The sequence below is a fragment of the Streptomyces sp. NPDC089424 genome, assembly GCF_044749345.1.
Lineage (GTDB): Bacteria > Actinomycetota > Actinomycetes > Streptomycetales > Streptomycetaceae > Streptomyces.
The window spans coordinates 1,628,015-1,684,531 of the sequence record NZ_JBIVHU010000001.1 but is presented as its reverse complement, the minus strand read 5'-3'; the positions used below and the strand labels follow the sequence as shown (position 1 = coordinate 1,684,531).

The following is a 56,517-nucleotide window of genomic DNA, read 5'->3' as shown; positions in this document are numbered from 1 at the left end:
TCGCGGCCGTACAACCATTGGGGCCGGTCGGGAGTCCTTCCTGCACTGCTCGTTTCTTGATCACGTCAGTGACTCAAGCGACAGCGCCCACATTTCGATTCTTATCGTGGATGCCGTCAGGTGTCCCTATTTACAGGGGTTGTCATGGTTCGCGGAGTCCGAATCTCGGTGGCTGTGGCCGTCGTTGCGTCACTTGTCGGCGGTGTGGTGACGGTGTCGGCCGACGCCGCGGCTGCTGCACCATCAAGGCTCGCCGACGACTTCAACGGCGACGGATACAGTGACCTCGCCATCGGCATGCCGGACAGGACGATCAACGGCAAGAGCCGCGCCGGCGCAGTCATCGTGGCCTTCGGATCTGCTCGGGGGCTGACTGCGAAGCGAGTCTTCCTCTCCCAGAATTCCGCCGGTGTGCCCGGCACCTCGGAGACGGACGACATCTTCGGCGGCAGCCTGGCGAGCAGGGATCTTGACGGTGACGGCTATGCGGACCTGCTGATCGGCAGCGAGGGGGAATCCGTCCCGGGCGCCTCCATCAGTGGTGCGGTGACGGTGCTGTGGGGTGGCGTCTCCCCGTTCCGCAGTGGTCTCCTCCTTCCCTCGGGACCTTCATTTCCCTCGCGCATGTTCGGTGTCGACATCGCCGTCGGTGACTTCGTCGGTGACTCGGCTGCAGACGTCGCGGTGGGCGGCGCGACCGGGGTACGGCTGTACCCCGGGCCCTTCACCCGCGCCAAAGCCCCATCCGGCCACGCGATCCCTGCGGAGGAGCCGGGTGGCTGGAACATCGCAGCCGGCAACTTCACCGGTGACGGAAAGGACGAACTAGCCGTCGTCTTGCAGCGCGCCACTGTCATCTACGGGCAGCAGCCCGGCACCACCGACATCGCTACCTTCACGCCCCAGGCCAGGCGAGACGGTGGCAACGCAGTCGCCGCTGGTGACCTCGACGGCGACGGCCGCGACGACCTCGCGGTCGGTACGTCCGACCCTCGCCTCTGGCCCAATGGCCGCCCAGACCCCAGCGGCGGCGCAGGCTACGTGACTCTCTACTACGGCACTGCAGACGGGGCGGGGGGAATCGAAGCCGCACGGCACATCTATCACCAGAACACCGCCGGCATTCCCGGCGGCAACGAACGCCAAGACAACTTCGGAGCAGCACTGGCGATCGGCGACATCACCGGAGACCACCACGCCGAACTCGCCGTCGGCATCCCCTGGGAAGCACTCGGCGGAGGCAACCAGGCCGGTGACGTACTGGTCCTCCGTGGCACGACAAACGGGCTGACCACCACGAACGCCGCGCACTATACCCAGGACACCCCCGGAATCCCCGGCACCGTCGAGGGTGCCGACGTCTTCGGGTCCCAGGTCCGCCTCACCGACTACAACGGCGACGGCAAAGCCGACCTCGCCGTATCGGCCCCTTACGAGGATGAAGGCAACGGCGCCGTCTGGCAGTTGCGCGGAACAGGCAGCGGGCTCAGCACCAGCACGGTCAGCTACTTCGGCCCCAAGGAATTCAGACTACCGGCAGGTAGCGGTATCGGCACCACACTCCTCGACTGACCACAGCCACCTTCGCCCCAACCGAGCACGGCTTGCGCCGCCTGCACTTCCATCCGACCGCCGCTCCACCGTCCCATAACCCACAGGACGGCGAACAAACCCCCCGACACAACTACCCGACCCTCCCGGCCCCGCAGCCGCGAAGGCCAGGTGGTTACCTTTCTCGGACTGCTTAACTTGAATGCGTCATGTCGGTTGCTGGGATCAGGTGGTCACCGATTGCGGTTGGGGCTCCACTCGTAGGTTCCTGGTGCCCTCTCGATGACTTCGCGCGGCCATGTCTGCCGGACCTGTTCCAGGCGCCCGCGGTGCTCCACGATCCAGTCTCCCTGGGGTCGGGTTCCCAGGACTGTCGTAAGACGGTCCGGGTCGCTGACCTGGATCGACAGCCAGCCGTCTTCGTGCACGTGGATGTCAAGGCTCAGGCCGCGGCCTTCGCCGATGCTGGCTGTTTGGCCTGGTCCCAGGTTGGACAGCTCCTGCTCCCAGGAGTCCAGGTCGTGCTGGAAAAGGTAGAGGTCGAGCCGGGCGTCCACGAAGCTCGCGGAGGCGAGTACGTCCGCATGCAGGATGTCGTGGCCGGTCAGCACGCCCAGCTGGGACCGTCCCGTGACGCGCACGATGCAGCGATTCCCGTCCGGATCGGCGAGGTGGATCAGGTCCATCGGAGCGGGTTCCGTCATGAAGTTGCTCGCTTTCGTGCGCTGGTGTGGGCTGCATCGTCTCCTACCGGCGGACAAGCGACACAGTCAGCCCAGGCCTGGAGAATCAGGTGCCCAGAGCCAAGCCGGTACCGGCAAGACAGCCGTCGATCACGTCCGGCCAGTACTGGAGCTGCTTGAGCCGACGCTTGACCGCCCTACTTGGCTGAGGCTGGCGGCGGCGAGGTTGCCGATGTCGCGCTTGACCAGGGACCACACGCCCTCGGTTGGGTTGAGGTCGGGCGCGTACGTGGGTAGCTGAACGACCGTGAGCCATTCGGCGTTCGCGTCGATGAACTCGCGCAGCGGCATCGTCAGGTGTCGTCGGACGTTGTCCCAGACCAGCACTCGCCGGAACCGCGGCCGCGCAGCCGCACAACGGCGTGCAGCCCCAGCGGCCCCAGGTTCTGGCACGCGGCGGAGTCACCGACTGCCCGGCCTCGTCTTCAGAGACGATCCAGGCCCCGCGCTCCGCCGCGATGCGTTTACCCGGGGCCAGGTCTCCTTCTTCCGGACTTCGACCGAGGCGTCGTCACGCTCGATGGCAGGCTTTTGCCACAACCAGCAATTCGCCGACCGCACCGGCGTAGTCCGCACGCTGCCGACGCAATCCCGCTCGGAGACAGCCCGCACCCACTGTGGCCCACAGCAACCGACAGAACGCGTTGACCAGCTGTAACGTGGCCTCTGCCGGGTAGCATTCCCCCCTGAGCGTCGCCGCTGACCTGAACGCCGCCATTACCGACGAGGGTCGCCGAACCGACTCTGTTTCGGCACCTGGGGCGGCACGTTTCATCGGTAACCCCAGGTCGCGGGCCTCCCACAATCCTCTGTGTCACACCTCAGTGGCAGACTGCGGCACAACGAAGCTTCAGAAGGAGCAAGGCGTTGCGGCAGGGTCACCCGTCGAGCGCCACTGCTCGGGGGTGGCTGGTGCCACGGGGGGAGATGCGCGGCTGTGATCTTCGACAGTCTTGATGTGTCGTACGGCGAGATGTGGGGTTCCTATCGGGGAATGACCCATCCGGTCCCGATGTCGCGCGCGCTCGCGGCACGCAAGCATGCGGCCGGGGTGGACTACGCGGTTCTGCTTTCCGCGCGGGAGCGACCGCTGGCACTGATCGAATACTGGCCGCGGCGTATGTGGCGTGTGTATCTGTTTGACGACAGGTCCTGGTGCATGCAGATGATCGACCTCAAGCCTCACAGCCCGGGAATGTTGCTGGCTCAGCGGAACACCCGATGGCAGTTTCCCGACGAGCAGGCGCACTTGTACGGGAAGTGGGACATTCAGGAGACCACGACCGTCTCGGCCGACGGGCAGGTCGAGGTGAGGTCCGAGTCCGCCGGACCGCGGGGCGGGTCGCCGGAGTCATCGCACGATCGAGCATCCGGCCGGTCGAGCGTCCCCGTGCGCCAGTTCGCGACGCCCATTGCGGACTTCCTCTGTCACGCGCCGGAATTCGGCGACTGGCAGGTGTTCGCGCCGTTCCTCGCCCAGCAGGGCCACGAGTCCGCCGCGACCGTAGTCCTGAACGACGTGTCGGTGGACGAAGGATCGGGACCGCTGCGCGCCACCGGAATCGAGCAACTATTCAGCCCGGGTGCGTGCGACACCCGGGAGGGGCCGGCCGTCGTCGAGCCCATTGACGTCGGCATGCTGCGGATCACGTCAGGGCAGCTGGCGGTCTCTGACCCCGGCTGGATCAGCAACCCGCGTACCGTCGCTGTGCCACGGGGCGAGTTCCCGGTCACTCTGTCGCTTTTGCGGACGACGCGCGGAGCCGGTGTCGCCGCGGCAAGGGTGATGTTCCTGGACATCCCTCCCCAAGAGTGGGAAATGACCCTCCGGCCTGACGAGGACCTGGGGTTGCTCGGCGAGGGCCAGTTCTACGGGGTTGGCGTGGATACCGGCACAGCGGCCTTCATGGATGCGACGCGGACCGTGACCGAAGACCAGCTGGACGACGACATTTTCATACCCCTCGACAGCGACAGCCAATTCAGCGTCGAACTGCCCGGCACAGAGCCCGAACCGAACCTCATCGCCTTCCGTGCCGGCCAAGGCGACGGGGCCTACCCCGTCTGGACCGGCCGCACCGAAGACGGGCAGGTTAGTTGCGTCGTCGTCGACTTCCAGCTCCATTCCGCCGACGGAGCGGAGTAAGGACCGCCGACCACCGGCGCGGGCCGCACTGCCCACTCCAGCTCAACACGTTGGACTTGACGGAGCACTCCCCGTCGATCTCGCGGCGCAGTTCGTCGGGGCTGACCACGACGTCGACCGCCGTGATGGCGTACGTCGACTTGCCCGAGGCTGCGGGACCGACCGCGACCGACAGAGCTCCGGGCTCGACCGGGCTCACGGCCGAACCCTGCCGGTCGTGGGCGTCGAGGGCAGGTTCTGCCGGATGTGACCGCCAGCAGCGACTTTACTTGTTGCACTCCGCACCTAAAATGATCAGGCCGTGCTCGCGGACATGCCACCCGCCGTTCCGGCTCCCTTTACCCCACACGCGTGGAGCGGGGCCCCACCGCTGCGCCACGAAAGGGATTTCGTCCTGTTTCGTCATGGTATGCAGCTATGGAGAAGTTCATGCGTATAGGTAGGAGAACCCCGAGGCGGGCGACGGACGGCCGCCGCACGTCCGGTGGACCGAAGGAGCGCGGCAACCGGATCGTCGTTCTCGACGCACTGCGGCTCATCGCAGCGCTGATGGTCGTCTTCTACCACTACGTTGCCTTCGGTGAGGGGTGGGACGGCCCCCAAGCGCAACTCTTCCCCGTCATCTTCCGACCGTCCGCGTACGGGTGGCTGGGGGTGGACCTGTTCTTCATGATCAGCGGCTTCGTCATCTGCATGAGCTGCTGGGGACGTTCCGTCGCGGACTTCTTCACGTCCCGGGTAATCCGGCTGTTTCCCGCCTACTGGCTGGGCGTGCTGGCGACGACCGCGGTGGTCGCGCTCGTCCCAGGCGGCCTCGAGCCCCATGCGTGGCGCGAGGTGCTGGTCAACCTGACGATGCTGCAGTGGCCGGTCGACGTCGACCACGTGGACGGGGTGTACTGGACGCTCTGGGCCGAACTGCGCTTCTACCTGCTGTTCGCCCTCGTCGTGTGGCGCGGCCTCACCTACCGGCGGGTCATCGCCTTCTGCTGCATCTGGACGACCCTCGCCCTGCTGGCCAAGGGCTACGGCTCGGGCCCGCTCAGCGACCTCTTCATGGCCCAGTACTGCTGGTTCTTCATCGCCGGCCTGGCCTTCTACCTGATCTACCGCTTCGGCCCGAACCTGCTGCTGTGGGGCATCGTGGCCCTGTGCTTCGCCATGGGCCAGCACACCGCAATGCAGACCTGGCGGCGGACGCTGCAGCACGTAGGGCACAACGTGCCCGGCTGGGGCGTAGCAGTACTACTCGCGGTCTTCTTCGCCGTGCTGGCGGGCGTCTCACTGGGCTGGTTCCACCGCATCAACTGGCGCTGGCTGCCCGCGGCCGGGGCGCTCACCTATCCGCTGTACCTGTTCCACGAGTCCATCGGCTGGGAGATCTTCCACCACCTGCAGCACCGGGTCGACCACTGGACACTCCTCGCCGGCACTGTCGCGGCCATGCTCCTGCTGGCCCACCTGGTACACCAGCTCGTGGAGAAACCTGTCGCCAACAGACTCAAGCTCCATCTCAGCACCGCCTTCGCACAGGTACGAGCCGCCGACACCAACAGTCACCCACACCCCCGGCCCGCCCACACCACCCGACCGGCCCCCGACACGGCCACCCACGAACAGCAAACCCTCGTCACCACAGCCCCGCACTGAGCAGACGCCATCGGCCAGACCCACCCCCGCACCCACCGACCGCACAACCTGTAGACAGGACAAACCAGTCCGGTCGCTGTACCCGTGGCAGGCGAAGCGTGCCCAGCCACGGGCCTGCAAGGCGCCGGGAGCGCCGTGGCGAGTCGCGTCCGCGCCGACCAGAACCGTGCCGCCGGGAATGAGAGCGGGAAGGTGGTCGGCTTCGGCCTGAGCGCCATGCAGGTCCGGGGCGTCCGGAGTGTGCGGCATCGCGACCACCAGCAGCCGCGCCAGGCCGACCCCCTCGGCGAGGATCTGCGGATCCGGCGGCTGCCGTCGCGCGTCCTGGAGCCCCTGGTCGCCCTCGCCATGCTCGCTCGTGCGGCTGATCACCCGCCTCACGGAGCACCGGGCCACCCCGGTCAGCCACATTCTGCACTGGGAGCCCAGCCACGCAGTGTTGTAGGCGTCGCCGGGACGCACGGGGCGGCACAGGCTCGCGGTCGGCCCCGGGGTACGCGGGGGGCGTCCCGGGTACCCGCGGCGCCCCGGATACCAGCGCTGCGAGGATGCCGCGACACAAGCCGACTCTCGATGCCCAGCTGCCGCCGTACCGGCGGGCGAAGTTGCTGCGCCGGCCCCCTGGGGGCGACATGGTCCAGAAGCAAGCCGGCGGGCCGTGCTACGGCGGTGGGCCGCCGGGTCGACTGGCGTTGAACCCAGGGCCGCCACCAAAAGCCTCGGACAGGGCGCCCGTCGGCGGGGGCGCACAAAGTCTTGTGCCTCCAGATCGATTGCACTCATCATGTCAACGGCCGCTTTACAGACCTCAGTTGGGAGTCGACTTGATCAAGGAAAACGCTGTCAAGCTAGGCCGGAGAACCGCCACCACGCTGGCGGTCACCTCCCTTGCGCTTCTCGGCTCGGTGTCGACTGCGCATGCGGGCGGCTCGTGCGACATCACGGGCTGCTCCGAGTTCACCAACGGCAGCCACCTCGGCGTGCTCGCCGTCCAGAACTGGACCTGCTCGACCGGGACGACGGCCACCGCCAGCACGGGCTGCGTGAGCCTGAGCACCACCAAGTGGATCTACCCGACGGAACGGACTCCGAGCCGTCAGGACTGGGACGCCTTCCGTGTCGACGCGGGCTACTGCTACAAGGTCGAGTTCCTCAACGAGTTCCCGCTTCTGACGAAGAGGTGGACCATGACCTACGACCGCTCGAACTCCAGCACGCCCGTCTATGTCAAGATCGAAAACCCCTCGCAGGCCTACATCCTCGCGCAGAAAGCCGGTTCCTGCCCCTAAAAGAGCGTTTTGTCCTGTCGAGGGTGTTTGGTAAGTCGCGTGGTGTCAGCGGGTTGGGGCCACGTACGGAGGCGTGTGAGGATCCGCCCGTGGAGTGCGATGTGCGTGGACGGGCGATGTGGCGATGGCCGGTGCAGCCGACTGTGCCGGAAGAGGAGATCTGGTCCTGTTCCTCGTGCCATGCTCGCCTCGCATATGGGTGGCGAGTGGTCCGAAGTCTCGCGGCCGCCGTACTTGCCCGTGGGGATGCGCTGGGAGAAGGCCGTCGCCGACGGTCTTCCCGCCGACGTCTCCCACGCCTTCGGCATCTTCGACAGGACGCTCTACGGAATCCAAGTAGCCGGCATGTCTCCCTCGGATTACTGGTGGCTGACGGAGCGGGAGAACGCCTGTGGCGCCTGCCGAGAGGAGGCGGGTGCCATCGATGACCGCTGGCCGCAGGCAATGAGGGGCGAGGAAGCGCGGGTCAGCGTGGCCCGGCGGCTTTGAGTCCTTCCAGTTCGGAGTCGACTCTCGTGTGAGCCTGCGGCTCATCAGAACAAGTACTTCTGCCTCTTCGGCGCTCTTTCCTGCAGCCAGAGCTGACTGACGGGCCTCGTCGGCGTCCTCCTCGGCCATGTACGCCGATTTGCGTGCGTAGTTGGCGGAGAATCCGGCTTGCGCGGTGGATTCTTCGGCGGCGATGGCGTCTTGTTCGGCGCGGCTGGCGGCGTTGCGGGCGGTGGTGGCGGAGGCGGCTGCCGTATAGGGCTCGGCACCGTCGGGCCCCCTCAGAATCTGCTCGGCGCGGGCCACCGCGGTCATGATCCGCCGGACGCAACGGCCGGCCCGGGAGGACGAGGAACCTGCCGTCTTCCTCGGCCTGCAGGTGACGGGCACCAGCCTGGTGGCGCAGGACGGGCGCGAGTGCGTACTGGGACTAGGGGAATTCGCCGTCTACGAGTCGATCACTCCCTACACGCTTCTCTTCGACGAGGGAGTCGACCACCACCTTTTGCGCTTCCCCCGGGCGGCACTCGCGCTCCCCGACCGGCTGCTACGAGACACCAGCTCAGTCACCCTGGGACCCGACAACCCCGTCGCGCGTCTCGCCTTCACCTACTTCTCCCAACTGGCCGTCAGCGACGAGTTGCACCAGGGCGTGCACGCGGACGCCGGCGTGGAGCCCGGCGCCGAACTCCTCCGCGCCGTCCTGACGTCCCAGTGCGGCGACCCCGGCCTTGCCAAGGACCCGTTGGAGGCGACACTCAGCCTGCGGATCACCCAGTACATTCGGGCACACCTGGCGGACCCCGACCTGTCGGCCGCGCGGATCGCCGCAGTACACGGTGTCTCCGTACGTCATCTCTACGCTGTGCTCTCCAAGGCGGGCATCAGCCTCGGCGACTGGATCCGTATGCACCGCTTGGCGGAATGCAGGCGCGAGTTGGCCGGCTCGAACAGACAGCTGTGGACCATCGCAACGATAGGGCGACGATGGGGCTTCGTGAACGCGACGCACTTCAGCAAGGTGTTCAAACAGGCACACGTACTCTCACCGCGGGCCTGGTGCGACCAGAACCGCCCCCGCTCCTCCCCGTGACGGTCTCCCCGCCGGCGCGGGCGCGGTCGCGTTTAGCGTGACCGGCCTCGCACGTTGGGGCGCGAGCTGTCGCACCACAAGGGTGCGACTCGTCAGCCACGCGCCCGCAGGCCGTCGACGACGACGGTGAGCATGCGGTCGAGTTGCGAACGCTGATCGGGCGCGCCGGCCACGGAGAGCACGCCGGCGAGGATGCCGCCGACGTCGACCGGGTCGATGTCGTTGCGTAGTTCTCCTGCCTCGGAGCCGGCCTCGAGCAGCATCCCCAGGATGTGCTGGACCTCATCGCACACCGGTCCGGTGCCGAAGCGGCCGGAAGCGCTCATGGCGACCAGGGCGTCGCAGATGCCGCGCCGTTCGCCCGCCCACTCGGCGAAGTTGCGCATCCAGGCGTGGAGAGCCCGCGCGGGCCGCTCGGTGGCCAGGAGGGCCTGCGCGTCGTCGCGCAGCGGGCGGATCTGGTCGCGGTAGATCTCTTCGACCAGGTCCTCGCGGGTGGGGAAGTGCCGGTAGAGGGTGCCGCTTCCCAATCCCGCGCGTTTGGCAATCTCGTCCAGCGAGACAGTCCGCCCGGAGGCGAATGCCTCGGCGGCCGTGGCGATCAGGTGCTCGCGGTTGCGTTGGGCGTCAGCCCGCAGAGTCTTTCGTGGAGATGTCATGGCCTTCGCGATCGGGAGGAGGGGGTCGGGAGGGGGGGCGGTCGGGGCGGGGAGACGAATCGGGGAACTCGCCGGTTAGTGTACTGTGGCGCAAGCGGGGACCTCCCCGTTTATGGGGACTCCAGCCTCACCTCGATCGAAAGGCCCGCCATGCCCACAGCGCTCATCACCGGCGGCACGACCGGAATCGGCAGAGCGGCCGCCGAACTGCTGCACGCCCGCGGCTACCAGGTCGCGGTCACCGGACAGAACCCCGACTCCCTCGCCCGGGCACGGCGCGAGCTTCCCGAGGACGTACTCGTCGTTCAGTCCGACGCCCGCGTACTGGCCGACACCGACGCTCTCCTGACCACGGTGTCCGAACGTTTCGGCTCTCTCGACCTGCTGTTCCTCAACGCCGGGATCTTCCGCCCCGCGCCGGTCGCCGACGTGACGGAGGAGTCGTTCGACGAACAGGTCGACGTCAACTTCAAGGGCCAGTTTTTCACCCTCCAGAAAGCCCTTCCGCTCATGAACGACGGCGGATCGATCGTCTTCACCGTGGGCATCGGATCCCGTCGCGGCAGCCCGGGCGCCGCCCTGGGCGCGGCGACGCGGGGCGCCCTGCTGGCGATGCTGCCCTCGCTCGCGATCGAACTGGCTCCGCGCAGGATCCGCGTCAATGCCGTGAGCCCCGGGGCGACCGATACCCCGTTGTTCGACAAGCTGGGAGTTCCCAGCAGTGACCGGGAGGCCATGCGCGCGAAGATCCCGTTCGACCGCTTCGGATCCGGCCAGGACATCGCGGAAGTCGTCGCCTTCCTCGCCTCCGACGCCTCCAGCTACGTCACCGGACAGGACGTCGCCGTGGCCGGCGGCTACGGACTCGGCATCTGAGAGCCGGGCGGGCCGGCCGCCGGTCCACGCTCTCGAACGCCACGAACCACCTCTGCACGAACAGGAGTACAGACGATGCCACTCACTCTCGACACCTACCGGCTGCTGGGCCGTTCCGGGCTGCGGGTCTCCCCGCTGGCGCTGGGTACGGCAACGTTCGGCACCGAATGGGGCTGGGGCGCCGAGCGCGAGGAGGCGCGCAAGCTGTTCGACCGCTACACCGAACTGGGCGGCAACTTCTTCGACACCGCAAGCACCTACACCAACGGCAGTTCCGAGCGCCTGCTGGGCGAGTTCGCCCACGGCGAGCGCGAGCGCCTGGTGCTGGCGACGAAGTACTCGACGCTGCGTACGCCCGGTGACCCCAACTCCGGCGGCACGCACCGCAAGAGCATGCTGGCGTCGGTGGAGGCCAGCCTGCGGCACCTGGACACGGACTACATCGATCTGCTCTACCTGAACGTCTGGGACTTCAGGACGCCGGTGGAGGAGATCCTGCGCGGCCTGGACGACCTGGTGCGGCAGGGCAAGGTCCTGTACGTGGCGGTCTCCAGCGCCCCGGCCTGGCAGGTGGCGCGCATGCAGACGATCGCCGACCTGCGCGGCTGGTCGCCGCTGGTAGCGCTGGAGATCGAGTACAGCCTGATCGAACGTACCGGGGAGCGTGACCTGATCCCCATGGCACGCGAGATGGGACTGGGCGTGGTCTCCTTCTCCCCGCTGGGCGGCGGCGTGCTCACCGGCAAGTACGGCGGGGACGACCTGAACCCCGCGGGCCCCGTCGCCGGCGAGACCGCCAGCAACCGCAAGGCCCTCAACGCCGCCCTGGGCATGGTCACCGAACGCACCCTCGCCATCGCCGACGCGGTGAAGGACGTGGCCACGGAGCTGGACCGCACACCCGCCCAGGTCGCACTCGCCTGGGCCCTGAACGCCCCGGGCGTGGTGTCACCCATCATCGGCGCCCGCACCCTCGCGCAGCTCGAGAACAACCTGGGCGCGCTGCAGGTCGAGCTCACGCCTTCGCAGCTGGCCCGGCTCGACGAGGTCAGCGCCATCGACCTCGGCAATCCGCACGGCCTGCTCGCCAGTGACCACATCCGCACGGTCATCTCCGGTGACATGAAGATCGAGACCCGCCACTGACCCGTCACTGACTCGCCATCAGGACGACGGCGACCAGACACACCACCTTGTTTTCGGCGATGGGAAGGAGCAACCCCGGCATGGGGAAGTACGACGACAGAAACGCCGTGATCACGGGCGGCAGCAGCGGCATGGGACTCGCGGTGGCGGAGCTGCTGGTGCGAGGCGGGGCCCGTGTGGTGATCACCGGCCGGTCCCAGGCCAAGCTCGACGCGGCGCGCGAGCGGCTCGGCACGAATGCCGTGGCCGTCCGGGCCGATGTGGCCTCACTGTCCGATCTGGACGCGCTCGCCGACCGGGTCAAGAGCGACCTCGGCTCGGTCGAGGCCCTGTTCGTCAACGCCGGCGTCTCACCCCTCACGCCCTTTGAGTCGACGACCGAGGAGATGTACGACGAACTGTTCGCGATCAACGTCAAGGGCGCCTTCTTCTCCGTGCAGAAGCTCGCCCCGCTCCTGAGCACGAACTCCGGCGTCGTCCTCACCACCTCGATAGCCAACGTCATGGGCCTGGTGGACACCAGCGTCTACGCGGCCGGCAAGGCGGCGCTGCGCTCGATGGCCCGCACCTTCTCCCGCGAGCTGCTGCCACGAGGCATCCGTGTCAACGCGATCAGCCCGGGTCCCATCGACTCGGGGGTCCTGGAAACGATGGGCCTGTCCCAGGAGGCCGCCGACGCGTTCAGGGCGGAGCGGACCGCGAGCAATCCCATGAAGCGGTACGGCACCGTCGAGGAGTTCGCCACGGCGGCCGCGTTCCTCGCCTTCGACGCCACGTACACCACCGGCGTCGAACTGGCCGTGGACGGCGGCGAAACCCAGCTCTGAGGGCAGGTTCACCGCCCCGTACGACGGACGTGGGGCCCGAGCATGGAGCCAGGCGTGCCGGTCGGCGGGAGAGGACGCCGACCGGCCGTTGGCCGTCACCTGGGTCCACGCTTTATATGGGCTGGGCCGTGGGCAGGATGGTCAGTTCGCTGATGTTGACGTGCCGGGGAAGGGCCGTGATGAAGGCGACCGTCTCCGCGACGTCCGTGTCGCGCAGGCACTCGATGTCGTGGAGCAGGCCGGACATCAGGGCGCTGGCGTCGGGGTCGGTGACGTGGTCGGGCAGTTCGGTGTCGACCATGCCGGGCTCGATGGCGCTCACCCGGACGTTCTTCCGGCCCAGTTCGATGCGGATGAGACGGGTCAGGTGGCTGATGTAGGCCTTGGTGCCGGAGTAGATCGAGTACTTCTCCAGAATGCGGGTGGCCGCGATGGAGGACATGTTGATCAGGTCGGCGGCAGCCCCACGGTCGGCGGCGGCGGTAAGGTGCGGAAGGAAGGCGGCGATCACGTTCATCACGCCCGTGACGTTGAGATCGATCTGCCGCTGCCAGTCGTCGACCTTCAGCTCGTCGATGGCGGAGATGAGCTGGACTCCCGCGTTGTTGAACACCAGGTCCGCCGGACCGAGCTCGGCCGCCACCTGGTCGGCCGCCGTACGGACGGCCACGCGGTCGGTGACGTCGACCGGCAGCACGAGGACCCGTCCGCGCGTCGAGGCGATGTCGGCGGCGAGCGCGTCGAGCTTCTCCTTGCGGCGGGCGACGACGGCGACGGCGGCTCCGAGTTCGGCCAGCCGGCGGGCGGTGGCCGCACCCATTCCGCTGGATGCGCCGGTGACCACGGCCACGCGGCCGTCCAGCGGCCGTCCGGTCAGCAGGGATGTCTTGGCTGATGTCATGGTTGATCTCATGGCTGGTTACTTCCTGTTCTCAGAGGGCGCCGCTGAAGGCGATCAGGCCGCGTCGTCGCAGGCGGTGGCGGCCGACTTCTCCCGCCAGGCCGCGAGGTCGTCCTGAAGGGCGCGGATCTTGACCAGCTGGCGTTCGATCGCGTCACGGCCCAGGGCCAGGTGCCCGGGGAGCTGGTCGCCGCCGACGACCTCGTGGATCAGGGCGGCACCCTTGACCGGGTCACCGAGCTGCGTGTGGTTCGCGGTACCGGCCCAGTCCAGGGTGGCGTGGGCGGGCGTACCGTCATAGGCGGGAATACGCACCGCCGCGGTCGACAGCGAACTGGTGTCGAGGAAGTCGGTACGGAAGACGCCGGGTTCCACGACCATGCTCTGGATCCCGAAGGGTTCCAGCTCCACCGCGAGCGCCTCGGCGATCCCGGCCACCGCAGCCTTCGACGCGCTGTACATGCTCACCCCGGGCTCACCCTCGAAACCGGAGCGCGACCCGATGTGCACGATCTTCCCCGCCCCGGCCGCCCGCATGACGGGCAGGACGGCACGGGTCATGTTGATCAGGCCGAAGACGTTCAGGTCGAACAGCGAACGCGCCTCCGCGTCCGTGATCTCCTCCAGCGCCCCCAGCAGACCACGCCCCGCATTGTTGACCAGGACGTCAATCGTGCCGAACCGCTCCACCGCCGCCTCCACGGCCCCGGTGATCTCCTCACCCCGGGTGACGTCCAGCGCCACACCCAGCACCCGCTCGGAGTTCCGCAGATCCTCCGGCAGCCCGCGCGGATCCCGCGCGGTGGCCACGACCGAATCGCCGCCCCGCACAGCCGCCCGAGCGACCTCCGAACCCAGCCCACGCGCCGCGCCAGTGATGAACCACGTAGCCATGAGAAACCTCCATACGTCGATTGGTACGTCTCGAAAGGTGCCCCGGCCACCACGTCCGGTGGCGGGGCCCGGCATCCACGAAACCACCACTGACCTGGGACAAGAGGCGTGGAAATGGCCCACCTGATCGGGGGACAAGATGGGCCACCCTCACCCAGCCGAATCCGCCCCGCGTGCGCGACCCTGGATACATGGACCAGGACCGTGAGCACCCCACCAGCACATCAATGGCGGAATTCCTGCGCTCCGCCCGCTCACGCCTCACCCCACAGGAGGCCGGACTCGACGCACCGGGGACCGACGAACCGGGCCACGCACGGCGCCGCGTCCCGGGCCTGCGCCGCGAAGAACTCGCCCGGCTGGCCGGAGTCAGCGTCGACTACTACACCCGCCTCGAACAGGGCCGCAGCCCCAGCGCCTCCACCGAAGTCCTCGACGCCCTCGCCACCGCCCTGCACCTCGACGACGCCGAACGCACCCACCTGCACACCCTCGCCCGCCCCCGGCCCACCACCCGGCGCCGCCGCCCCCGCCCCCAGCAGATCCACCGCACCACCTGGGACCTCCTCGACACCCTCCAGCAGGCCGGCCGCCCCGCCTTCGTCCTCGGCCGCCGCCTCGACGTCCTCGCCCACAACCAGCTCGCCGGACGGCTCATCACCGACTTCCACGCCCTGCCCGCCGCCGAACGCAACCAGGCCCGCTTCGTCTTCCTCGACCCCCACGCCCGCGAGCTGTACCGCGACTGGAACCACGTCGCCGCCGACACCGCCGCCATGCTCCGCCTCGACGCCGGCCGCCACCCCGACGACCCCGCCCTCAGCGCCCTCGTCGGCGAACTCTCCATCCACAGCGGAGAGTTCCGCCGCTACTGGTCCGACAACAAAGTCCACCGCCGCACCACCGGCACCAAGGACTACCACCACCCCCTCGTCGGCGACCTCACCATCACCTACCAGGCCCTAACTCCCGCCGACGACCCCGACCAGACCCTCTTCATCTACAGCACCGAACCCGACAGCCCCTCCGAAACCGCCCTGCACCTACTGGCCGGATGGGGCACGGAGGCAGCCGACGCCAGGGACGTCACCGCACGAACTCCAGGAGCACGCCCGAAGACGGACGATCGCCGGGAGGGGTCCGTGCGCCCCGGGAACCGGTCCGGCGACGCCCCGGGGTGACGGCGGGGGAAGGGCGGACGGCCGACGGGGTCCGAGCGGTTCCGGAGACATACGGTCCGGGGGCTCCGTCAGCGCTCCACTCGACTGAGCCAGCCGACGCCGACACGGCACGACGAGGGGGCGGGTGCTGCCGACTCGCCACCACCCGCGCCCGCGCAGAACAGCAAGCCACGGCCAGCTGGCCTCCCAGCTCACAGCGCGATCGGCCGGTACTTCACAGCCTCGTCGACAATCTGCTCCGCAGACGCATCCTTGAGGGTGTCCGAGGGGCGGAAGACCAGGTCGCTCACCCGGGGATGCGGCACGTTCGCCTCCAGGAGCCGGAGATGGTAATCGCACTCAGCAATCAGGCCTCCCGGCTGTGCCGCAGTCACAAGCCCGGCCGTCCATATAGCCGTAACGGCATAAATGTGACGCGGACTCAGGTCAGCCTGAGTCAGGCGGCATGGCGGGTTGACGCGACCGTCGGCTCCGATCCGCAGCTATCTCGAAGTGCGGTTCCTTGCTTCGTGACCCCCAACCGGACCTCCCCCAATGTGAGGTTGAAAAGGCTCACGGACGTTGCGTCGCCCCGCTGTCGCCTCTGCGGCGCGACACGGCCACCAGCACGGTCACAACAATGACGGCCCAGGCGATGATCAGCGTCCAGACGATCGGCGCGGAAACGAACTGGACGGCGCTCAACGGCAGCGCCAGGATTCCCAAGACAGCCTGGCCCCGGCCGAAGCGCTCCAGGGCAATGTCGTGGCCGAGACCGTGCCGGTTGGTGCGTACCCGGGTGCCATCCGCCATACGGCGACTGTTGAGTGCCAGCCCAAGCGCATGGTTGAGCAGGCCTCCGACAACGAGACCCACGGCCATACTGCCGAGCGGTACTCCGCCGTGGTCGATGCCATTGTCTCCTTGCGCGGCGATGTCCCACAGGAGGAGGGTCCCCCCGAAGGCACAGCCGAGTAGGCAGAAGATCATTACGGGGAGCGCGAGGATGCCCCACCCGTACCACCTGATCACTGCGGTCCTCCCCTGTACATCTGCCTGGCTGTTCCGCCAGCACCTGAACTCAACTCACTCCACGCCAATGCGAGTTGGTGGAGATCCTACTGCGGAATGATTCGCGCGGATTGGGTGCAACCCTCAGCGCGCAGCGCAGACATCGCCGGGCCCGTGGAACCCCCGAGTCGCCGGCGCGCGCGGCGCGCTTGTCCGATGGCCGACGACTCTGCGGGCGCCGGGCTAGGTGTTCGGGCTTGGCTGCGGCGGGGACCACTCCCGGGAAGCCGGTAGCGTCACGGCGGGCAGCTTCAGCTTGAAGCAAACCAGGCGCACAGCTACCGAGGTTGCTTTTTGCCGACGGTCACTGCGAACGACCTGGTCTAGGTCAGGATGACGGTGCACATGCCGTCTCCGGTGTGCACCATCGGGGGCCTGCCGAACACAGTGAGCCTGCAGGTGACGAGAACCACGCTGACCGTGTAGGGGCTGATGGTCGGGTTGTCGACCGTCGCGGTGAGTGACATGCCGGTGAGCGATCCTTCGGACACTCGTTCCCACTGGTCCCACGGAGTCTGCGCGGGGACCGTGACAGTCTGACCTTTGAGTGAGTCCTTCGTGGAGTAGGTGATACGTGAGGTCGCCTCCGGGTTCGCCCCGGTCACCTTCACGTCGAAGAAGACCGATTGGTCGCCATCGAAACACAGCGCGACACGGTCATCATGCACAGCGAAGGCGGAAGTCCCGATCGCGCGGATCGGGGACTTCGCCAAGGGCCGCTGGAGGGGATCCTGTTGCGGTCCCGGGGTGCCGGGGTGCCGGTGCCGTTCAGGCGGCGGAGGTGAGTTCGGCGCGGCCGAACAACAGCGCGTGGCCGGCGGGGAGCTGGTGGAGGATGCGGGTGATGAGGTCAGGGCCGGCGTGGGCGGCGACGGCCGTGAAGACGGAGCCGGTGTCCCAGCGGGTGGTGGCCAGGGAGGCGCCGGAGCGGGCGGCGAGGTCCTTGACGAAGGCCCAGCCGGTCAGCGGCTGGGGGTCGGGGATCTGTGCGGTCAGGACACGTGCGGCTTCCAGGGGCAGGCAGGCGGCAAGGTCGACGCGTTCGTCGCCGGTCAGCTGGCGCCCCAGCCCCGCCAGAACCAGGCGGACGGCTTCTGCGGCTCTCTCGCGGGTGGGGTAGGCGCCTTCGTAGCGGACCTTCTCCAGCATCTGCTCATACGCCGTCGAGTACGGCTGCTGGTGCTCAGCCGGTACGCGCACGTCGGTGATCACTGCAGTGCATGCCTTTCGTAGAGCGGTGCGGGTGTGTGGCACCGAGGTAGGGCTCAGGTGGGCTGTGGGCGGCCGAAGAGGAGGTCGTAGTCGGCGGGGAGCTGGAGCAGGATCTGCCCCAGCAGGTCCTCGCCGGCCGTGTCGGCGACCGTGGACAGTACGGCGCTGACGTCCCAGGTCGCGGTCTGCTCGGTGGCGCCCTCGATCCAGGCCGCGGTGGCCCGCACGAACCGCTCCGGGGGCAGCGGTTCGGCGCTCTGCAGCGGGTTGAGCAGGATCAGGGCGAATTCCTCCGGGAGACGTGCCGCGAGCTGGGCGCGAACCTCGCCGAGCAGGGCGAGCACCACACGGGCCGCGCGCTCGGCTTCCTCCACAGTGCCGTACTCGCCGCGCTCCTTCACGCGGGCGAGGAACGCTTCGCGTCGCAGAGTCATCTCGCCGCCACCCCTTCTTGTTCTTCGGCCTGCCCACGGGGTGCGGAGGACGAGGTGAGGGGGAGATCAGGTGCCTGTCCTCCGCACCTGTCCGGCCGGTGTCAGCCGGAGATCTCCTTGTGGCCGGTCCCGACGCCGATGGAGATCTTGCGGGGCTTGGCGCGCTCGGCGATCGGGATGCGCAGGGTCAGCACGCCCGCGTCGTAGTCGGCCTGGATGTGCTCGGTGTCGAGGGTGTCTGCGAGCACGATCTGACGGGAGAAGACGCCCAGCGGTCGCTCGGACAGCTCCATCTGCACGTCGTCGGCCTTCGCCACCGGCCGGCGCTCCGCCTTGACCGTCAGCATGTTCCGCTCGACGTCGATGTCGATCGCGTCCGCGCTGACGCCGGGAAGGTCGAAGGCCACCACGTACTCGCCACCCTCGCGGTACGCGTCCATCGGCATCGCCGACGGCTTCGACCAGGTGCCCGGGCCCATCAGCTGCTGCGCCAGCCGGTCCAGCTCACGGAAGGGGTCAGTGCGCATCAACATCGTGAAAACACCTCCAGCAGGTTCAGGCAGTTACTGCCAATGCGCCTCACTGACATCGTTGTAGCATGTCATCCAATGGATGACAAACACGATGTCGTCTACATGATGACAACCTAAGGGAGGTGCCCGTGACCGCACCCGACAAGCCGGTCTCCACCGACGTCCACAGCCCGGCGTCGTTCCTCGCCGCCGCGGCGGCCCTGAAAGCCATAGACGACGCCCTGCGCGACGCCCGGCACGAGACCCCCGACGCCGTCGGCGCCGGGCCGGCCCCGGAGCAGGCTCTGGCCTCGCTGATGCTGCTGCGGCAGGTACGTGAGCGGCTCGCCGGATGGGAGACCGGCCTGATCGAAACGGCCCGGGACGCAGGCGCCAGCTGGGCCGACCTAGCCACTCCCCTGGGTGTCGCCAGCCGCCAGGCGGCCGAGCGCCGCTACCTGCGCGGCCGCCCCGGCCCGGCCGGGACCACCGGCGAACAGCGCGTGACGGCCACCCGTCAGGCCCGGGCCGCCGACCGCTGCACCGCCACCTGGGCCCGCCGCAACGCGGCCGACCTGCGCCGACTCGCCGGCCAGATCACCGCCCTCACCGACCTTCCCCCCGCCGCCCGCCGTCCGCTCGATGAGCTCCACGCGGCCCTCGCCCACGACGACCCCGCCAACCTCGTCGTCCCCCTAGCCGCGATGCGCCCCCACCTGGCCGCCACCCACCGCGACCTCGCTGCCCGGCTCGACACCCTCACTCCCCCCTGACCCCGCGTGGTGCCACAGTCGCCTGACCGCGCTGCCGAAGCTGGCCCAATTCAGGCACTGCGCCTGCGGGTTGTCTTCTTCGCCGTGCTCTTCACGGACTGCTTCTTGGTGGCCCTCTTCGCGGGCGCCTTGGAGGGCCGTGGGGGAACGTCATCCCCGCGCCGGGCGTCTGGGCCTGCTCGGTGGTCTGACCGGTTCCTCCAGGCCACAGAACAGGGATCTATCCGGCGCGCTCCCGGCTCGTCCTCCGGACGAAGCGGATGGAACTGAGGCTGGCAATGCGCTATGAAGCGAGCACAGCGCGGATGCAGGGCCGTCGAGCGGCAGCGCCTGGTTCGGACGGGCGGCGACGTGCTCCTGCAGCCGTAGGTGAGACCACGAACCATGTGCACAGGCGCGCTGAGGGCGAGGATCATAATGGGTGCCTTCTCCTGGTACGGGCCGAGTTCGGCGGCGGCACGCGCGTGCGGAGCGCATGCCGGGCTGACTGGTGCAGATCGCGCGGCGTGCGAGGGGTCCTCGCCCTTGGGGAACGGGAAGGAGACGGTTCCGAGGCTAAATGCGGGCACCAGGTCCGTGGCGCGCATCTACTGGTCCATGGCGAGAGCCATGGGCGATCACCAGGCCGCACGATCCGCTGATCATGACGATGAACAGGAGTCCCGCGTACCGGCCGATGGCGCGCATCACAGCGCGTCCCGGCTGTTGCCGTTCCGGATGGCCAGACGTGCGCTCAGTTCCTCCCGCGCGCCCGGCGCCACCACGTTGCCAGGCTGGGCATCCCACTCCATGCCGCCGCCGACCGACCCTATCTGCACGCGGCCGCCGACGCCTCCCATGACGACGCCGATGCGTCCTGTGGCAGTGTCCTTCGCCAGTTCCCCGATGGCTGGTCTGGTCTGCTGATTGCCGGCCATGGACACGAGCATCGCGATCCTGGGGTTGTGCCCAAAAGGTCAGGCTGATTACCCAACTTGGGTGATATCGCTGGATGTAGAGTCCCAGCGACGTTGTGTAGCCCTCGCATTGGGGAGCCTGCCGATGCCAGAAGTCGACCGGCCGCAGGAACTTCCTGCCCGGCTGCTCACCGATGCCGAGATGATCGAGGCTTGTGCGGCCCAGACGAACCGGCCCGACGTTCTGGGCAGTGCCCACGATCTGTCGGACTGGCTGGACGAGAACCCGATCGCGTAGCGGCGGCCGCGGAGCTGACGGAACGACACGCCACAAGGCCCCGCACGGCGCGTGCGGGGCCTTGTGGCGTCTCAGATGGCTCCGGCCGCCCTCTCGTGCTCAATCAGGTTCGCGCCGAACCGCGCGCCGCGGCTGTCGGCGTGCCGGATAGTAGACGAAGCGGTACGGACGACGCGGGCGAGCGCTGCAGCGAGGGGGCGCAGGGCCAGGGATACGGGAAGGGTGTGGAGGACGTGGATTCCGCTCGGGTGAGGCGGTTTCGGCGACGCGTGCTGTGTCTGTTCCTGGTGCACGAGTATCGGCATTGCAGGGATGACAGGGTGGATCCCGACGTTGGTCCGTGCTGGGGTGACGTGCGATGTGCGCACTGCGACAGGTACCTCATGTCCCGCATGGAGCATGAGTACGGACCGTACACACAGACGGATGACCCGTGCTGGAGGGTGAAGGTCTGCGGGCGCTGCGGGGACGAGCAGAGGCTCAGCAGTCACACGAGCCAACGGGTCCCGCTCAGCGACCTGCCTCGCGAGCAGCGGCCACCCGTGCTCGGCCCCGGGTCGAAGCACTGCGACTTCGTAGGGGTCTGCAGGCGCTGCGGCGCGGTCGACAGGAACGCATACACCGAACACGAGTGGGACACCCCGGGGTGGGGCGGTAAGTGCCTTCGCTGCTACGGGAGATGGGTGGACGACTTCGACGGGGAATGACCGTCGTCGTACAGCCCACGGCAGCGGACGGTCAGATCCCGAGTGACGTCAGGGCTGCAGCGACCCGTTCCGGCACCCCCGGCGGGGTCGCGGCCCGGCGGCTTGGCGCCACTGACCAGGCGGGGTGTCATGGTCACTCGTCTCCGTCCAAGTCGGCTGCGGTGTTGCCGGCGTCGAGCTGGAGGTACGAGCGGCCGCCGGAGTACGGACGCGGGGACGTGATGGTGAAGTCCGCGGGCAGTGCGTCGAGCACGAGCGGGGTGGTGGCCTCGTCGGCAACGATGCGCGGCTTCAGAGGACGCCGCGAAGGGCAAGTAAGCGCCTGTTTCCGCATGCAGCGGTCCAGCACCGAAGAGGCCGAGGCCCGCCGGGCAGTACAACGGCACGCGCCACCCGCGTGGGCGCCGGATTGGCGTCCCGCCCCACGGGGTAGAACGGACGCCGGACGCCCTCCGACGAAGGAGAGCACCACCCCACCGACAGACCGGGAGCACCCGGCGATTTCGAAGGACAACGCATGGCCAGCGGCACCGTGAAGTGGTTCAACGCCGAGAAGGGCTTCGGCTTCATCCAGCAGGACGGCGGCGGACCGGACGTCTTCGCGCACTACTCCAACATCGCCGGCAACGGCTTCCGTGAACTCCTCGAAGGCGAGCAGGTCACCTTCGACGTGACCCAGGGCCAGAAGGGCCCCCAGGCCGAGAACATTGTCCGCCGCGGCTGACACCAGAAAATGCGCGCTGCCCCGCGAGAACCACTGTGTAGAGTGGCTTCACCGACGCGGGGTGGAGCAGCTCGGTAGCTCGCTGGGCTCATAACCCAGAGGTCGCAGGTTCAAATCCTGTCCCCGCTACTGACCGAAGGGCCCGGATCCGTCCGGGCCCTTCGTCGTATCCGGACTCCGGATCTCCCGGGGGTCAACATCTCCTCGCGTGCCGGGGCAGCTGACCGGACCCATCCACACCTCTGGCGTCACTCGGCCTCACTCCGTCATCGGCGGAGGTCACAGGAGCCGGGCCTGGCCGCACCGGGCCCCCCGGGCCCGGGCCGCAATCTTGGAGCGCGGTGAACTCTGCGTCGATGGCGAGCGCAGGGCACGCAGGTGCCGAGCGCGGCGGGGATGACGTATCCGGCATCGCGCCGACAGTCGGGGCAGGGGCGCCGTGCGGCGTTGGCCTTGACCAGAGCCGCCCGCTTCGTCTCGGTCATCGGGCGGACCGGTCGATCCACCCTCATCGTCCAGGACACTGCTGGCATCGTGAACGCTCGCCTTCGGCTGATCTTTAGCAGTCGCGTGGCCCGCCGGGACGGATCGTTGGACTGGGGTCCGGTGCATGGAGCCGGAGAACTGCCCCGCCTCCCGGGGGCGTCGCCGAGCGCTTCAATCTGCTCGCGCCCGGCGACGCCCGACGTTTGCGGCGGTCAGGCCGTATGGGAGCGGGTTGAGGTGATCACGACGGACGTGTAGGGCTTGGCTCTCACCTCAGGTGCCGGGTGAAGAACTGGGCCGCGTACTCCCCCGCGAACTGTGGGACGCCGGTGTGCCCGCCCATATTGGCGTGCAGGGACTTCTCCCTGGAGCCGAAGGCGTCGAACAGGTCTAGGGCTGCCTGCCGGTCGTTGCCTTCGTCGTCCCACTGCAGCAGGACGTGCAGCGGAATGGTGACATGGCGCGCTTCCTCGAACATGGCGCGAGGCACGAAACTCCCGGCGAAGAGACCGGCGGCCACGATGCGCTGCTCGACCACCGCAAGGCGAACGCCGATGGAGATCACTCCTCCCGAATACCCGACCGGGCCGCCGATCTCGGGCAGCGACAGGAGAGCGTCAAGGGCGGCCTGCCATTCCGGGACCGCCTTGTCGACGAGCGGGAGGATGAGGGCGTCGATGATCTCGTCGCTGACCGGCTCGCCTGCTTCCATAGCCCGGCGCAGGTCGGCGCGGGCCTGCTCGGCGGCGGCCCAACGGGGCCGGTCACCGCTCCCGGGAAGCTCGATGGTGGCCGCGGCGAAGCCATCCGCCGCGGCGTGCCGGGCCCGCGCCACCAGTCGGGGATACATCTTGTGCAGTCCGAGCGGGGGGTGGCCGAGCAGGATCAGCGGCACTGGTTCGGATGCCGATGCAGGCGTCCACAGGATGCCGGGGATCTCGCCGAGGGTGAATTCGCGTTCGAGGACGCCGTCGTCGAGGTGCTGTTCGGAAGTGAAGTGAAGGGCCATGGTCGTGCCTTTCAGGAGTGCGCTTGAACGGCGCTCCCGGACGACCTATCGCCCGACCGTGACCCAAAAGGAGAGCACCCATGTCGATACGTTCACGGGTACCACCTCCTCGTTCTCTCGCACGGCCTCCGCGAAACTAGCAGCGGCCGCCGAGGTCCGCCAAACGGTTTTTGCGCGGGCTCCGTGGCCGGATGCCAAGGAGTCGGACACAGCGCAGAGCTACTGGGCCTCATCGCGGCTTCCCGAGGCGAGGCCCTGCGGCGGTCGGGGCGCGCTGGAGGCGCTGTCGGGGCACGCTCATCGGGCAGCGGGGCGCCGTGCTGCTGCTGCTCGGCTACGCCTTCGCCGCCCACGCTCCGAGCAGGCCGCGCTCGACCAGACCGACGTCGTGGAGACCGAGGACGGCCTCCTGGTGACCGTCTACCGGCGCAAGCTCAAGCGGCACGAGGAGGTGGCGGTGCCCTACGGCTCCAACCCCGCCACGTGCCCGGTCCGGGCCGCCCGCACGCTGCTCACCGCCCTGGCCGCCGAAGGCCCCCTGTTCGTCCGGATCGACCGACGCGGCCGCATCGCGCCGCCCATGACCCGCCACGGCATGTGCGGTCGCTGCGCCAACTGCGTCATCGAGCACCCGCCGACGCTGTGCACCAATAGACGGCGCTACTCGAGCGAGTCCTGCCTTCAGTACCCCTATCTGACCGGTGCGTTCGCGGTATACGGGTACATCTACCCCACCTCGGGCCGCATCCGGGTGCCCGACGACATCTCCGACGACGTCGCCTCCGCCTCCTCCTGCGCTCTGCGCACCGTCGTACAGGGCTTCGAACGACTGGGGCCGATCGCCGGACACCAGACCGTCGTCGTCCAGAGCTCCGGACCGCTCGGCCTGTTCGCGCTGGCCATGGCCGTCACCAGCAACCCCGCACAGGTGATCGTCATCGGTGGGCCAGCGGGACGCACGGCAACCCGACCAGGCCCACGATCGCTCTCCCGCACTGAGGCCCACAGGCTCAACCACGTTGCGGCCGAAGGCTCGTGGCTCACTTCGCGAGCGCGATCTCCAGGGGGTCCGACTCTGGCGCGACGTAGTCGTATGTCGGGGAGTCGACGTGGCAATGATCGCTTGCACCCGCCTCGGAGGCGAAGCCCTCTAGGTTGTCGGCGAGGAGGTCGAGAGCTTCCCGCCCTCCCTTGATCCTCAGGACCTGGGCTTCCGTGACGATCGAAACGGTGGCCCGCTCCGGATCCTCCCGAAACGCGATCTCCGACAGCGACCTCTCGTAGGGAGAGGGGCACGGGTTCGCCGAGAGATCAAAGCTCCCGGCCTCCCCCCGCAGCAGCTGCCCGAACGCCAGCAGTCCTTGACGCGTCCCGGAGAGCTCAAGCTCTTTCGTTTCCCCGCTGTACAGAACCTGCAACATCACGTCCCCGCCAACCCGCCGATCGTACCGATCACCAAGAGGGATCGCCCCGCCGGCACTTCCGCCGCGGTCGGGTCTGCGGCTCTGTGGCAGATCTCAAACGCGGTCTGGGGCGCCAGACCGGCTGATCCCGGTTGCGGATCAGTCGCGGTAAGAGGCGAACGGGAGACGGCTGGGCGTCGAAGGCCAGCGCAATCGGCCGGGGTACCCGTCCTGCCCACGTTGGTCGATCAGCCGTGTGAGCAGCGCTGCGGGTCAATACACCCGGCGCAGCTTCGCGTTGATCTTTCGGGGGTATGAAGCAGGGCGGACGAAATGGAGCACGGGTTCCCCGCTGTCGAGCTGGAGGGTGCGTCCGCTGGGAGTGAAGCCAGCACGTCGGTAGAGGTGTTGCGCCTGGTCGTTGCTCTTGCCGGTCCAAACCTGGAGGTGTGCGTACCCCTGCTTGTGGGCGTGTCCTGCGATGCCTTCGAGAAGGAGTAGGCCCATACGTCTTCCCCAGTGGTCGGGGTGGACGAAAACCATGGAGATGTGGCACAGCTCCTCCAGCCGTGCTCCGTGGCCGTCTTGGTCGCGTCCCGGTTCGGCCAGGGCCATGCCGAGCACCTCATCACCGACCGCGGTCACCAGGACGAGGGCATCGGGATCGGTGAGCTTGTCTCTTACCCGGGCGATGCGCTGCTCGGTGGGCGGTCGTCCGCGCGCGGTATTGGCCTGGCGCCAGATGTCCACCGCAGCGGCGAGGTCCTCGCCGCGTGCGAGGCGTGCGGTGACCGGGGCGCCGAGATACAGGCCGCAGGAGCAGTCGAGAGCTTCCTCGGGGGTTCCGGCCGTGTGACCGGTCGGCAGGATGGCGTCCTCGTAGCGGCCGGTGCTGTCGGTGTAGAGGGCGAAACCCCACAGGTCGGGATCGCCGGTGTCGCGCAGGCGGCACAGCGGGAGTTCGTCGCCGTTGTCGAGCAGCGCGTCGAGGTAGGCGAACCCGGCGCGGTAGCGGACGCTGAGTTCGGTGACGGGCGGCCAGCGCCAGGCCCGCCCGGCAAGACGTTGTTGTAATGCTTGGGCCTTCACCGTGTTCTGGGTCGCCATGGCGTCCATCATGCCGGGGAGCCGGGCTGTCAGGATCTGCGGATCCATGGGCTGATCCGAGGGGGCACTGGCGCTGGCGAGTCCGTTCGTGATCGTTCTGGAGGCGGGTGAGCCGGCCCGGCTGGAGGAGATGGCTGCATCCCGGACGGCGCCGGCGGGCCCGGTCCAACGGGCCACGACGGTGTCGGCCTGCGCCGAAGGGATGTCGAATGCTGCGATAGCGCGACGGATCGGCCAGCACGTGGACACCGTTCGGGCCTGGCGCAAACGCTTCGCCACCGAGCGGCTGGCCGCTTTGTGTGACCGTCCCCGACCTCGTGGCCGTCCACGACTCAGCTCCGCCGACCGGCGCCGTGCAGGTCGCGTCGGTGGCCACCAGGCATTGACCTCCGACGGCACGCCCTCGTGGTGCTCAAGGTGGGCCTGGCAGTTTGGGCGCCCCTCCAGCGGCGGCAGTCCGGCGGCCTCGCCCGCATGCCGCATACCCCTCGGCCATTATCCCGGCCGGCCCAGGCCACAAAGCGGAGTGCGAGCCCGGACCGCTCGCGCTCTTGGTGGGAGCGGCGATCTCGCCAGAGTCTCACGGCGTGTCTTCTTCTGGCTGGTGGCCGAGGTGGTAGCCCAGACGCATTTCGTAGTCGCCCGGCTGATTGCGTCCTGCGGCGAGCGCGGCAGGAATCCTGCGCTTGGAGCCTGGCCAGCCGAAGGAGTGCATGTAAAGGTCATAGGAGGACTGCAGATCCTCTGCTGACGGCAGCGTGTACCGGTTGATTTGCTGCTTCACCGCGGCGATCGATTCCTTGTCGAACGAGGCGATCCGGCGGGCGAGCACGTCGACGAGCATGTCGAGTTCGCCGTCACGGACGGTGCGGTTGACCCAGCCGTACCGCTCGGCCAGTTCACCCGGGTAGTCGTCGCTGGACAGTGCCGCTTCCAGCGCGCGGGCACGGCCGAGCAGCAACGGCAGATGTTCAAGGCCGCCTCCGCCTGGCAGGTTGCCGTTTGCCGTCTCAGGCTGGCAGAACAGCGCGCGTTCACTGGCGAAACGCATGTCCATTGCCTGGATCAGCTCGCTGCCCACGCCTCTGACCCGGCCCCTGACCTTGGCGATCGAGACGACGGGCAGGCGTGACAGGCGGGTGCTGGCATCGATCAGCAGCGGGTATCCGCTCGCACCCAGTTCCTTGGGAGTCTCCGCGACTCGGGAGGTGTCGTAGTGGTTCAGGAAGTATTCGGGGTTCGCCGACTCAAATACGGCCACCCGCAGCTCCGAAGCAGTCTCCATATGGTCGACCAGTCTCGGAAGCTCGTTGATCATCTCCGGGGACACCAGGTTGATCGGTGGGCAGTCGAATGTGATCCTCCACAGACGCCTGGTCTCGGCCGTCACGGAGAAGTGGGTCCACTCATTCACAGATTCGTCTCCTTGGCTTGCATTCGCGTCGTCGGGAAGCAGGTTTACCTCGTCCTTGACGACCACGAACACACCCTCGGCGTCTTTCGGATCTTTCCCTCCGGAATTGGATGAAGCGCCGAACCGGCCGCACGCCGGTGACGGCAACGGCAGACTCATCCGCGATCCGCCGTTCTGTGGCCTTGTGTCTCGGGGCGAGGCCCGGCCTGTCCCTCTTCGTGGGCCTGCCAACGGGGACGCAGGCCACCGGCCTGGTCGAGGAGGCCGAGGGCAGTGTCGGGGCGGCAGTGGATGCACGGGCGTACATGCTGGCGCAGGGCGTCGATCGCCTGTTGCTGGGTCGCGGGGCGGCAGCGGCCGCTCCGGGCCGCGGCGTAGCAGTCGCCCACGTGCACGGCGTCGATGTTCGTGTGGTTGAGCCCGTACTGCACCAGCCACTGCGGCGGGGCCGGCCGCAGCTCGGCTCCCTGGCGGCGTTCCGCGTCCGTCGTTCTCATCAGCGATCCAGGAGTCGATGACGCGCAGTTGCCGCACAGCTCGCTGCTCCGCGACGCGCCGCACGAACCGCAGTGCGTCCAGACGCGTGAGCGGCTCTGGACCATCCACCTGCTGCCCGGCCGCCGTACACCTCCGCCTACCCTTAGATTCGAACAGGCGCTCTACTGGAAGCATGGCCCCGCGTCGACTACCTCTCCAGTACAGGGATAGATCCCGGGGGTCACTCAAGCCAGCAAGCGATTCCGTCCCCGGCCACGGATGGTCCGTCCGCGTCGCGGCGCCGGACTGTGACGACGCGACATCCTCGCGCAGCGGCTCCGCCGAGCACGGTTACTGTCGGAGCGACCGCAAGCCTGTACGAACGTCGTCGACGAAGTATTCAGGCTGCTCCCAGGCGGCGAAGTGGCCTCCCTTGGGGAGCTTGTTGTAGTGGATGAGGTTCGGATAGGCCTTCTCCACCCAGCTCTTGGGGGGCCTGTACATCTCGGTGGGGAAGACGCTGACGGCGACGGGGAGCTTGACGCCCTTGGCGCCGAAGAACGAGATCCCGGCCTGCGCGTTCTCCCAGTACAGACGGGCTGCAGAGACCGGCGTCCTGGTGAGCCAGAACAGCGTGATGTTGTCGAGGACATCGTCGCGCGTCAGCCCTTCGGGCTGTCCGGCGAAGGACCGGGAAATCATCTCCAAGCTCTGCCAGTCGTGGTCAAGCATGAAAGCGGCGAGGCCGACGGGTGAGTCGACCAGCCCAGCCAGAGACTGCGGGGCCGTGCCCATCTCGTAGGCGTACGGTACGTCCGCGTAGGCGGACCTGAGCTGCTCGACGGCTTCATTCTCTTCCGGACTGAGGTTTGTGTCGGAAGGCAGCGGCTGGCCGCCCTCGATCGCGGCCATGATGTCTGGCGGAACGGCGTTGGCCATGTTCGTGTGGAAGCCGATCAACCCTTCGGGCTCCTGGACGCCCATTTGTTCAGTGACGATCGCACCCCAGTCGCCGCCCTGGGCCGCATACCTCGTATACCCCAGACGCTTCATGAGCTCGCCCCATGCCCTTGCCATCCGTTTGGGGTTCCAGCCGGGCTCCGTAGGCTTCCCGGAGAAGCCGTAGCCGGGCATCGACGGCACCACCAAGTGGAAGGCGTCGGATGCGTTCCCGCCGTGGGCCGTAGGGCTGGCAAGGGGCTCGATGATTTTCAACTGCTCTATGACCGAGCCTGGCCAGCCGTGTGTCACGAGCAACGGCAGCGCGTCCTCATGCCTTGAGCGAACGTGGATGAAGTGGATGTCGAGCCCATCGATCTCGGTCATGAAGTTCGGCAGGGCCTTGAGCTTTCCCTCGACTTTCCGCCAGTCGTACTCCGAAGCCCAGTACTGCGCGAGTGCCTGAAGCGTCGCGAGCGGCGTGCCCTGCGACTGGTCCTTGACCGTTTCCTCCTCGGGCCAGCGCGCCGCCAGGATCCGCTGTCGCAGGTCATCGAGTTCCGAATCAGCGAACTCGATGGTGAACGGCCGGATCGTCGTGGGATCGGAAGTGTCGGACATCAGGTCTCCTGAAGGAGTCCGCGCGTGCCTCGCACGCGGGATCGGTTCACTGGGAGGTTGTATCGCTGTGTCCGGAAACGTCGCGCAGCGGCGTTTCCGCGGGTGGGCGACCCAAGGTCGACGACGAGGTCGTGGCACTCGTCAGCCATAAGGGCATCAGATCCCGAGCAACGGGCGGACGTGCGAGCATCCGCCGAAAAGACTATCAACCTCTATATTTATGCGCAAATTATATATAACGGAACTAAACGTGGTTCGTCGCGGCAGCGATGTCGCCTCCGTGGGCACCAGGGGCTGGAGGGGGCAAGCTGAGCAGTGATGCTGACCAGCGGCTGCGACGTTTTGTCGAAAAGCGGGAGGCCGTGGCGGCCCGCCTTTCTCGAGCAGCGGAACCGGTCGGCTTCTTCAGTGCGAGTGCGTGCCCTGCCTCACTGGTTCTTCAGACCCGGGCTTCGGCGGCAATCCTGCGATGATCATCGGCGATCTGTGCTGCCTGGGCCTCCGGCACAACGCCGCTGTCGAGGCCGCAGGTGCATTGCACCACGGCACATCCGGTCGGCTCGTACTCGACCAACCCTCCCCGAAGGGTCCTACTGCGGGTGATGCCGTGCAGGACAGTCACATGTTCCACCATGGCGCCCATGCTCATCGCCCGAGCACAGGCTGCCAACGCCCCGCCCGCCGAATGGCCGAATCACGGTCCGCAGCAGAATGCTCTACGGGCCAGCCTTCTACGAAGGGGCGAGCGCGCCGAATCCTATGGGCGCTGGCATCCCGGCCGGCTGCCCGAGGTGTGGTCAGTGAGAGGGGTAGTGGCGGGTACTCGTCAGAGCACACGGATAAGTGTGGTGGACGTCTGATCGAAACGGTCCGGCTCGTGGTGGCGGGCGGGCCGGACGGCATCCCGTTGCCGGTCCACACCGCCAAATGGCGACTGCGGCTGTGCAAGCACGTAGGGGCCGGGGAAGCCGTCCCCGCAGAGGCCATGGACCGGCTGGTCGACGCGGTCGCACAGGCGGCCCGCACATCGGCGCGCTGGGGCGCGGCTGTTCCGCCGGCTTTCGCGACGGCGGTGGTACGCAACGCCCCCAACCGGCTGGAGGTACTGAGCGCCGTCCGGGCCCGGACCGGAGTGGAGCTGTGCACGCTGCCTGGTGAGACGGAAGCCGAGCTGACCTTCCTCGGCGCTCGGCGCTGGATGGGGTGGCGGTCGGTGCCCATGGCGCTGCTGGACATCGGCGCCGGCACGCTGGAAGTGGCCTTCGGCCTCGGACTGATGCCCGACTTCGTGGCATCGCTGCCGCTCGGAGCGGGACGGCTGACCCGACTTCCTGCTGGACGAGGAGCCGCCCACGGCGGAGCAGTTGCGCGCGCTGCGCCGTAGGATCCGCCACCAGCTGCGGGATGCCGGCTCGCGGATCCGCTGGGAGGGGCCGCGGACCGCGGTCGTCACCTCGCGCACCTTCCAGCAGCTGAGCTGGCTGTGTGGCGCCGTGCCAGGACGGCAGGGGCCATTCACCGAACGGCAGGTGCGGCGCCCGACCTCAAGACGGCCGTGGAACGGCCGGCCGCACTCCCGGCAGCGGAGCGGGCCCTGCTGCCCGGGACATCCGCGCCGCGGGCCGCGCAAAGGCTGGCCGGCGCGGTGATCGCCCACAGCGAGGAAAATGACCGGGGTGAAGACGGCCACCGTCTGCCCATGGGCAATCCGCGAAGGCATCCTGCTCGCCACATCGAGGACGGCCCCTCCTGGTGGGCCGAAGTCTGCCGCCCCAGCCGCGAAGCCACACCGCCGCCGGGCCCGGTGCCACTACAGATCGCCGCCGCCACGCCCTGACCACCGGGAGCCGCGCTACCGAGCACCGCCCCGAGGACTCCTCTGAGAGCGCCGCCACCGCGGTTAGGCCACCGACGCGATCACACACACCCCAACAACTCGCCGGAGCGAGATGACGCAGTCCACGTAACCCGTCAGGGCCGGAGAACCGCCTGCCGGGCCGGCCCTGGCCCGCGGTGCCGTCCGGCGCGGCGCTTGCGCCGGATCCCGGAGCGGACCGCCCGGCTGCCTCGGGTGCAGCCGGTTGTCGGGCAGGGCCGCCGTCCCGTGCGAGTTGTGCGGGATGCCGGACGCGTGGACGCGTCCTTCTGTCGCGCGCTCGCGTCCCATCTCTCAACCCCCGCTAGGTCAAGTGGTGCTTCGCGGCGGCCGAGGCGCCGACCCCTGTACGGCGCGTCGGCCGCCCTTGAGTTCCCTACGGCAGTGAGCGGTCCCAGTACTTGTCCTGGTCCGAGTCGTAGAGGAGCTTGCCGTCGCTGTCGTACCCCTTGATGTGCGGTGCCGCCGTGACCTGCCGGGCCACGTGGCCGGCGGCGACGAACCAGCCGTGGTCCAGGACCGCGCGGCGGGTGGCGCCGCCGTAGGAGACCGTGACCTCGGCCACCGAGGGCTCGACCGTTCCCACAACCCCCCATCGGAAGGGGAGTTTCCAGCCGCCCTTGTCGGTGACAGGCGGCTGGAACAGATGGTCGGCGTTGGCTTCGGGCACGACCGGGCCCGCGTCGGGCGGATCAGCGTCGGCCGTGCCGGTGGTGATGCCGGAGGCCTTGCCGTCGTCGATGTCGCAGACCACCCGCATGCCGGCCGGCCGCTCCCGGACGCCGACGACGTGGAAGCTGTCGTCGGATCCGGACCCGCCCGGGTCCTTCACAGCCAGGATGATCCGGTAGTCCGCGGCCTCGCCCAGCAGGTCGCCTTGCGACGGCGGCCCTCCGCCCTCGGCGGTCAGGCACTTTTCCAGCCCGTCCGACGCCTGGGCGAAAGTGATCCCGTCGAGCAGTTGGCCGTCGGTGGCCGGCCGCTCGGGGCCGGCCACCGTCCTGGAAGGCGGCGCCGAGGCCCGCGGAGCGCCGTCCTGCGGCTTTTGCGCCGCCGTCTGCGCGCCTCGCTCCGCACTGCCCCCGAGCACGGCGTACGCCCCCGCCGGCACCGCGACCAGCGACACCAGCACGGCTCCTGTCACCGCACGCCGCCTTCGCTCTGCCAGACCGCGCCGCCGGATCGCCGTGTAGGGCGCCGGCGAGGGCTGGATGGTGTACGCGTCCTCGGCGAGCAAGTCGCGCATGTGGTTCTCGAATCCGCTCTCCCGTACACCCCTCGACTGGGCTACGCGAAAGGCTTCCTGCTCGTCACCGGGCCCGTTCACCTGTTACCTCCCTGTCCGCCGGAGACCGTTCGACCGGCGGCCAGCCCCGGATACGTACGCAACTTCGCCAAACCCTTGGAAGCCTGGCTCTTGATCGTGCCGGTCGAGCAGCCGAGCACCTCGGCCACCTCTGCCTCCGACAAGTCCTCCCAATACCGCAACACCACAACCGCCCGCTGCCGAGCGGGCAGTTCGGCCAGTCCCGCGAGAAGGGAGCCGCGCTCCTCGATACGACCCGCGCTCTCGTCCCGCCCAACAGTCTCGGGCGGTGCCGCGGTCAGGGACTCGGTGACGCGCCGCTTACGGAAGCGGTCGCTGTTGCAACTGACCAGCATTCGCCGGACATACGCTTCCGGGTTGTCGGTCCTTGAAATCCGCCGCCAGGACCGGTACGCCTTGGCCAGCGCGGTCTGCGTGAGGTCCTCCGCGTGATGTACGTCCCCCGTCAGCAGATACGCGGTCCGCACCAGCTGTGACCACCGGGCCCTGACGAATTCCTGGAACCGATCCTCTTGTTCGGCCTGCATCTGGCACCCTCCTTGCCCTCCAGACCACCGTTGCGGCGGATTCGGTTGCCCGGCGCCCTGAGGAGTGTCGACGTGACAGCGGCTCTTCACGATCTTCTTGCCCACGTCGACGTCCTGGCCGGCTGCGAGGACACCCGCGATGTACACGCACGGGGCCGCCTGACCGCCACCCGAAGGGCCGTAGTCCGAGTACGAGGTGTTGCGACGATCAGTTGAATCCGCCTTGCGACCCGGCGTCCGAGTGATGGATCACTTGCCTGGCCGGATCGGTTGTTGCTCGCGGTCGCCTTGCCAGATCGCCATCTCCAGGGCGTCCAGGACGAAGACGGTCTCCTTGACGGTGGCCGCCGACCGGCCGACGATCCGGCGGGAGAAGGTGTCCACGACGAACGCGACGTAGTCGGTCGCCGACCAGGTTTTGAGGTGGGTGAAGTCAGCCACCCAGCAGCGGTTGGGGGCGGCGGCGACGAAGTCGCTATCGAGACGGTCGGGAGCTCGCTCGACCTGCCCGCCGGGAAGCGTGGTGATCACACGTTTGCCGCAGACCACCCCCTGGATGCCCATCTCACGCATGAGGCGTTCGATGGTGCACCGGGCCACGACGTGTCCCTGCCGGTTCAGCTCACGCCAGATCGCCCGCGCAGCCGGACGGATTCCGGTCCGGCCCGCGCGAACCAGGCTCGGGAACGCTGGACCAGGTGCCCGCGATGCTCACCGTGATCTCACGGTCCGAGGACGTCGCGAGTTCGGAGCTGGCCGAACGGCTCTACGCCGGGCTGACCGGGGCCAGCGGCAACCTCGTGGTGGTGCTCGCGGACGACGGGATGCCGACCGTCTCCAACTTCGGCATCCGTAAAGGCTGGTGGACCCGGCCGCTCAGTCGTGACGGGCCAGCTTGACCGCTGAGACGAGCAGGATCTCGGCCAGCGCGGGGATAAGGACCGCGTCCGGGAACACACCAAGGAGCAGTCCACCCAGCACTGCCCCGGCGACCGAGCCTGCGGCCATGGTCGCGGTGAAGCGGAGGTTTGGCGCCAAGGACGGCGAAGCTGCCGTCGCGGCTGTAGCGGGCGAACGCGACCGGCATGGTCGGCAGAGAGACCGGCAGGGAGACGCTTCCGGCGGTATTGATGTACTCGCCGCACAGCAACACGATCGCCGGGATCAGCAACTCGCCGCCTGCGCCGCCCATGATCGCGGAGACGACGCCGATGCCGAACCCGGCCCTCAACTCCGGCGGGAATCTGGGCGCGGAGCGGCACCGCGAGGGTGTCCAGGGTGGTGGTGGAGGTGACCACCAGGGCCGCGCCATGAGCACCATCAGCGCCGCGCCTGCCCGTCCCCGGCAGAGGCCCTCTTCTGTGGCTGAGCGGTTCAGCTGACGAGGCCGTCAGCTGAACCGCTCAGCCCCATGCGGGTTCGGAGGTACGCCGGATCGTCTCAAACCGAACCGTACGGCCCCTCGGTTGCCTTCAGCCGCTGCATGGCCGTCAGCCGGACGGCGAAGTACACCGCGGCCGCCGCTGCGGCGATGTCCAGGACGTCGGCCGCCATCACCTGGAGCACGGCGTCTCGAACCTCACCGAGGGTTTCTGCGTCCTGGTAGCTCCGACCGGCATACCGGTTGAACAGGGTGGTGATGACGAACAGGCCCCACCACAGGTTCACCGGCCAGAAGGACACCTTGTACGCCTCGCCGTCGGCCGGCAGCCGCGTGCTGGCTCCCCACATGTCGACAGCGACCCGATAAGGCAACCAGAGGTTCGCGAGCGGGATGAACCAGGATCCGATCGCCCAACCGGGGCCGTTGCGGAACCGGTCCGGCCCGAGCACCTCGGCGTCCCGGCGCATCCAGTAGAACCAGGCGATGAAAACGATCGCGCAGGCCACGAACGTGACGGTCTGGAGCTGTCCTGCCGTCCGGTACAGCGCGTCGGCGCTGTCCAGCTCCTGCTGGGAAGCGAACACGAAGCCCTGGTCACCGTCGATGAGCGTGTAGGCCCGGACGCCGGCGTAGACGGCGAACAGGTCACTGAGGGCCACAGCCGAGAGCAGCGCCGACAGGCCTATCAAGAGAGCGCGCGGCGACCGCGGTACGCGGTTGGTCAACGCGGGACGCGGACGAAGATCGCTGGATGACATGACGGTGGCCCCCCCCGGGCACGAGAACGGAGTCGCCCACGGAAGATCGCGCGCCGAGGGAAGATACCCCGACCGTGGGCGGCCCGTCCATGGCATATCCGCAGGCCCGGCACAGCGCGGGGTGCGGGATCGAAGTCGGCCCACGTCGGCTGTTCAGTCGGCGACGCGCGCCGTCTGCCGCCACGGTGGACTTCGCTCACACGGTATTCGAATACCCCCTCACGATTGCCGCCTTGCCCGGTCCGTTCGTGCTCACCCTCGGCCGACAGCTTGCTGAAGATCCCTTTTCGAGCGCGCCCGACCCCGGGGTGCGGAAGGCCTCGTTGCGTGGGGTGGATGCGGCCCACCTGGTCCTCTCCGACCTCGGCCTGTCGGGATGCCTGTTCACCGGCACCGTGCACCTCCAACTCCGCCTGGAGGGCGCCTGCACCTTCGCCACGACCCCGCCCACCCTGGACTGGCGGCGCCGGCGACCCATGCGGTCACCGAGCGGCGCGTCCTGGCTGAGGAACACCACCGGCGCGCCAGCCAGCCAGGTCAGTACGGGGCTGGAACGTGGCGGTCCTCGGCGCGGGGCGTGCCGGGTCGTTGCAGCCGGCGCCGGAGTACTGGGCGCTGCGCAAGGCGTTCGAGGACGGCAAGCACGAGCCGGGAGCGGCGGACTTCTACTACGGGGAGATGGAGATGCGCCGCCACGCCGACGACATCCCCGGCAGTGAACGGGGGCTGCTGACCGCGTACTGGGCGCTGTCCGGCCAAAGAACCGCAGGCCGTCAATCACTGCTCCTGACAGGATTTCTGGCAGCGTCCATGGGCGAGTGGTGCAGTCGTCCGCTGCCACGCTTCCATGCTCAAGCAGCAGAGCGATCATCTGGTGAACCTGTGCGGTGCCGTCTATCCGCCCAGAGATGTCGATCTGCACCGCCAAAGTGGGGTGATGCCCGATGGCCGCTTCGAGGATCGCAACCTCCTCAGGATCCCAATCGGAGAAAAGGTAGGCGGTCTGCTCATCATCGATGTCGATGTAGAGGGCGCCGTCCAGGGTCCACGGATGACGCTGCTCGGGCAGATGCCTATCCAACGAGGCAACGGTTGCAGCTCGCTCACCTGTTGGAAATGCGAGAACAGTTCGCATGGGTGGAGCGTAGGCAGTTCAGCTCGGTGGCCACCATGGATTTCAGGGACGGTGCCCGACCGTCGACGTGGTGGTGTGGTTGACGGTGTCTGCGTCGGTCGGCATGCCGAGATCGACTGTGAAGAATCGGCGGGCCGCGCTTCGGCATCGAACTGGTCTTGGAATCCCCGTACGGGCGATCACGTCCGTTGCGTCGTTCGGCCAAGCCCCTTGTGCAGGTCCCGTGATGGCTGGCGCGACTCGGGACCCGTCCCAGAACAGCGTCCATAACCTTGATGACGTGACTACGGATGAGATACGCAGACCACCGGCGCCAGTCATAGCAGTGATCGCCCTCATGGCGCTGCCAGCTGCCGCCATCCTCGTGATCGCGATCGTGGTCTCCGCAACAGGCGAACCCGCCGGCCTCCTGCTCGCCCTACTCGCGCTCCTGCCCGGCGCAGCGGCCCTCGGACTGTGGCAGGGCAACCGCGGCGCCCGGGTCGTGGCGATCATGATCGGTGTGGCGGCCATCCCCGCCAGCAACGCCTCCGGCGTGTACAGCGGGCCGCCGATCATCTACGGGGCGACCGTCATCCTCCTACTGATTGCGCCCAAGTCGTCCCGCGCTTGGTTCACTCCTCACCGCTCACCAGAAGGAACAAGCTGAGAACCCCGTCCCGGATCCTGAATGAGCGGTTGCAGCACCTGCTCCCGCGTGGAAGCGCACACGACCGCAACGCCACGCGGCAACGCTGGCCACAGGGTGCGACGAACATAGTCCCCTCCTCGGCCCCTGCCTCCGTACCGTCCGCCACCGCAGGGGCAGAACGATACGGACGTGAAGTCCGTTTCGCCTTTCCTGACTGGCCTCGTTCACTACTAGGAGCTCTGGCACAGCTTTCGTGCCGAGTGACGCTCCGTTATGGCTGGACATCGAAGAGAGCGATGGGAGGTAGGGCCGGGGCAAGCACTGCGCGAAGGCGGGTAAGTATGGACCGCCACTGTTTCCGGTCCTCCGGGTCGACCCGGTTTGAAGCTGGCCCGTCGTCGCTGGCGATGCGGGCGAGGGCCCGCAGGTCGGCAGAGAACACGGGCATAGGTGTTTCCGGACCGTAGGACATGTCGACGGGTTCGCCTCCCGGACATTGCGCGGCAATGAGTGCAGCGGCGGCCACGCACTCCAGGCGTAACGGTACCCACGCGCCCGCCAGCCGTGTACGTCGAGGCCGCGACACAGGGCAGGACTAAACTCCGCGGGCCCCAGGAGACCTTGACCGACAGTGCGCCTGCGGCGTGGGCGCCGTGCCCTCACGGCGGCCCTGCGACTCGCCGGGCCGCCGTGTGCGTCTAGTGCCGCGTCAGTCAAGGGTTGCCGCAACAGGGCGAACCTTGACTGACGAGGCACCAGGTCATGGGGTCTGTCTTCGTTGCGCGGTGCCGGCCTGGCTGGAAGGCCGCGGTGGCCGCCCGGAGGGGTGCTGCCACCGAGAGATGCTGGATGCGGTGTTCTATCTGGTCGGCAACGGCATCAAGTGGCGGGGCGACGCCCGCAGATTTCCCGGCGTGGGACCAGGTGCATGCCTTCTTCCGCCGTTGGCGCGACGGCGCGTTGGTCACCGAGCTGCACCACCGGCTGCGCCGCCGGGTTCGCGAACGGGCCGGGCGGAACCGCCGGAGCCTCGGCAGTCCCAGACCCAGCCCTTCGCAGCGACGACCGTGCCGTTCGCCGGGCATTGTCACAGGCGCGCGCTAGTGTGCTGCGGGACATACACATAGCCCCGACCTGGGAGAAGGCTCGGATGGCCAAGTTGATCTACATGTTCAATGTGTCCCTGGACGGCTACATCGCCGACGCGGACGGCAATTTCGACTGGGCGGTGCCGGACGAGGAGTACTACTCCTTCATCAACGACGTGCTGCGGCCGGTCGGGACCTACCTGTACGGGCGCCGGCTGTACGACATGATGGCTGTCTGGGAGACCGACCCGTCCATCGCGGGCCAGTCGCCCGGGGCGCGGGAGTTCGCGGAGATCTGGCAGGCGGCCGACAAGGTCGTGTACTCCAGGACGCTGGAATCGGCCTCCACCACCCGGACCCGGATCGAACGGGACTTCGACCCCGAGGCGGTTCGGCGGCTGAAGGCATCTTCCGAACGTGACCTCACCGTCGGCGGGGCCGCCCTGGCCGCCCAGGCGATCGCCGCAGGGCTGGTGGACGAGTACCACCTGTTCGTCGGCCCTGCCGTGCTGGGCGGCGGCAAGCCCTTCCTCCCCGACCGGGCCCGGCTCCGCTTCGAGCTCCTGGACGAACGCCGGCTCACCAGCGGCGTGGTCTACCTCCGCTACCACACCCAGCCGTGAGCACTCGGTGGGCCGGGGCAGATCCGGTGCGCCGGGGTGCTCAGCCGCTCTGCCCCTGGAGAACCTGGCGGGCGATTCTCAACTGCCTGTCCCGCAGCGCGGTGCGGTCCTTGAGCACGCCGGGGTGATCGTCGAGCCAGCGCTGCTGCATCACGGCGAGTCTGGCGTAGGCGGTGCGCAGGTAACCGGTGTCCTGCTTGCAGTGGACGTCCGCCTTGGTTGCGGGGTGGGTGCGGATGTCCGCGTCGGGCGGCAGGGCTCTGATCAGGTCGAGGGGGTCTTTGGCCTGGACGCGGTTGGTGAGCATGCACTGCCGCCAGCTCTCGTTCGCCTTGCGGAAGAGAGCGTCGTCCTCGAGCCACTTGTACGCTGCCTGCTCCCCTTCGTTGAGCTGCATCCGCAGTTCCGTCCACCGCACCCGGCCGTTGCCCAGCATGTGCTTCTCCGCCTCGGCCTGGCAGCCTCTCGCCGGCATGGTCACCTTGAGCAGCTTGCCCTTGACGGTGATCTCGTTTCCGGGTTTCCCGTAGAGGGCTCGGTTGAAGGCTTCCCCTTGCGGCTGCTCCGGTGGCGCCTTCGTCTGACTGTCCGCCCCGATCTCTTCGAGGGTCTCGAGACCGAACGGAGTCGGGCGGGACACCGCCGCGTCACCCGCCTTCGCCACGGGAGCGGGCTTGAGGGTGAATCCGCGCTCGGCCATGCAGGCGACGAGGACCTGTTGCTGGGCGGTCGCGATCTGTTCGCCGCTCCGGGTCCAGGCGTAGAGCTGGGTGTAGATCGGCGGACGCAAGCCTTGTTCGGCCAGCGCGGCCGGGGACGGCGGACGATGGGGGCGGGGTTCGGGGTGTTGGGCTCTCGCGTCGGTGAACGCCCAGATCGTTGCGCCCACGGTGGCGGTCAGGACGCAGGCGACGAGGTGCCGGCGAGTGCCGTGGAAACTCAGTGCCATGTGAATCCTGTCGAGGTCCGGAACGTGCGGGCCCGGATTGCGCCGGGCCCGCCGTTCACCGAGGTCAGAAGCAGTCGGTCGACGTGCGGCCCGGGAGCGTCAGCCGGCTGGCCCGGTCCCGGAGGCCGGAGGGCAGCGGATCGCCGCTCTGCCTGCCCGGCTGGTCGACGGTGGAGGCGGAGTTGACGTAGTGACCGGGGTTCAGGCAGAACAGGAACCCCGTTGCGTTGGTGTTGTCCCAGTAGTGGCTCTCGTAGTTCCCGGTGCTTGAATTGCTGGCCGAGTAGACGTTGTTGTTGACCGAGCGGTTGAGACCGTTCCCGCTCACGTTGAATTCGTCGAAGGTGTCGTTGGAGAAGTCCGGATCGGAGTTGAAGAAGGACTGCCGTGCGGAGTTGACGTCCAGGTAAAAGACGCAGTGGTAGCCGTCGTCGCAGTTGGGGCCGGCGGCCGAGGGGGACGCGCCGAGCAGTGCGAACGTGGCGGCCATGGCGGCCACTCCTGCGACTGCCGCGAGCTTTGTACGCATGTGCTGTCCTGCCTTCCCAGTGATCGGCTGATGGGTGTTCTGATCGCTTCTCGAGCTGAACCCGAGCTTCACGCTGTGTCCTTTCGCCTTCTCTACGACTCCGACGTCATCTCCACGGCGGGGGGTGCCTGTTGGACTGGTCGCCGTCGTTCTGAATGGGCGCACCCATTCCTTCGTTGATCGGAGGGGGCCCATGAGCCGGTGGGCCCGGTACGGGAAGCGATCGTTGTGAGACGCGGTATAGGGCCCGTATAAGTCCTGATGGGGATGCGTGCGGCAGGTGACCGGGCGTGGCTTCGGACGGCTGCGCATCGCGGATCTTTGGGGCATGCGGCCAGGGGGTGCCGACCCGGGAGGCCGCACCAGGCGACAGTCCGCTGATCCACGTCAGTGCGGCGTCATGCGTCGGTCGGGCGGGCAGAGGAGGGTCTGCGTCGGGAGGGCTGGTGTACCTTCGGGCCGCCGGCGTTGATCCGTGAAGCCTTGGGGGCGGCCGAGTGGAGTTGGGGATTCTGGGGGATCTGGCGGTCCGTCGCGGAGGCTTGCCGGTCGACATCGGGTCGCCCAAGGTGCGTCTGCTGCTCGCGGTCCTGCTGAGCAGGCCCGACCGGCCCGTGCCTTCGGAGCTCCTGATGACCGCGCTGTGGGGCGAGCGACCGCCGCGCTCGGCGCGTAAGAACCTGCAGCTGTACGTCCATCTACTACGCAAAGCCCTGGGCCCGGAGCGCATCGAACGGCAGGGCGACGGCTATCGCGTGGTGGCGGGTGATGCGCTGGACGCCACGCGGTTCGAGCGCCTGGCCCTCCAGGCGGAGGAGGCCCTGCGACAGGGTGAGACAGCGGGCGCGCAGGAGTTGCACGGTGAGGCGCTGCGGTGCTGGAACGGGCCTGCGTTCGCGGAGTTCCTGGATATCGAAGCCGTCGCGATCCGGGCGGCCCGGCTGGAGGAGCTGCGTCTTGCCGTGCATGAGCGGTGGGCCGATTGCGGTCTGGCCCTCGGCAGGCATGCCGAGGTGGTCGTGGAGCTGACGGAGCTGCTGCCCCGGCATCCCTTTCGGGAGTCGCTCCGTGGCCAGCTCATGACGGCCCTGTATCGCTCGGGCAGGCAGGCCGAGGCGTTCGAGCTCTACCGGCGGACCCATGCGCTGTACGGGACCGAACTGGGCGTCGAGCCCGGCCCGGGTCTGCAGCGCCTGCACCAGGCGATGCTCCGCGGCGATGAGGGCCTCATGCCCTCTCCGGTCCCCGTCGCGGCACTGGTGCCGGTCGGGGCCAACCCCTATCGGGGCCTGCCGGCGTTCACCTCCTCGGATCATGACCGGTTCTTCGGCCGCGACCGGCTGTGCGGGCTGCTGTGGGAGCGCGTGGAACGATTCCCCGTGGTCGTCGTGTTCGGCGCGTCGGGATCGGGGAAGACCTCGCTGCTGGCGGCGGGCCTGCTGGGCCGGATCCGGCGGGATACGACCGCTCGGTGGCAGCCGGTCATGATGACGCCGACCGACCAGCCGGTGAAACAGCTGGCGGCCGCGCTCGCCGAGCACGACCGGCCCGCCGGTCAGGTGCTGCTGGTGGTCGATCAGTTCGAGGAATTGTTCACCGTGTGCTCCGATCTCACGGTACGGGAGGAATTCGTCGCCGGGCTGTTGGCGGCGTCCCATGCCGGAACGAAGGTCGTGCTCAGCGTCCGTGCGGACTTCTTCGTCCAGATGACCGGGCTGAGCGAGCTGGCGCCGGCGCTGATGAGCGAGGCGCAGCTGCTGGTCGGTCCACCGTCGGCCGCGGAACTGCGAGAGCTGATCGTCCGGCCGGCGGACCTTGAGGGCTGCTCGGTCGACGCCGATCTGCTGGCCACCGTGGTGGCGGAGGCCTCCGGCGCTGCCGCCGCACTTCCGTTGGTTTCCCACGCGCTGCGGGAGACCTGGCGCAACCGGGCCGGACGCACCCTGACCCTCGCGGCGTACGAGGCAGGGGGCGGGATGCACAGTGCGATCGCCCAGACCGCCGAGCACGTATACGCCGAGCTAGGTCCCGCCGAGCAGGACCTGGTGCGCCGACTCATGCAGCGGTTGATCAGCCTGGACGAGGACGGGGTGCGGGACAGTCGGCGGCGGGTCCCGCAAACCGAACTCGACGGGATGGGCCCGGCCGCGGCGGTCGCGGATGTGGTCGACGAGCTGGTGGCGGCGCGCCTGGTGGTCGTGGACAAGGATCGGGTGGAGATCGCCCATGAGGCGCTCATCGTGGCGTGGCCCAGACTGCGGGCCTGGCTGAGCGAGGACCGCCGGCGCCTGGTCGTACGGCAGCGGCTCACCGCCGCGGCCCGAGTCTGGCAGCAGTCGGGGCGGGACGCCGGAGGGCTCTATCGGGGCTCCAGGCTGGCCGAGGCGCGCCCGCACCGCTCGGAACTGAACCTTCTGGAGCGTGAGTTCCTCGACGCCAGCGAGGAGCTGGCCGAGTCCGACCTCGCTGCGGCGCGGCGCCGGGTCCGCCGGCTGAGGGTCCTGGCGGTGGTGCTGGCAGTGCTGCTGGCGGCGACCGTGACCGGGGGCGGTGCCGCCTGGCAGCAGCGGCAGGTCGCACAGCGCGAGCACCTGACCGTCCTGGCTCATCAGGCAGCGCTCACGTCGCGCTCGCTGGTCGCCACCGACCCGGACGTCGCCCGGTCCCTCGCCCTGGCCGCCTATCGGCTGCATCCCGACGCCGACACCCTGGGCGCGGTGATCAGTACGTCGGCGTCGGCGCAGCCCAGCGTCGTACTCAACACGAACGGGCCCGCGTCGTTCGGCCTGGCCCTGTCCCCTCACGGCTCGTCGGTGGCCGCGGCCACCAGCGACGGCACCGTGGAGCTGTGGGATCCGAAACGAGGCAGGAGGCTGGCCTCCTTCGCCGAGCATGTCGTCAAGCCGCTCCCTGAGGGGTTCTTCGCGCTGAGGGTGGCCTTCGACGCCGACGGTACCCGGCTTGCGTCCCTGGCCCGGTTGAACAATCCGAAGCAGCCGACCGGAGGCTCGGTCGTCGTGCGGGAGGTCCGGTCGAGGAAGGTGCTGTTCAAGCAGGTCGTGTCCGGCGACCTCAGCAACGGTCTGGCCTTCAGCGCCGACGGCACGGTCGTGGCCTACGGCACGGGCAAGGGCACACGGGTGTCCACGCTGGGCGGTGGCAAAGCCGTGTTCCTGCCCACCGGTATGCCCGCGGCACTCAGCCTGGCCGGCGATCAGCGCTCGCTCGCCGTCACCCGTACCGACGGGACGGTGGCCGTCTGGGACATCGAAACCGGTCGCCGTCGCTTCGAGCTGAACACCGAAGGCGCCCAGGTGGCCCGGTTCGGCTCCACATCCGATGTCCTGGCCACGGCCTCCGAAGAACACGGCATCAGGTTCTGGCGGCTGACCGGCCGCTCGGCCCGCCAGTTCGCCGACCTCCCGGTGCAGACGGCCTTCCCCTGGATGATCTCCGCGCCGGTCGGTGACCGGATCGCGATCGCCGACGAAGAGGGCATGATCTCGATCTGGGACTACCGGCGCCGCGAGCAGATCGCCCGCCACGCCGACCGCTACCGCTCGGAGACCATGGCTCTGGACCTGGCACCGGACGCGAGCACGGTGGTCTCGGGCGGCCTGGGACGCACCATCGTGGTGCGCCGGACGGCCCTTCCCTTCAGCGGTCACGGCGGCGCCGTGAACGACGTGGATGTCAGCCCCGACGGCCGGCTCGTCGCCTCCGCCGGCGACGACAGGTCCGTACGGATCTGGAATGCCTCCGGTGCTGCCGAACGGCTGCTGGGCGGACACTCCGACCATGTCAAGGCAGTCGCGTTCAACCCGGACGCCACGGTGCTGGCGGCCGTGACGCGCGACCACACCCTGACTCTGTGGAATCCGTCGACCGGGCGGCGCTACTCCACCATCGCCTTCACCGGTATAGGCACCGGCACGGACGTCGCCTTCAGCCCGGACGGCGGCACGGTCACCGTGATGTCCCTGGGAGGAACATTCCGCTGGAGGGTCACCGACCCGGCACACCCCCGTCCACTGCCGGCGCCGGAAGGCCCGCGCACCTCCACCGCCATGACCTACCCCGCCCGGGGCGGCCTCCTCGTCGCGAGTACACCGGCCGGCGGCATCGCCGTGTGGAGCACCGCCGACGACCGGCTGGTGAAGGCCTTCCCGGCCACGCAGGGGTCCACGCAGGACATCGCGGCCACTCCGGCGGGCGATCTGATCGCCACCGCCGGCTCGGACCACACGGTGCGCCTGTGGTCGACCCGGACAGGGAAAAGCCGGGGCACCCTGACCGGCCACACCGCAGCGGTCGGCACGCTCGCCTTCAGCAGGGACGGACGCCTCCTCGCCTCGGCAGGCGAGGATCACACCATCGTCGTCTGGGATGTACGAACCCACCGGCGCATCGCCACCCTCACCGGCCACTCCGCAGACGTGCAGGGCTTGGCGTTCACCCCGGACGGAACCCTGCTGTCCGCGGGAGCCGACCAGCGCATCATCCACTGGCCGCTCACCGCGACCGAAGCAATCCGGCGCATCTGCCGAGCCACCGCCTCACCGCCCACCGCGGCACAGCTCGACCGCCACCTCCCCGGCCAGGACACCGGCGCGCTCTGCCCGCAGCCCTGACCCGGGCACGCCGCCGGCGCGGCGTGCTCCCCTGTAGCGGTCCGTGCCGGGCACCACCGTCCAGGGCGGCCGGGTGACCTTCGCAAATACCGGGGCTATACCGACGCAGGGCACGCTCAGCGCATCCGGTCGCTCCCCCGCCGGCGAGCTCACGACAAGGGCCGTACATGGCTGCCCCCACCTCGGCCCTCATCGTGACCGCCATGCGGGCGACACACCACGACCGGACGCGTCCGTCCCGCAGCAACCCAACCACAGCGGACGGGCACCTGCCGTCCCAGCGCCGCCCGCACACCCCGCCCCAGACACGCATGAACTCGGCACCAGAGAAGGAGACACGTTGACATCCCTCATCCGCACGCTCAGCCCAGGGCTGCTCGGCAGACTGCTCGTGGCTGTCGTCGCCCTCGTCGTCCTGCCCTGGCAGGCCGCGACGCCGGCCGCCGCGGCGGCCCCGCCCATCGCCTTCCAACTGCCCTTCACCTGCGGCCAGCAGTGGCGACTCGACACCTGGGCACACGCACCCGCGCTCGACATGGTCCGCGAGCCCAACCAGGTCGGCACCGAAGGAGCACCGTTGCTGGCTCCGGCCTCCGGCACGGTCCGGCAGTCCTTCTACCACTCCAACGCCGGCAACGTGATCCAGATCAGCCACGGGCAGCGCTACTTCACCACGTACCTGCACCTGCAGAGCCGCGATGTCAGCGTCGGCCAGACGGTGCAGCGCGGCCAGCTGATCGGCCGGGTCGGCAGGACGGGGCCCACCTCGAACAACCACCCGCACCTGCACTTCGAGCTCGCCTACGACGCCGACGACAACGGATCCGCCACCTGGGGCAACTCCACCTCCGAACGGATCCGCCCCTGGTTCAACGGCGTCGAGTACGGCCAGGCCAACAGCCGGACCTGGCGGAACGTCACCAGCAACAACTGCGGCGGCACACCAGCGCCCACCTGCAGCGGCGTCAACCACGACTTCACTGCGTACCCCCTCATCCAGCAGGGATCCACCGGCAGTCTGGTCAAGGCGGCGCAATGCCGGCTGATCGCCGCCGGACACAATCCGGGAGAACCGGACGGCGACTTCGGGCCCAACACCGAAACGGCGACGAAGGCCTTCCAGTCCGCCCGGGGCCTCGCGGCCGACGGTGAAATCGGCCCCAGGACCTGGACGGCCCTGCTGTCGTACGGCTCGACACCGGCGCTGCAGAACGGGTCGACAGGCGCGGACGTCAGCCGACTGCAGCGAGCACTGACCGCGGCACTCAGCCGCACCGTGGGCATCGACGGCGACTACGGCCCCAACACCGAACAAGCCGTGCGCGACTACCAGACCACCCGCGGCCTCGGCGTCGACGGCGACGTCGGCCCGCAGACCTGGGCAGCCTTGCAGGCCGGACGATAACCACCCTCGTGGGCGGGGAAGCACGGCAACCCCGCCCACGAGCGGCGTCGGATCGGCCGCGAGGACATCCGGTGCTTCCGAGGCCGACGTGATGGAACGCGTACGCCGGGCCGCGTTCGGCGGCTCCGCGGCGAGGCCGTCCAGGCCGACCTGGAGGCCAAGATCCAGCTCGCGCAGCAGAGCTCCGCCGCCGCGCTGCGCCGGCTCATTTCCTCCTCCGACTATACGGAGGTAAGTCCCGCTTGATCCGATCTGTGACACAGGACACTGCACGACCGTCTGCCCTGCACCCCCTGAGCCCGCGCAAGGTCCCGAAGATACGCGGCGGATACATGGTTGACGTGCAGCTGATGCGGGGTGTCGGTCCGGGGGCGACAAGATTCGGGCAGGGTGGTCCGGTGGTGGTGCAGCGCCAGGGACATCCCGTCCCTTGTCGGGTGGCGCCGTCTGTCGCCGCATGATGGAGCTCCGACGCCCGCATGCGATGGAGGGAGTTTCGTGCACGTGTCGCAGGCAGACGCTGCTCCGGTGGGCATTCTGCTCGTCGAGGACGACGAGGTGATTCGCCGATCGGTCACAATGGCGCTCGAGCGCTACGGATACCGAGTCGTACCCGCCGGTGACGGCCTGACCGGCCTCGAACTGTTCCGCGAGGGCGACCACGACCTGCTCCTGCTGGATGTGATGCTGCCCGGCCTGGACGGCATCGGGCTCTGCCGTCGGATCAGGGAGAGCAGCACGGCCCCGATTCTGATGATGTCTGCGCGGGGCGATGCGTTGGACGTGGTCTCCGGCTTGGAGGCGGGCGCCGACGACTACGTGGTCAAGCCCGTCGATACCGCGGTGCTGGTGGCCCGCATCCGTTCGCTGCTGAGGCGCGCCACCTTCGTCCCCGTTGTCCCTCCTACGCCAGCCTCTCCCGGCACCGGCACCGGCACCGGCACGGGGCGCGCCCCGTTGGTCTTCGGCGACCTGACCATCGACACCGCCGGTCTGGAGGTCTTCCTGGCGGGCGGACCGGTCGCTCTGGCCCCGACCGAGCTCCGACTGCTGCTGGAGTTCGCGCAGAACCCCGGCATCGTCCTCGACCGACAGACTCTTCTGCGCAACGTGTGGGACTACGGCTGGGACGGCGACAGCCGTGTGGTGGACCTGTGCGTGCAGCGGCTGCGCAGGAAGATCGGCTCCGAGCGGATCGAAACCGTCCGGGGCTTCGGCTACAAGCTGCGGCGCTGACGTGAACGCCATACATTCCCTGCTCAACTGGCGTTCCCTGCGCTGGAAAATGGCGCTGCTGGTGGCCATGGCCTGCTGCGCCGTCGCGCTGACCGTCGGGCTGCTGGTCCACAGCAGCACCCTGGACCGCTCACTGAACGACGGTGCGGCCAATGCCATGACCCAGCTGGACCAGGCTTTGGAAGACTATGCGCGGGACGGCGCTCCGCCCGAGTGGCTGGCGACCGCTCCCGGTGACTTCCCGGACGAACTGCTGCGTAGGCTTCACAGCGGGCAGGCGCGTACCGCCGGAGTCGTCACGTGGTACGACAGCGACAGCACCGGCAACCGCCCCGAGATGTGGGCGGCTCGCCTGCACCGCGGCCAGCCTGTGGCAGTTCGCCTCGACATGACCTCCGACCAGCTCACCAGGCAGGCCCTGGACCGGCATATGTGGAAGTACTCCCTGGTCACCCTGGCTGTCGTCGTGCCGCTGTCGGCACTTGCCGCGGAACTGCCCCACCGCAGGCTGCGCCGGGTGGCGCGGACGGCGCGCCGGATCACCTCCGGAGACCTGGACGCGCGGACAGGCGCCGGCCGGGATGGTGACGAGATCACCGAGATTTCGGCCACGGTGGACTCCATGGCCGACAGTCTCGGTGAACGGCTGGTCTCCGAGCAGCGGTTCACCGCCGACGTCGCCCACGAACTGCGCACGCCGCTCATGGGTCTGGTCACCGCGAGCACGCTGCTGCCTGAAGGAGAGGCCACCGATCTTGTCCGGGACCGGGTGGCCGTGCTGCGGGCCCTGGTCGAGGACCTGCTGGAGATCTCCCGGCTGGACGCGGGTGCCGAGCTCGCCGATCTACGGCCCGTACCGCTTGCCGAGGTGGTGGCGGAGTCGGTAGCGCGCACCGGACTGGCGGCGCGACTGGCCACGAGCGGTGCCCCGACCGCGGAGACCGATCCACGACGGCTCGACCGGATCGTCACCAACCTGGTGGTCAATGCGCACCGGCACGGTCGTGCGCCCGTCGAGATCGAGGTGGCGGAAGCCACCGTGGTCGTACGGGACCACGGCCCCGGTTTCCCGGACGTGCTGCTCTCGGACGGGCCCCAGCGGTTTCGTACCGGCGCGGCGGAGCGCGGTCAGGGTCAAGGCCTGGGGCTGACGATCGCCCTGGGCCAGGCCAAGGTCATCGGGGCGACCCTGTCCTTCGCCAATGCCACGGGCGGCGGAGCCGTCGCCACGCTCCGGCTGCCGAGGGCCGGCTGACGGGCCACCGGGACACCGCCCGGAGAGACCTCTCCACCTCTCCCTTGGCCCTGACGGCGGTCGCCGTGCTGCCGGCACACCACGTGTGCACTGCCGGCGCTCGCGTCGATACACGACGGATGGCCGGCTGAGCTGCGGTGGAGCGTCGGCCACGGCCCCACGGACATATGGCTCACCCAAGGTGATCGGCGTGCGTGAACGCCATGCACGGTGTCCCTGGAGGTGCCTTCCATGTGCCCAGCCCCTGTACCCGCAGAGCGCGACGTAGACCCGGCGGAGTCGCCGGCCTCGTGGCCCGGTACGACCGGCCGCTCGTCTCTCTACAGTCGTCGTTCCGCGATCCTCACGACGGGTGCTGCAGCCTTGGGTCTTCTGACCGCCCTCGTCGTAGTGCTCGTGAGCTCAGGCAGTGGTGGCAGCCATCGGCTGCACAGAGAGTCCGCAGCGCCGCTGCCATGGCCGTCCGAAGGGCAGACGAGCGTACTGGTCGAGGGCCTGGGTGACCGCGGCGACCTGGGCACCAAGGGCACGCAGACGCCGGTGCCGATCGCCAGCGTCACCAAAGTGATGACCGCGTACGTGATCCTGCGCGACCACCCGCTGCACAGGAGCGAACCCGGTCCCGACATCACCGTCGACCGGACGGCAGCCAACGAGCCCGTCGCCGGTGCGGAGTCGACTGTGCCGGTCAGGGAAGGGCAGCGGCTGAGCGAACGGCGTCTGCTGGAGCTCATGCTGATCCCTTCCGGGAACAACATTGCCCGGCTGCTGGCCCGTTGGGACGCCGGTTCCCAGGAGGCATTCGTCACCAAGATGAACAGGGCCGCCGACCGCCTGGGCATGGACCGGACCACGTACACCGAGCCAAGCGGTGTCGCGCCCACCACGGTCAGTACCTCCGGCGACCAGCTGAAGCTGGCCAGGCACGCCATGCGGGACGAGGCGTTCCGGCACATCGTCGCCCTGACAAGTACCACCGTCCCGGGCGTTTCCGGCAGGATCCCCAACACCAACACACTGCTCGGCACGTCCGGCGTGATCGGCGTCAAGACCGGTTCCAGCACACCCGCCGGAGGGGCCCTGATGTGGGGGGCCGTCATGCCCGACGGTCAGGGGCACGAACACCTCGTGCTCGGCGTTGTCCTGCACCAGCGCGCCGACAGCAGTCCCCAGGAGGGCCTGCAGGCCGCTCTGGAAACCAGCGGATCCCTGGTCAAGGGCGTGCGGAAGTGGCTGTCCGGGCAAGTGCCTTCAGCCGACGGCCCGGGAGCACCGGACCAGCGAGCGGTGACGCGACCGTGACCACTCATCTCCCTCCAGCGCCACACGCCGCTGTGTCCACCGGGACCTCGCCTGCCGCCGGACTCGGCGCCTGGCGACGCGGACGACATGTGGCCTGGCTCGCCCTGATCCCCGTATTGCTGTTGTCAGGCCACGCGTGGATACCCGACCGGTTCGGTCACCTGGGCAGCCTTGCCGAGACCTTCTTGCCCTGGACGGGCATCAGTGTGCCGCTCCTGCTGCTGTTCGCGGCCGCCCGTCGGTCCGCGAGCGTCGCCGTGGCAGCGCTGGTGCCCGCCGTCCTGTGGTGCTCGATCTACGGAGGGACCATCGCCGACAAACGAGCCGACGGCGGTGACCTGACCGTCGTGACGCACAACGTCAACGAGCACAATCCGCAGCCGCACCGCACAGCCCGCGCGCTGGCGGCCTCGGGCTCCGACATGGTGGCTCTGGAGGAGCTGGGCGACGACACCGCGGTGTACGAAGCGGCCCTGACCGACCGCTACCCCTATCACTCGGTGCAGGGCACCGTGGGCCTGTGGAGCCGCTACCCCCTGTCGGACACCGCTCCGGTCCACATCGCGCCCTGGCCACGCGCCCTGCGTGCCACCGTCCACACTCCCCGGGGACCGATCGCCGTCTATGTCGCACATCTGCTCTCCGTGCGGTTCACCCCCGTCTCGGGCTTCGGCACGAGCCTGCGCGACGCCGCCGCGCAGCGCCTGGCCACCACCTTGCGCGCCGAGACATCGCCCCGAGTTCTCGTTGTCGGCGATTTCAACGGCACCACGCAGGACCGGGGCTTGTCCGCCGTGGTTCACGGGCTGCGATCGGCGCAGGAGGCGTCGGGAGCAGGCTTCGGCTTCACCTGGCCCGCGTCGTTCCCCGTGGCCCGGATCGACCACATCCTGTTCCGCGGCTTGGAACCACGCTCGGCCTGGACTCTTCCGGCCACCGGCAGCGATCACCTTCCGGTGGCGGCGTCTGTGCAGCTCCCGTGCTGTGACCGGAAAGGTTCACCGGGTCCGATCTCGTGATGGCAGGATCGGCTCATAGATCTTTCCAAGGGCCCTCTGGATGGACTGATTGGGACGGTGCCGCCTTCGTGGTGGGTGCTCGCTGGGGATTTATGGTGGGGCTGCGACGTTCGGCCAGGTCAAGTCGGTGTTCCGGACGGATAACCCGTTGGGGAACGCTCTCCACGAGGTGCTTCTTCAGCTGGTCGCCGCGGGAGTGATGGAGCGGCGGGACGAACCGGACGAGCAGTTCCTGTGGTCGGGTCGATGACGTCAGGCCGCAGCCAGTAGTGGTCTGCCTCCCCAGCGGACACCTCGTTCGCGGATACGTGCCGCGTTCGCGGCGGCGGGCCGGAGCTGACGAATCGTGGCGGCTCAGGTCAGCGCCCGGCACAAGGCGTCCAGCGCACCTGCACACGCGCAGTCCGACGGTACCTGCTAGAGCCTGTCTCTTTGATGGGTCGATCAGTTGATCGGATGTGTCTGTCCGGCTGGTGATCACTGATGCGATGTGGGACCGGATCGAGCCGCTGATGCCGGCCGATCCGGTACGTGGACGACCGTGGGCCGACCACCGGCCGACCCTGGAAGCCATCGCGTGGAAGTACCGCACCTGCTCGCCCTGGCGCGACCTGCCAGAAGAGTTAGGGCCCTTTCAAACTGCGCACAAACGCCTGATCAGGTGGGCCGGGGACGGTACATGGTCACGGGTCTTGGCGGCGCTACTTGCGGCGGCGGACGCCGATGACGAGGTGGGCTGGACGGTCTCGGTGGACTCCACCGTCTGCCGAGCTCACCAGCATTCGGCCGGAGCCGGGGAAAGAGGGGTGTCCGGCCGGTCAGAGCCCGACGACCACGCACTCGGACGCTCCCGCGGCGGCCTGAGCACGAAGGTCCACCTCGCCAGCGACAGCCGTGCACGGCCTCTGTCCATCCACGTCACCGCGGGCCAGGCCGGTGACGCACCGGCCTTTGAGGCGGTCATGGCCGGAATCCGTATCCCGCGGAACGGCCTCGGTAGGCCAAGAACCCGCCCTGCCGTCGTCCTTGCGGATCGGGCCTACTCTTCCCGCGCGATCCGCGGGCACCTCAGTCGACGTGGCATTCGTGCAGTCATCCCACAGCCTGCCGACCAGATCAGCCATCGCCTGCGTCGAGGCCGCGCCGGAGGCCGCCCGCCCGGCTTCGACGTCGAGACATACAAGGAGCGCAATGCCGTCGAGCGGTGCATCGCCCGACTCAAACAGTGGCGCGGCCTCGCAATGCGGACGGACAAACTCGCCATCGCTTACCAGGCCGCACTCCACCTTGCTGCCATTCTCATCTGGACACGGCGCTGAACAAGGGACCGAAGGACTCGTCAACCCAGCTCATGGACCACGAGCCGGTTCTGCTCTCCGTCAAAGATGCTGGCCAGGACCTTGGCCTCCTGCCGGTGCCCGTCGAAGAGACCCTGCTGGTCGACATGCACGACTAGGACGTCATGACTGTCGATCACCTCGGAGATCCCTCGGGTCTCGATCGTGTCCGACCATGCGTCCAGATTCCGGCCGAACCACTCTGGCAGCGCGCACGGCTCGCTCACCGCGTCCCAGAAGTCGTTAAGTGTCTCGATCAGCCGACCGCGCAGGTCAACGATCAGCTCGCTGTCCGTCATCGCAGCAGCCTAACTAGCCCCACCACGAGTCGCTGACTAGTCAAAGAGACAGGCTCTAGTTCACCACCAGTTCGTCCGGCCCGGGCGAGTGCTGGTCGGGGTCCGCCAATTCGTGGAGCAACTCCGCCAGCCCGCTGACCGCCAGGTCCTCCCGGGACGCCGCCTGGACGACGGAGCACTCGGCGCGCGGCCCCCCACATGGCCATTGATTGCGCCGAAGGTGGCAAGGGCTAGCAGGAACGGGGCTCGTAAGGAGAGGCGGTCGCCATAGCTCGCCGGCCCCTGCCGAATCGCATCGGGTCGCCATGATCCGCCGACAGCTCACCTCGCTGAATCCGGGTTTGTAGAACCGCCAGGTCCCTAACGGCCGCTGACCGTAGGAGGTGAGCCACCGGGCTCGGCGAAGAACTGCCAGATAGTGACAACCGCGGCTGCCTGGGCCAGAATCCAGGCGAGTTGGATGGAGAAGAATCGCATCCGGTACACGGAAATCAGGAGTTCGAACCTACTGCGCCAGTAGAGGCGTTCGCTCCGGAAGGTCTCAAGATCCATGAGGATACTAGTCAGTGTGAGGATGAGGAGCATGGCCACCATGGCGATCGCCAGTCCTGCTTGCTCCTCCCCCAAGACCCAGTTGCCAAAAGCGAAGAGCCCGGCAGGGAACGAGTAGGCAAGTGTGAGGACGAATGCCTTGGTGGGTCCGCGCCGACCAGGAAGTTGGTGCCAGAGGGCCCCAAGGACCAGACCTGCGGCCGCGTAGCCGATCTGCCAGAGGATGAACTGGAGGAGCACATCTGGGAGGCCGAGACGGTCGTGCAGAGTGCTGGTAAGGCTTTCGCCTCGCAGTTGATGGGCCCAGACCAACCCGGCGGTGAGGGGCAGAGCCACGGGCTGCGTGAGCCGTGCTGCAGTGACGCCGTTCTCCCACCACGTACGACCGGGCCCGAGAGCCATTGCGGCATCCACGACCGAGATGTCACCAGGGAGGCGGTCGCGATCACCTGTTGAGGATCGCCAACGATGCAGCCCCGATGAACGGTTCTCGAGATCGCGGCGTCGCCCGTTGCCGTCGTCGGCTTGCCCTCGATCAAGGCGCACCATCCGGGCCTGGAGTTCGCGGTAGGTCCTGGACCGGTCGAGCAAGCCGGGACGGTCCGCCACGCACAATGTTTTGTTCAGAGGTTCACAACTGAGTGGCAGTAGATGATCTCCGACGGCCCTGCCGGAGACAAGACGTAGGGTGCCAGCGAGCGCGAAGACGTAAACGAAGAACCACACCCAGGTCAGGGCACTGTTCGCCGAATACTCGCCAATGTTCAGCGCGACCATGACGGGAAACAGCAGGATCAGGAGCCGTCGGTCTACGCCTGCTGGCCCCCGGTTCGCCAAGGCGACATCTACATTGCGCTCCACCCGGGCACGCAGAACGGCCAAAATAGCGAGGCCACTGGGTATCCACAGCATCGCGCACCACCAGTTCTGCGTGTTATGCGTGAACCACAGCAGGTTGCTGCGCAGTTCTGCCCGGTGCCAAGAGCCGTAACCGAACGCCCATTCAAAGGCTGCGGACCCGCTACCGGGAACCCATCTGCCAGGGTCGATGTGCGGAGAGAGCCAAGACGCGCGATCCCAGTCACGCTCAGCAGCTGCGCCGTAGCAAACGATCAGGATCGCAATGACCGTCAGCGTGCCGGTCAGCAACGGGGCGAGCTTGGATTCCGTCCGGCGCGGGCTCCACAAACCTCCATCGACGGCCAGGCGGCGTAGGGCCGCGACGCTGCCGATGACGAGGAGAGCCAGGGAGCAGACGGTGGCGCAGATGACCACGGCGAGCGTGCCATCAGAGGGATTGGGAGGCCTTACGAACTCCTGCGGCCTGAGGCCCACCACACCAGGCCACAGGGCCGGGACCAGTGCCACTACGTTCAGCAGCGCTCCAGTGACAAGAATTCTCCAGCTGCTAGGTCGGGCGAAGAGCAACATAAGGCTGCCGGCGACGGCGGCGGTCAGCCAGGCCCACGGCGCGTGGGAAGCCTGTTGCGCCCACTGCTCGTCGTCCTGGAAGGCTCCCGTTGCTCCGAGATACAGATTGCGTCCTTGCACCACCGTGACCACGCCGAGAAGGACCCAACTCCAGTTACGCAAGTTGTTGCGGGTTCTCTCCTCGGCTGAGTGCGGGGCATACGTGCGTGGCATGCGCTGCAGGGTGTGCCAGAGCGCCACAACCAGCGCGAGCGACCACAGGAGGATCCCGGCCTCGTTGATGGTGGAGAAGGGTGGACTGTCACCCTGGGCAGCGATGGCCCGTGGCCATGCCGGAGCTATGCGCACCTCTGCTGTGGGTGCGGACCTGTGGAGGAACCAGGTCAAGCGGCGCCCATCGCGGCCTACGGTCGCTTCGGGCTTGGCCGACACAGCTCCAGGCTGGCCAGGGTCGACAGAGACCCGCCGCCACGACGCTCCTTGTAGTGAATCTGGAGGAGTCAGCCGTACGAGCCAGGTGGCTTTGCCCACATGCACGGTCCATGGACCCATCCGCGCTTCGCCGCGCTGATCGATCCATCCGTACGCCCGCATCCTGACTTCTACGTGGCGTGCGCTGCCGTCCGTGGTAGCGGGTGGCTCCTGGAGCGGCGTGACGACAGGTTCGCCGGACCGCCACTCCGTCCAGTTCGTCTCCATTCCGTCGAAGGATCCGCGGGCCAGGCAACGCATGGCTCGTCGATACCGGTCGGAATCCGGGCTGAGCAGGATTCCGTCGGCGAGCTCCCACGACATCGGGATACGGACGGTCAACTCGCTGATGACCTTCGTATAGGTCCGGTTGTCATGTTCGAGGCGTAGCGACGCCTCGGCTACGGCTGTTTTGAGTTCTTGACTCCAGCAAGAGTCGACCGGTCCATGGCTGTCGGTCGGCGATGCCGAGGCACCTGTCGCCCCTAGCGTCATTAGCCCCACGAGCATGGCGATCAGGAGGCTTAGGGCGAAGCCGCGACAGTCGGCGAGCGTCATCACATAGCCCTCCCCCGGCACCAAGTGGCTCCGCTCCATCATCGCCTTGGTGGAGGCGCTTCAAGCCTGGTATGCCAGAGTGCTGTGCAGAAACGGTTGCATTGCATGACGTGCGCCCCCGTGGCTTCTTGTCGGCGCCTTACGAAAGCGCCTGTAGCTCGGAGGCGGGACGACTTTCCCGGGACACAGGGCCAGGCCACCTGATGCAAGGCTGACGGCAGGTGGAACCATCGATAGCAGGTCTACTGAGGGGGCCGTATCCGCTTCAACGGTCGGGCGCAACTGCACCCACCGGTGCTCCTCCCCTACGAAAACGGCGTGATCCGCTCGGACAGCCAGGTGAGCGACAAGGTCGCCAGGGCTCAGTAGTTCTCGCCGAACGCGGCCCGCTGACGCTTCTCCAGCCACCCCCGGAACAGTGCCACCACTGGCCGCGCGGGCACCCCGCCCCGCTCGTTCGGGGTAGCCACGGTGGACAGCCAGGCCGGCATGAACTTGAGGGTCCAGCTCGGGGCAGTTTTACGCATGTGCACCATCACCCCTGATGACCAGGCGTATCACTCGCGGCAGCAAGCCCCGCACCGACACCTTGACCAAGAGGGTCTCTACCGGCGGCTGATCTGTTCAGGGCAGGTGTTTCCGGACGGACACCCACGCCAAGGCCAGGTCATGTAGTGGGCCGGGCCG

At 68.3% G+C, this 56,517-nt stretch carries 50 protein-coding genes, 1 tRNA gene and 5 pseudogenes; 28 read left to right on the top strand and 28 right to left on the bottom strand.

The genetic code is table 11. From position 1 onward, the window contains the following. The first annotated feature begins 168 nt into the window (after nt 1–168). The gene (locus tag ACIP2X_RS07490) at nt 169–1,572 is read left to right on the top strand and encodes an FG-GAP-like repeat-containing protein (protein WP_401668678.1); all 1,404 of its coding nucleotides are present in this window, start codon (nt 169–171) and stop codon (nt 1,570–1,572) included. Nucleotides 1,573–1,784: 212 nt separating this feature from the next. On the opposite strand, the gene ACIP2X_RS07485 is transcribed toward ACIP2X_RS07490, so the two are convergent. Both ACIP2X_RS07485 and ACIP2X_RS07480 read right to left on the bottom strand, forming a co-directional pair. Then, nucleotides 1,785–2,237: a DUF5959 family protein gene (locus ACIP2X_RS07485; protein WP_401668676.1), complete on the bottom strand. Its 453-nt coding sequence runs from the start codon at nt 2,235–2,237 to the stop codon at nt 1,785–1,787. A gap of 147 nt (nt 2,238–2,384) precedes the next feature. Beyond that, entirely contained in the window at nt 2,385–2,621 is a 237-nt protein-coding gene (locus ACIP2X_RS07480) for a transposase (protein WP_401668674.1), read from the bottom strand. Nucleotides 2,622–3,231: 610 nt separating this feature from the next. Between ACIP2X_RS07480 and ACIP2X_RS07475 the strand changes: the two genes are divergently transcribed. From ACIP2X_RS07475 to ACIP2X_RS07455, 5 genes and pseudogenes are all read left to right on the top strand, one after another. After that, nucleotides 3,232–4,440: a DUF4241 domain-containing protein gene (locus tag ACIP2X_RS07475; RefSeq protein ID WP_401668671.1), complete on the top strand. Its 1,209-nt coding sequence runs from the start codon at nt 3,232–3,234 to the stop codon at nt 4,438–4,440. A gap of 429 nt (nt 4,441–4,869) precedes the next feature. Beyond that, nucleotides 4,870–6,090 carry an acyltransferase family protein gene (locus tag ACIP2X_RS07470; protein ID WP_401668668.1) on the top strand — a complete coding sequence of 407 codons (1,221 nt, stop codon included), beginning with the start codon at nt 4,870–4,872 and terminating at the stop codon, nt 6,088–6,090. 905 nt (nt 6,091–6,995) lie between these two features. Next, a complete protein-coding gene (locus ACIP2X_RS07465) occupies nt 6,996–7,379 on the top strand; it encodes a hypothetical protein (protein ID WP_401668666.1) in 384 nt (127 codons plus the stop codon). A 180-nt stretch (nt 7,380–7,559) separates the two neighbouring features. Further along, a complete protein-coding gene (locus tag ACIP2X_RS07460) occupies nt 7,560–7,868 on the top strand; it encodes a hypothetical protein (RefSeq protein ID WP_401668663.1) in 309 nt (102 codons plus the stop codon). Between the two features lie 252 nt (nt 7,869–8,120). Beyond that, a pseudogene (locus ACIP2X_RS07455) lies at nt 8,121–8,961 on the top strand (helix-turn-helix domain-containing protein); the annotation flags it as partial. A 92-nt stretch (nt 8,962–9,053) separates the two neighbouring features. Here the strand turns inward: ACIP2X_RS07455 and ACIP2X_RS07450 are convergent. Beyond that, nucleotides 9,054–9,620 (bottom strand): TetR/AcrR family transcriptional regulator, encoded by a 567-nt coding sequence (locus tag ACIP2X_RS07450; protein WP_401668660.1) that lies wholly within the window; start codon nt 9,618–9,620, stop codon nt 9,054–9,056. A 150-nt stretch (nt 9,621–9,770) separates the two neighbouring features. Between ACIP2X_RS07450 and ACIP2X_RS07445 the strand changes: the two genes are divergently transcribed. The 3 genes from ACIP2X_RS07445 (at nt 9,771) to ACIP2X_RS07435 (ending at nt 12,469) form a co-directional block, all read left to right on the top strand. Next, complete coding sequence (locus ACIP2X_RS07445) at nt 9,771–10,496, top strand: SDR family NAD(P)-dependent oxidoreductase (protein WP_401668658.1); 726 nt, start codon at nt 9,771–9,773, stop codon at nt 10,494–10,496. A gap of 75 nt (nt 10,497–10,571) precedes the next feature. After that, the gene (locus tag ACIP2X_RS07440; RefSeq protein ID WP_401668655.1) at nt 10,572–11,642 is read left to right on the top strand and encodes an aldo/keto reductase; all 1,071 of its coding nucleotides are present in this window, start codon (nt 10,572–10,574) and stop codon (nt 11,640–11,642) included. An 80-nt stretch (nt 11,643–11,722) separates the two neighbouring features. After that, complete coding sequence (locus ACIP2X_RS07435; RefSeq protein WP_401668653.1) at nt 11,723–12,469, top strand: SDR family oxidoreductase; 747 nt, start codon at nt 11,723–11,725, stop codon at nt 12,467–12,469. A 112-nt stretch (nt 12,470–12,581) separates the two neighbouring features. On the opposite strand, the gene ACIP2X_RS07430 is transcribed toward ACIP2X_RS07435, so the two are convergent. Both ACIP2X_RS07430 and ACIP2X_RS07425 read right to left on the bottom strand, forming a co-directional pair. Further along, entirely contained in the window at nt 12,582–13,370 is a 789-nt protein-coding gene (locus ACIP2X_RS07430) for an SDR family oxidoreductase (protein ID WP_401668651.1), read from the bottom strand. A 54-nt stretch (nt 13,371–13,424) separates the two neighbouring features. After that, complete coding sequence (locus ACIP2X_RS07425; RefSeq protein WP_401668649.1) at nt 13,425–14,264, bottom strand: SDR family oxidoreductase; 840 nt, start codon at nt 14,262–14,264, stop codon at nt 13,425–13,427. Nucleotides 14,265–14,455: 191 nt separating this feature from the next. Between ACIP2X_RS07425 and ACIP2X_RS07420 the strand changes: the two genes are divergently transcribed. Then, nucleotides 14,456–15,445 carry a helix-turn-helix transcriptional regulator gene (locus ACIP2X_RS07420; protein WP_401668647.1) on the top strand — a complete coding sequence of 330 codons (990 nt, stop codon included), beginning with the start codon at nt 14,456–14,458 and terminating at the stop codon, nt 15,443–15,445. Between the two features lie 552 nt (nt 15,446–15,997). Here ACIP2X_RS07420 and ACIP2X_RS07415 read toward each other — a convergent pair. The 5 genes from ACIP2X_RS07415 to ACIP2X_RS07395 form a co-directional block, all read right to left on the bottom strand. After that, a complete protein-coding gene (locus ACIP2X_RS07415) occupies nt 15,998–16,456 on the bottom strand; it encodes a hypothetical protein (protein WP_401668645.1) in 459 nt (152 codons plus the stop codon). 362 nt (nt 16,457–16,818) lie between these two features. Continuing rightward, complete coding sequence (locus tag ACIP2X_RS07410) at nt 16,819–17,208, bottom strand: hypothetical protein (protein WP_401668642.1); 390 nt, start codon at nt 17,206–17,208, stop codon at nt 16,819–16,821. A gap of 55 nt (nt 17,209–17,263) precedes the next feature. Next, nucleotides 17,264–17,707 carry a DUF2267 domain-containing protein gene (locus tag ACIP2X_RS07405; protein ID WP_401668640.1) on the bottom strand — a complete coding sequence of 148 codons (444 nt, stop codon included), beginning with the start codon at nt 17,705–17,707 and terminating at the stop codon, nt 17,264–17,266. 53 nt (nt 17,708–17,760) lie between these two features. After that, nucleotides 17,761–18,141 (bottom strand): DUF2267 domain-containing protein, encoded by a 381-nt coding sequence (locus ACIP2X_RS07400; protein ID WP_401668638.1) that lies wholly within the window; start codon nt 18,139–18,141, stop codon nt 17,761–17,763. 101 nt (nt 18,142–18,242) lie between these two features. Beyond that, nucleotides 18,243–18,674 (bottom strand): Hsp20/alpha crystallin family protein, encoded by a 432-nt coding sequence (locus tag ACIP2X_RS07395; protein ID WP_401668635.1) that lies wholly within the window; start codon nt 18,672–18,674, stop codon nt 18,243–18,245. Between the two features lie 128 nt (nt 18,675–18,802). On the opposite strand from ACIP2X_RS07395, the gene ACIP2X_RS07390 reads away from it, so the two are divergent. Next, nucleotides 18,803–19,426, top strand: coding sequence for a type III effector protein (locus tag ACIP2X_RS07390; protein ID WP_401668632.1), 624 nt, complete (start codon nt 18,803–18,805; stop codon nt 19,424–19,426). A 686-nt stretch (nt 19,427–20,112) separates the two neighbouring features. Here ACIP2X_RS07390 and ACIP2X_RS07385 read toward each other — a convergent pair. Beyond that, nucleotides 20,113–20,355 carry a hypothetical protein gene (locus ACIP2X_RS07385; RefSeq protein ID WP_401668630.1) on the bottom strand — a complete coding sequence of 81 codons (243 nt, stop codon included), beginning with the start codon at nt 20,353–20,355 and terminating at the stop codon, nt 20,113–20,115. 112 nt (nt 20,356–20,467) lie between these two features. Between ACIP2X_RS07385 and ACIP2X_RS07380 the strand changes: the two genes are divergently transcribed. The 3 genes from ACIP2X_RS07380 to ACIP2X_RS07370 all read left to right on the top strand — a co-directional run bounded on the left by ACIP2X_RS07380 (nt 20,468) and on the right by ACIP2X_RS07370 (nt 22,180). Further along, a complete protein-coding gene (locus tag ACIP2X_RS07380) occupies nt 20,468–20,620 on the top strand; it encodes a hypothetical protein (protein WP_401668628.1) in 153 nt (50 codons plus the stop codon). A 1,224-nt stretch (nt 20,621–21,844) separates the two neighbouring features. Then, nucleotides 21,845–22,051, top strand: a complete 207-nt coding sequence (locus ACIP2X_RS07375; protein WP_399905897.1) for a cold-shock protein — start codon at nt 21,845–21,847, stop codon at nt 22,049–22,051. A 55-nt stretch (nt 22,052–22,106) separates the two neighbouring features. After that, a tRNA-Met gene (locus ACIP2X_RS07370) sits at nt 22,107–22,180 on the top strand. 625 nt (nt 22,181–22,805) lie between these two features. Here the strand turns inward: ACIP2X_RS07370 and ACIP2X_RS07365 are convergent. From ACIP2X_RS07365 to ACIP2X_RS07355, 3 genes are all read right to left on the bottom strand, one after another. Beyond that, nucleotides 22,806–23,546: an alpha/beta hydrolase gene (locus ACIP2X_RS07365; protein ID WP_401668625.1), complete on the bottom strand. Its 741-nt coding sequence runs from the start codon at nt 23,544–23,546 to the stop codon at nt 22,806–22,808. Between the two features lie 1,040 nt (nt 23,547–24,586). Beyond that, nucleotides 24,587–24,967: a hypothetical protein gene (locus ACIP2X_RS07360; protein ID WP_401668623.1), complete on the bottom strand. Its 381-nt coding sequence runs from the start codon at nt 24,965–24,967 to the stop codon at nt 24,587–24,589. A 255-nt stretch (nt 24,968–25,222) separates the two neighbouring features. Beyond that, a complete protein-coding gene (locus tag ACIP2X_RS07355; protein ID WP_401668621.1) occupies nt 25,223–26,104 on the bottom strand; it encodes a GNAT family N-acetyltransferase in 882 nt (293 codons plus the stop codon). Nucleotides 26,105–26,186: 82 nt separating this feature from the next. On the opposite strand from ACIP2X_RS07355, the pseudogene ACIP2X_RS07350 reads away from it, so the two are divergent. Continuing rightward, nucleotides 26,187–26,393 (top strand): annotated as a pseudogene (locus tag ACIP2X_RS07350) (helix-turn-helix domain-containing protein); the annotation flags it as partial. Nucleotides 26,394–26,636: 243 nt separating this feature from the next. On the opposite strand, the gene ACIP2X_RS07345 reads toward ACIP2X_RS07350, so the two are convergent. The 4 genes from ACIP2X_RS07345 to ACIP2X_RS07330 form a co-directional block, all read right to left on the bottom strand. Further along, a complete protein-coding gene (locus ACIP2X_RS07345; protein ID WP_401668619.1) occupies nt 26,637–27,629 on the bottom strand; it encodes an enoyl-CoA hydratase/isomerase family protein in 993 nt (330 codons plus the stop codon). Beyond that, complete coding sequence (locus ACIP2X_RS07340) at nt 27,626–27,967, bottom strand: DUF6233 domain-containing protein (RefSeq protein WP_401668617.1); 342 nt, start codon at nt 27,965–27,967, stop codon at nt 27,626–27,628. The genes ACIP2X_RS07345 and ACIP2X_RS07340 overlap by 4 nt, the downstream gene beginning before the upstream one ends. A gap of 331 nt (nt 27,968–28,298) precedes the next feature. Continuing rightward, entirely contained in the window at nt 28,299–29,507 is a 1,209-nt protein-coding gene (locus ACIP2X_RS07335; RefSeq protein ID WP_401668614.1) for an epoxide hydrolase family protein, read from the bottom strand. Between the two features lie 439 nt (nt 29,508–29,946). Then, on the bottom strand, nt 29,947–30,156 hold the full coding sequence (locus ACIP2X_RS07330; protein WP_401668612.1) for a hypothetical protein: 210 nt from the start codon (nt 30,154–30,156) through the stop codon (nt 29,947–29,949). Between the two features lie 163 nt (nt 30,157–30,319). Between ACIP2X_RS07330 and ACIP2X_RS07325 the strand changes: the two are divergent. Further along, nucleotides 30,320–31,344: pseudogene (locus ACIP2X_RS07325) on the top strand (Ppx/GppA family phosphatase). A gap of 415 nt (nt 31,345–31,759) precedes the next feature. Here the strand turns inward: ACIP2X_RS07325 and ACIP2X_RS07320 are convergent. From ACIP2X_RS07320 to ACIP2X_RS07310, 3 genes are all read right to left on the bottom strand, one after another. Then, on the bottom strand, nt 31,760–32,629 hold the full coding sequence (locus ACIP2X_RS07320) for a hypothetical protein (RefSeq protein ID WP_401668610.1): 870 nt from the start codon (nt 32,627–32,629) through the stop codon (nt 31,760–31,762). A 77-nt stretch (nt 32,630–32,706) separates the two neighbouring features. Beyond that, nucleotides 32,707–33,237, bottom strand: coding sequence for a SigE family RNA polymerase sigma factor (locus ACIP2X_RS07315; RefSeq protein ID WP_401668607.1), 531 nt, complete (start codon nt 33,235–33,237; stop codon nt 32,707–32,709). 249 nt (nt 33,238–33,486) lie between these two features. Further along, the gene (locus ACIP2X_RS07310; RefSeq protein WP_401668937.1) at nt 33,487–33,870 is read right to left on the bottom strand and encodes a DDE-type integrase/transposase/recombinase; all 384 of its coding nucleotides are present in this window, start codon (nt 33,868–33,870) and stop codon (nt 33,487–33,489) included. 74 nt (nt 33,871–33,944) lie between these two features. Between ACIP2X_RS07310 and ACIP2X_RS07305 the strand changes: the two genes are divergently transcribed. After that, the gene (locus tag ACIP2X_RS07305) at nt 33,945–34,136 is read left to right on the top strand and encodes a hypothetical protein (protein ID WP_401668604.1); all 192 of its coding nucleotides are present in this window, start codon (nt 33,945–33,947) and stop codon (nt 34,134–34,136) included. On the opposite strand, the gene ACIP2X_RS07300 is transcribed toward ACIP2X_RS07305, so the two are convergent. Continuing rightward, nucleotides 34,114–34,275: a hypothetical protein gene (locus tag ACIP2X_RS07300; protein ID WP_401668602.1), complete on the bottom strand. Its 162-nt coding sequence runs from the start codon at nt 34,273–34,275 to the stop codon at nt 34,114–34,116. The two genes, ACIP2X_RS07305 and ACIP2X_RS07300, sit on opposite strands and share 23 nt — an antisense overlap. 47 nt (nt 34,276–34,322) lie before the next feature. Between ACIP2X_RS07300 and ACIP2X_RS07295 the strand changes: the two genes are divergently transcribed. Continuing rightward, nucleotides 34,323–34,619, top strand: coding sequence for a hypothetical protein (locus ACIP2X_RS07295; protein WP_401668600.1), 297 nt, complete (start codon nt 34,323–34,325; stop codon nt 34,617–34,619). 58 nt (nt 34,620–34,677) lie between these two features. On the opposite strand, the gene ACIP2X_RS07290 is transcribed toward ACIP2X_RS07295, so the two are convergent. Further along, nucleotides 34,678–35,280: a DUF4328 domain-containing protein gene (locus tag ACIP2X_RS07290; protein WP_401668598.1), complete on the bottom strand. Its 603-nt coding sequence runs from the start codon at nt 35,278–35,280 to the stop codon at nt 34,678–34,680. Between the two features lie 1,514 nt (nt 35,281–36,794). On the opposite strand from ACIP2X_RS07290, the gene ACIP2X_RS07285 reads away from it, so the two are divergent. Both ACIP2X_RS07285 and ACIP2X_RS07280 read left to right on the top strand, forming a co-directional pair. Further along, nucleotides 36,795–37,163 carry a hypothetical protein gene (locus ACIP2X_RS07285; protein WP_401668596.1) on the top strand — a complete coding sequence of 123 codons (369 nt, stop codon included), beginning with the start codon at nt 36,795–36,797 and terminating at the stop codon, nt 37,161–37,163. 1,132 nt (nt 37,164–38,295) lie between these two features. After that, a complete protein-coding gene (locus ACIP2X_RS07280) occupies nt 38,296–38,856 on the top strand; it encodes a dihydrofolate reductase family protein (protein ID WP_401668593.1) in 561 nt (186 codons plus the stop codon). A gap of 40 nt (nt 38,857–38,896) precedes the next feature. Here ACIP2X_RS07280 and ACIP2X_RS07275 read toward each other — a convergent pair whose 3' ends face one another. Then, entirely contained in the window at nt 38,897–39,805 is a 909-nt protein-coding gene (locus tag ACIP2X_RS07275; protein ID WP_401668591.1) for a hypothetical protein, read from the bottom strand. A 64-nt stretch (nt 39,806–39,869) separates the two neighbouring features. Then, nucleotides 39,870–40,295, bottom strand: coding sequence for a hypothetical protein (locus tag ACIP2X_RS07270; RefSeq protein ID WP_401668588.1), 426 nt, complete (start codon nt 40,293–40,295; stop codon nt 39,870–39,872). A gap of 581 nt (nt 40,296–40,876) precedes the next feature. Here ACIP2X_RS07270 and ACIP2X_RS07265 point away from each other — a divergent pair. The 8 genes and pseudogenes from ACIP2X_RS07265 to ACIP2X_RS07230 all read left to right on the top strand — a co-directional run bounded on the left by ACIP2X_RS07265 (nt 40,877) and on the right by ACIP2X_RS07230 (nt 52,501). Further along, complete coding sequence (locus ACIP2X_RS07265) at nt 40,877–44,965, top strand: BTAD domain-containing putative transcriptional regulator (RefSeq protein WP_401668585.1); 4,089 nt, start codon at nt 40,877–40,879, stop codon at nt 44,963–44,965. Between the two features lie 535 nt (nt 44,966–45,500). Then, nucleotides 45,501–45,761 (top strand): annotated as a pseudogene (locus ACIP2X_RS07260) (M23 family metallopeptidase); the annotation flags it as partial. Between the two features lie 177 nt (nt 45,762–45,938). Next, a pseudogene (locus tag ACIP2X_RS07255) lies at nt 45,939–46,370 on the top strand (peptidoglycan-binding protein); the annotation flags it as partial. 504 nt (nt 46,371–46,874) lie between these two features. Further along, entirely contained in the window at nt 46,875–47,606 is a 732-nt protein-coding gene (cseB, locus tag ACIP2X_RS07250) for a two-component system response regulator CseB (protein ID WP_401668583.1), read from the top strand. A 49-nt stretch (nt 47,607–47,655) separates the two neighbouring features. Beyond that, entirely contained in the window at nt 47,656–48,861 is a 1,206-nt protein-coding gene (locus tag ACIP2X_RS07245) for an ATP-binding protein (RefSeq protein WP_401668935.1), read from the top strand. 231 nt (nt 48,862–49,092) lie between these two features. Continuing rightward, nucleotides 49,093–50,163 carry a D-alanyl-D-alanine carboxypeptidase family protein gene (locus ACIP2X_RS07240; RefSeq protein ID WP_401668580.1) on the top strand — a complete coding sequence of 357 codons (1,071 nt, stop codon included), beginning with the start codon at nt 49,093–49,095 and terminating at the stop codon, nt 50,161–50,163. 32 nt (nt 50,164–50,195) lie between these two features. Continuing rightward, nucleotides 50,196–51,182 (top strand): endonuclease/exonuclease/phosphatase family protein, encoded by a 987-nt coding sequence (locus tag ACIP2X_RS07235; RefSeq protein ID WP_401668578.1) that lies wholly within the window; start codon nt 50,196–50,198, stop codon nt 51,180–51,182. Between the two features lie 458 nt (nt 51,183–51,640). Continuing rightward, nucleotides 51,641–52,501: an IS5 family transposase gene (locus ACIP2X_RS07230; protein WP_401668575.1), complete on the top strand. Its 861-nt coding sequence runs from the start codon at nt 51,641–51,643 to the stop codon at nt 52,499–52,501. Between the two features lie 20 nt (nt 52,502–52,521). Here ACIP2X_RS07230 and ACIP2X_RS07225 read toward each other — a convergent pair whose 3' ends face one another. From ACIP2X_RS07225 to ACIP2X_RS07215, 3 genes are all read right to left on the bottom strand, one after another. Further along, nucleotides 52,522–52,818 (bottom strand): barstar family protein, encoded by a 297-nt coding sequence (locus tag ACIP2X_RS07225; protein WP_401668572.1) that lies wholly within the window; start codon nt 52,816–52,818, stop codon nt 52,522–52,524. 360 nt (nt 52,819–53,178) lie between these two features. Beyond that, nucleotides 53,179–55,830: a DUF6185 family protein gene (locus ACIP2X_RS07220; protein ID WP_401668570.1), complete on the bottom strand. Its 2,652-nt coding sequence runs from the start codon at nt 55,828–55,830 to the stop codon at nt 53,179–53,181. A gap of 362 nt (nt 55,831–56,192) precedes the next feature. Beyond that, entirely contained in the window at nt 56,193–56,357 is a 165-nt protein-coding gene (locus ACIP2X_RS07215) for a hypothetical protein (RefSeq protein WP_401668568.1), read from the bottom strand. Between the last annotated feature and the right edge of the window lie 160 nt (nt 56,358–56,517).

Excerpts from the sequence above, each read along its gene's own strand:
- ACIP2X_RS07485 (WP_401668676.1), bottom strand. The coding sequence starts at position 2,237 with ATGGACCTGATCCACCTCGCCGATCCGGACGGGAATCGCTGCATCGTG.
- ACIP2X_RS07470 (WP_401668668.1), top strand. The coding sequence starts at position 4,870 with ATGCGTATAGGTAGGAGAACCCCGAGGCGGGCGACGGACGGCCGCCGC.
- ACIP2X_RS07460 (WP_401668663.1), top strand. The coding sequence starts at position 7,560 with ATGCTCGCCTCGCATATGGGTGGCGAGTGGTCCGAAGTCTCGCGGCCG.
- ACIP2X_RS07450 (WP_401668660.1), bottom strand. The coding sequence starts at position 9,620 with ATGACATCTCCACGAAAGACTCTGCGGGCTGACGCCCAACGCAACCGC.
- ACIP2X_RS07445 (WP_401668658.1), top strand. The coding sequence starts at position 9,771 with ATGCCCACAGCGCTCATCACCGGCGGCACGACCGGAATCGGCAGAGCG.
- ACIP2X_RS07440 (WP_401668655.1), top strand. The coding sequence starts at position 10,572 with ATGCCACTCACTCTCGACACCTACCGGCTGCTGGGCCGTTCCGGGCTG.
- ACIP2X_RS07435 (WP_401668653.1), top strand. The coding sequence starts at position 11,723 with ATGGGGAAGTACGACGACAGAAACGCCGTGATCACGGGCGGCAGCAGC.
- ACIP2X_RS07430 (WP_401668651.1), bottom strand. The coding sequence starts at position 13,370 with ATGACATCAGCCAAGACATCCCTGCTGACCGGACGGCCGCTGGACGGC.
- ACIP2X_RS07425 (WP_401668649.1), bottom strand. The coding sequence starts at position 14,264 with ATGGCTACGTGGTTCATCACTGGCGCGGCGCGTGGGCTGGGTTCGGAG.
- ACIP2X_RS07420 (WP_401668647.1), top strand. The coding sequence starts at position 14,456 with ATGGACCAGGACCGTGAGCACCCCACCAGCACATCAATGGCGGAATTC.
- ACIP2X_RS07400 (WP_401668638.1), bottom strand. The coding sequence starts at position 18,141 with ATGACTCTGCGACGCGAAGCGTTCCTCGCCCGCGTGAAGGAGCGCGGC.
- ACIP2X_RS07395 (WP_401668635.1), bottom strand. The coding sequence starts at position 18,674 with ATGTTGATGCGCACTGACCCCTTCCGTGAGCTGGACCGGCTGGCGCAG.
- ACIP2X_RS07385 (WP_401668630.1), bottom strand. The coding sequence starts at position 20,355 with ATGCTCGTGTCCATGGCCGGCAATCAGCAGACCAGACCAGCCATCGGG.
- ACIP2X_RS07380 (WP_401668628.1), top strand. The coding sequence starts at position 20,468 with ATGCCAGAAGTCGACCGGCCGCAGGAACTTCCTGCCCGGCTGCTCACC.
- ACIP2X_RS07375 (WP_399905897.1), top strand. The coding sequence starts at position 21,845 with ATGGCCAGCGGCACCGTGAAGTGGTTCAACGCCGAGAAGGGCTTCGGC.
- ACIP2X_RS07365 (WP_401668625.1), bottom strand. The coding sequence starts at position 23,546 with ATGGCCCTTCACTTCACTTCCGAACAGCACCTCGACGACGGCGTCCTC.
- ACIP2X_RS07360 (WP_401668623.1), bottom strand. The coding sequence starts at position 24,967 with ATGTTGCAGGTTCTGTACAGCGGGGAAACGAAAGAGCTTGAGCTCTCC.
- ACIP2X_RS07355 (WP_401668621.1), bottom strand. The coding sequence starts at position 26,104 with ATGGATCCGCAGATCCTGACAGCCCGGCTCCCCGGCATGATGGACGCC.
- ACIP2X_RS07345 (WP_401668619.1), bottom strand. The coding sequence starts at position 27,629 with ATGAGTCTGCCGTTGCCGTCACCGGCGTGCGGCCGGTTCGGCGCTTCA.
- ACIP2X_RS07340 (WP_401668617.1), bottom strand. The coding sequence starts at position 27,967 with ATGAGAACGACGGACGCGGAACGCCGCCAGGGAGCCGAGCTGCGGCCG.
- ACIP2X_RS07335 (WP_401668614.1), bottom strand. The coding sequence starts at position 29,507 with ATGTCCGACACTTCCGATCCCACGACGATCCGGCCGTTCACCATCGAG.
- ACIP2X_RS07330 (WP_401668612.1), bottom strand. The coding sequence starts at position 30,156 with ATGAGCATGGGCGCCATGGTGGAACATGTGACTGTCCTGCACGGCATC.
- ACIP2X_RS07320 (WP_401668610.1), bottom strand. The coding sequence starts at position 32,629 with ATGCGCGACTTGCTCGCCGAGGACGCGTACACCATCCAGCCCTCGCCG.
- ACIP2X_RS07315 (WP_401668607.1), bottom strand. The coding sequence starts at position 33,237 with ATGCAGGCCGAACAAGAGGATCGGTTCCAGGAATTCGTCAGGGCCCGG.
- ACIP2X_RS07305 (WP_401668604.1), top strand. The coding sequence starts at position 33,945 with ATGCTCACCGTGATCTCACGGTCCGAGGACGTCGCGAGTTCGGAGCTG.
- ACIP2X_RS07295 (WP_401668600.1), top strand. The coding sequence starts at position 34,323 with ATGGTCGGCAGAGAGACCGGCAGGGAGACGCTTCCGGCGGTATTGATG.
- ACIP2X_RS07280 (WP_401668593.1), top strand. The coding sequence starts at position 38,296 with ATGGCCAAGTTGATCTACATGTTCAATGTGTCCCTGGACGGCTACATC.
- ACIP2X_RS07275 (WP_401668591.1), bottom strand. The coding sequence starts at position 39,805 with ATGGCACTGAGTTTCCACGGCACTCGCCGGCACCTCGTCGCCTGCGTC.
- ACIP2X_RS07270 (WP_401668588.1), bottom strand. The coding sequence starts at position 40,295 with ATGGCCGCCACGTTCGCACTGCTCGGCGCGTCCCCCTCGGCCGCCGGC.
- ACIP2X_RS07245 (WP_401668935.1), top strand. The coding sequence starts at position 47,656 with ATGGCGCTGCTGGTGGCCATGGCCTGCTGCGCCGTCGCGCTGACCGTC.
- ACIP2X_RS07240 (WP_401668580.1), top strand. The coding sequence starts at position 49,093 with ATGTGCCCAGCCCCTGTACCCGCAGAGCGCGACGTAGACCCGGCGGAG.
- ACIP2X_RS07225 (WP_401668572.1), bottom strand. The coding sequence starts at position 52,818 with ATGACGGACAGCGAGCTGATCGTTGACCTGCGCGGTCGGCTGATCGAG.
- ACIP2X_RS07220 (WP_401668570.1), bottom strand. The coding sequence starts at position 55,830 with ATGACGCTCGCCGACTGTCGCGGCTTCGCCCTAAGCCTCCTGATCGCC.
- ACIP2X_RS07215 (WP_401668568.1), bottom strand. The coding sequence starts at position 56,357 with ATGCGTAAAACTGCCCCGAGCTGGACCCTCAAGTTCATGCCGGCCTGG.